At 66.3% G+C, this 57671-nt stretch carries 48 protein-coding genes and 1 tRNA gene (2 of these 49 only partly in view); 24 read left to right on the forward strand and 25 right to left on the reverse strand.

From position 1 onward, the window contains the following. The 7 genes from F467_RS0103515 to F467_RS0103545 all read left to right on the forward strand — a co-directional run. A protein-coding gene (locus F467_RS0103515) for an adenosylcobalamin-dependent ribonucleoside-diphosphate reductase (RefSeq protein ID WP_018875233.1) crosses the window boundary here: on the forward strand, positions 1-96 show its 3' portion. Its footprint begins 2040 nt before the window's first position; 96 of the gene's 2136 nt are visible here — the last part of the coding sequence; its start codon lies beyond the left edge, outside the window; its stop codon occupies positions 94-96. A 19-nt stretch (positions 97-115) separates the two neighbouring features. Then, positions 116-808: a hypothetical protein gene (locus F467_RS0103520; protein WP_018139021.1), complete on the forward strand. Its 693-nt coding sequence runs from the start codon at positions 116-118 to the stop codon at positions 806-808. Positions 809-1038: 230 nt separating this feature from the next. Next, positions 1039-1431: a hypothetical protein gene (locus F467_RS0103525; protein ID WP_018139022.1), complete on the forward strand. Its 393-nt coding sequence runs from the start codon at positions 1039-1041 to the stop codon at positions 1429-1431. Between the two features lie 206 nt (positions 1432-1637). Further along, positions 1638-3155: a TolC family protein gene (locus F467_RS0103530; protein WP_018139023.1), complete on the forward strand. Its 1518-nt coding sequence runs from the start codon at positions 1638-1640 to the stop codon at positions 3153-3155. Then, positions 3152-4927 carry an HlyD family efflux transporter periplasmic adaptor subunit gene (locus F467_RS0103535; protein ID WP_018139024.1) on the forward strand — a complete coding sequence of 592 codons (1776 nt, stop codon included), beginning with the start codon at positions 3152-3154 and terminating at the stop codon, positions 4925-4927. The genes F467_RS0103530 and F467_RS0103535 overlap by 4 nt, the downstream gene beginning before the upstream one ends. Beyond that, positions 4924-5610, forward strand: coding sequence for an ABC transporter ATP-binding protein (locus tag F467_RS0103540; RefSeq protein WP_018139025.1), 687 nt, complete (start codon positions 4924-4926; stop codon positions 5608-5610). The genes F467_RS0103535 and F467_RS0103540 overlap by 4 nt, the downstream gene beginning before the upstream one ends. 8 nt (positions 5611-5618) lie before the next feature. Further along, positions 5619-6800, forward strand: coding sequence for an ABC transporter permease (locus F467_RS0103545; RefSeq protein WP_018139026.1), 1182 nt, complete (start codon positions 5619-5621; stop codon positions 6798-6800). Here the strand turns inward: F467_RS0103545 and lnt are convergent. From lnt to ddaH, 5 genes are all read right to left on the reverse strand, one after another. Then, the gene (gene lnt, locus F467_RS0103550; RefSeq protein WP_018139027.1) at positions 6778-8313 is read right to left on the reverse strand and encodes an apolipoprotein N-acyltransferase; all 1536 of its coding nucleotides are present in this window, start codon (positions 8311-8313) and stop codon (positions 6778-6780) included. The genes F467_RS0103545 and lnt overlap by 23 nt on opposite strands. Before the next feature lie 86 nt (positions 8314-8399). Next, positions 8400-8810 (reverse strand): hypothetical protein, encoded by a 411-nt coding sequence (locus F467_RS0103555; RefSeq protein WP_018139028.1) that lies wholly within the window; start codon positions 8808-8810, stop codon positions 8400-8402. A gap of 47 nt (positions 8811-8857) precedes the next feature. Next, on the reverse strand, positions 8858-9265 hold the full coding sequence (locus F467_RS0103560; RefSeq protein ID WP_018139029.1) for a hypothetical protein: 408 nt from the start codon (positions 9263-9265) through the stop codon (positions 8858-8860). 153 nt (positions 9266-9418) lie between these two features. Next, positions 9419-10966, reverse strand: coding sequence for a TolC family protein (locus F467_RS0103565; RefSeq protein ID WP_018139030.1), 1548 nt, complete (start codon positions 10964-10966; stop codon positions 9419-9421). A gap of 267 nt (positions 10967-11233) precedes the next feature. After that, positions 11234-12235 carry a dimethylargininase gene (gene ddaH / locus F467_RS0103570; RefSeq protein WP_369771743.1) on the reverse strand — a complete coding sequence of 334 codons (1002 nt, stop codon included), beginning with the start codon at positions 12233-12235 and terminating at the stop codon, positions 11234-11236. Between the two features lie 62 nt (positions 12236-12297). On the opposite strand from ddaH, the gene F467_RS0103575 reads away from it, so the two are divergent. Beyond that, positions 12298-12726 carry a hypothetical protein gene (locus F467_RS0103575; protein WP_018139032.1) on the forward strand — a complete coding sequence of 143 codons (429 nt, stop codon included), beginning with the start codon at positions 12298-12300 and terminating at the stop codon, positions 12724-12726. Between the two features lie 175 nt (positions 12727-12901). Here F467_RS0103575 and F467_RS0103580 read toward each other — a convergent pair. The 7 genes from F467_RS0103580 to aroB all read right to left on the reverse strand — a co-directional run bounded on the left by F467_RS0103580 (position 12902) and on the right by aroB (position 26215). Beyond that, positions 12902-12978 (reverse strand) — tRNA-Ile (locus tag F467_RS0103580). 106 nt (positions 12979-13084) lie between these two features. Then, positions 13085-14995, reverse strand: coding sequence for an RNA polymerase sigma factor RpoD (gene rpoD, locus F467_RS0103585; protein WP_018139033.1), 1911 nt, complete (start codon positions 14993-14995; stop codon positions 13085-13087). A 215-nt stretch (positions 14996-15210) separates the two neighbouring features. Next, on the reverse strand, positions 15211-16995 hold the full coding sequence (gene dnaG, locus F467_RS0103590) for a DNA primase (RefSeq protein WP_018139034.1): 1785 nt from the start codon (positions 16993-16995) through the stop codon (positions 15211-15213). 434 nt (positions 16996-17429) lie between these two features. After that, positions 17430-21893 carry a glutamate synthase large subunit gene (gene gltB / locus F467_RS0103595; RefSeq protein ID WP_018139035.1) on the reverse strand — a complete coding sequence of 1488 codons (4464 nt, stop codon included), beginning with the start codon at positions 21891-21893 and terminating at the stop codon, positions 17430-17432. A gap of 161 nt (positions 21894-22054) precedes the next feature. Beyond that, positions 22055-23899, reverse strand: a complete 1845-nt coding sequence (locus F467_RS0103600; protein WP_026182215.1) for an SPOR domain-containing protein — start codon at positions 23897-23899, stop codon at positions 22055-22057. A gap of 11 nt (positions 23900-23910) precedes the next feature. After that, entirely contained in the window at positions 23911-25101 is a 1191-nt protein-coding gene (locus F467_RS0103605; protein WP_018139036.1) for a deoxyguanosinetriphosphate triphosphohydrolase, read from the reverse strand. Further along, a complete protein-coding gene (gene aroB / locus F467_RS0103610; protein ID WP_018875231.1) occupies positions 25091-26215 on the reverse strand; it encodes a 3-dehydroquinate synthase in 1125 nt (374 codons plus the stop codon). The genes F467_RS0103605 and aroB overlap by 11 nt, the downstream gene beginning before the upstream one ends. Before the next feature lie 176 nt (positions 26216-26391). On the opposite strand from aroB, the gene rpsU reads away from it, so the two are divergent. From rpsU to hemE, 4 genes are all read left to right on the forward strand, one after another. Next, the gene (gene rpsU / locus F467_RS0103615; RefSeq protein WP_012981683.1) at positions 26392-26607 is read left to right on the forward strand and encodes a 30S ribosomal protein S21; all 216 of its coding nucleotides are present in this window, start codon (positions 26392-26394) and stop codon (positions 26605-26607) included. A 42-nt stretch (positions 26608-26649) separates the two neighbouring features. Continuing rightward, positions 26650-27099 (forward strand): GatB/YqeY domain-containing protein, encoded by a 450-nt coding sequence (locus F467_RS0103620; RefSeq protein WP_018139038.1) that lies wholly within the window; start codon positions 26650-26652, stop codon positions 27097-27099. 98 nt (positions 27100-27197) lie between these two features. Next, positions 27198-28601, forward strand: coding sequence for an FAD-dependent oxidoreductase (locus F467_RS0103625; RefSeq protein ID WP_018139039.1), 1404 nt, complete (start codon positions 27198-27200; stop codon positions 28599-28601). A gap of 8 nt (positions 28602-28609) precedes the next feature. Continuing rightward, on the forward strand, positions 28610-29668 hold the full coding sequence (gene hemE / locus F467_RS0103630; protein ID WP_012981686.1) for a uroporphyrinogen decarboxylase: 1059 nt from the start codon (positions 28610-28612) through the stop codon (positions 29666-29668). Between the two features lie 21 nt (positions 29669-29689). On the opposite strand, the gene F467_RS0103635 is transcribed toward hemE, so the two are convergent. Beyond that, entirely contained in the window at positions 29690-30319 is a 630-nt protein-coding gene (locus F467_RS0103635) for a hypothetical protein (protein WP_018139040.1), read from the reverse strand. After that, positions 30319-32691 carry a penicillin-binding protein 1A gene (locus F467_RS0103640; RefSeq protein WP_018139041.1) on the reverse strand — a complete coding sequence of 791 codons (2373 nt, stop codon included), beginning with the start codon at positions 32689-32691 and terminating at the stop codon, positions 30319-30321. The genes F467_RS0103635 and F467_RS0103640 overlap by 1 nt, the downstream gene beginning before the upstream one ends. Positions 32692-32834: 143 nt before the next feature. Between F467_RS0103640 and F467_RS0103645 the strand changes: the two genes are divergently transcribed. The 6 genes from F467_RS0103645 to F467_RS0103670 all read left to right on the forward strand — a co-directional run bounded on the left by F467_RS0103645 (position 32835) and on the right by F467_RS0103670 (position 38361). Further along, a complete protein-coding gene (locus F467_RS0103645) occupies positions 32835-33902 on the forward strand; it encodes a pilus assembly protein PilM (RefSeq protein WP_018139042.1) in 1068 nt (355 codons plus the stop codon). After that, a complete protein-coding gene (locus F467_RS0103650; protein WP_018139043.1) occupies positions 33899-34462 on the forward strand; it encodes a PilN domain-containing protein in 564 nt (187 codons plus the stop codon). The genes F467_RS0103645 and F467_RS0103650 overlap by 4 nt, the downstream gene beginning before the upstream one ends. Further along, positions 34462-35043: a type 4a pilus biogenesis protein PilO gene (locus F467_RS0103655; RefSeq protein ID WP_018139044.1), complete on the forward strand. Its 582-nt coding sequence runs from the start codon at positions 34462-34464 to the stop codon at positions 35041-35043. Before F467_RS0103650 ends, F467_RS0103655 begins: the two co-directional genes overlap by 1 nt. Then, positions 35043-35585, forward strand: coding sequence for a pilus assembly protein PilP (locus tag F467_RS0103660; RefSeq protein ID WP_018139045.1), 543 nt, complete (start codon positions 35043-35045; stop codon positions 35583-35585). Before F467_RS0103655 ends, F467_RS0103660 begins: the two co-directional genes overlap by 1 nt. A gap of 31 nt (positions 35586-35616) precedes the next feature. Beyond that, the gene (pilQ, locus tag F467_RS0103665) at positions 35617-37737 is read left to right on the forward strand and encodes a type IV pilus secretin PilQ (protein ID WP_196799361.1); all 2121 of its coding nucleotides are present in this window, start codon (positions 35617-35619) and stop codon (positions 37735-37737) included. 81 nt (positions 37738-37818) lie between these two features. Next, positions 37819-38361 (forward strand): shikimate kinase, encoded by a 543-nt coding sequence (locus F467_RS0103670; RefSeq protein ID WP_018175257.1) that lies wholly within the window; start codon positions 37819-37821, stop codon positions 38359-38361. A 27-nt stretch (positions 38362-38388) separates the two neighbouring features. Here the strand turns inward: F467_RS0103670 and F467_RS0103675 are convergent, their stop codons facing one another. Next, a complete protein-coding gene (locus F467_RS0103675; RefSeq protein ID WP_018139048.1) occupies positions 38389-38826 on the reverse strand; it encodes a nuclear transport factor 2 family protein in 438 nt (145 codons plus the stop codon). Continuing rightward, a complete protein-coding gene (locus F467_RS0103680) occupies positions 38826-39236 on the reverse strand; it encodes a nuclear transport factor 2 family protein (protein ID WP_018139049.1) in 411 nt (136 codons plus the stop codon). The genes F467_RS0103675 and F467_RS0103680 overlap by 1 nt, the downstream gene beginning before the upstream one ends. Positions 39237-39351: 115 nt before the next feature. On the opposite strand from F467_RS0103680, the gene F467_RS0103685 reads away from it, so the two are divergent. After that, a complete protein-coding gene (locus F467_RS0103685) occupies positions 39352-40230 on the forward strand; it encodes a carbohydrate kinase family protein (RefSeq protein ID WP_018139050.1) in 879 nt (292 codons plus the stop codon). Here the strand turns inward: F467_RS0103685 and F467_RS0103690 are convergent. From F467_RS0103690 to F467_RS0103715, 6 genes are all read right to left on the reverse strand, one after another. Next, a complete protein-coding gene (locus F467_RS0103690) occupies positions 40227-40793 on the reverse strand; it encodes a peroxiredoxin (protein ID WP_018139051.1) in 567 nt (188 codons plus the stop codon). The genes F467_RS0103685 and F467_RS0103690 overlap by 4 nt on opposite strands. Beyond that, positions 40790-43144, reverse strand: a complete 2355-nt coding sequence (dsbD, locus tag F467_RS0103695) for a protein-disulfide reductase DsbD (protein ID WP_018139052.1) — start codon at positions 43142-43144, stop codon at positions 40790-40792. The genes F467_RS0103690 and dsbD overlap by 4 nt, the downstream gene beginning before the upstream one ends. Beyond that, positions 43132-43479, reverse strand: coding sequence for a divalent-cation tolerance protein CutA (cutA, locus tag F467_RS0103700; protein ID WP_018139053.1), 348 nt, complete (start codon positions 43477-43479; stop codon positions 43132-43134). Before cutA ends, dsbD begins: the two co-directional genes overlap by 13 nt. 13 nt (positions 43480-43492) lie before the next feature. Beyond that, positions 43493-44356: an efflux RND transporter periplasmic adaptor subunit gene (locus F467_RS0103705; RefSeq protein ID WP_018139054.1), complete on the reverse strand. Its 864-nt coding sequence runs from the start codon at positions 44354-44356 to the stop codon at positions 43493-43495. A gap of 3 nt (positions 44357-44359) precedes the next feature. Further along, positions 44360-45622: a TolC family protein gene (locus F467_RS0103710; protein ID WP_018139055.1), complete on the reverse strand. Its 1263-nt coding sequence runs from the start codon at positions 45620-45622 to the stop codon at positions 44360-44362. A gap of 140 nt (positions 45623-45762) precedes the next feature. Further along, on the reverse strand, positions 45763-46317 hold the full coding sequence (locus F467_RS0103715) for a thioredoxin family protein (protein WP_018139056.1): 555 nt from the start codon (positions 46315-46317) through the stop codon (positions 45763-45765). A gap of 189 nt (positions 46318-46506) precedes the next feature. Between F467_RS0103715 and F467_RS0103720 the strand changes: the two genes are divergently transcribed. From F467_RS0103720 to F467_RS0103740, 5 genes are all read left to right on the forward strand, one after another. Next, positions 46507-46992, forward strand: a complete 486-nt coding sequence (locus F467_RS0103720; protein ID WP_018139057.1) for an FxsA family protein — start codon at positions 46507-46509, stop codon at positions 46990-46992. Positions 46993-47127: 135 nt separating this feature from the next. Further along, positions 47128-47418: a co-chaperone GroES gene (groES, locus tag F467_RS0103725; RefSeq protein ID WP_018139058.1), complete on the forward strand. Its 291-nt coding sequence runs from the start codon at positions 47128-47130 to the stop codon at positions 47416-47418. 50 nt (positions 47419-47468) lie between these two features. Continuing rightward, positions 47469-49127, forward strand: a complete 1659-nt coding sequence (gene groL / locus F467_RS0103730; RefSeq protein WP_018649196.1) for a chaperonin GroEL — start codon at positions 47469-47471, stop codon at positions 49125-49127. Between the two features lie 412 nt (positions 49128-49539). After that, positions 49540-50181, forward strand: coding sequence for an OmpA family protein (locus F467_RS0103735; RefSeq protein WP_018993115.1), 642 nt, complete (start codon positions 49540-49542; stop codon positions 50179-50181). A gap of 190 nt (positions 50182-50371) precedes the next feature. Beyond that, positions 50372-50872, forward strand: a complete 501-nt coding sequence (locus F467_RS0103740; RefSeq protein WP_018139061.1) for a thioredoxin fold domain-containing protein — start codon at positions 50372-50374, stop codon at positions 50870-50872. A 73-nt stretch (positions 50873-50945) separates the two neighbouring features. Here F467_RS0103740 and F467_RS0103745 read toward each other — a convergent pair whose 3' ends face one another. From F467_RS0103745 to F467_RS0103755, 3 genes are all read right to left on the reverse strand, one after another. Continuing rightward, positions 50946-55094 (reverse strand): translocation/assembly module TamB domain-containing protein, encoded by a 4149-nt coding sequence (locus F467_RS0103745; RefSeq protein ID WP_018139062.1) that lies wholly within the window; start codon positions 55092-55094, stop codon positions 50946-50948. Beyond that, on the reverse strand, positions 55091-56821 hold the full coding sequence (locus F467_RS0103750) for an autotransporter assembly complex family protein (protein ID WP_018139063.1): 1731 nt from the start codon (positions 56819-56821) through the stop codon (positions 55091-55093). The genes F467_RS0103745 and F467_RS0103750 overlap by 4 nt, the downstream gene beginning before the upstream one ends. A 172-nt stretch (positions 56822-56993) precedes the next feature. Next, a protein-coding gene (locus F467_RS0103755; RefSeq protein WP_018139064.1) for an ABC transporter ATP-binding protein crosses the window boundary here: on the reverse strand, positions 56994-57671 show its 3' portion. It continues 438 nt past the right edge of the window; the window shows 678 of its 1116 coding nt (coding positions 439-1116); the start codon falls outside the window, past its right edge; its stop codon occupies positions 56994-56996.

Below are 57671 nucleotides of genomic sequence, written 5' to 3' on the forward strand. Positions count from 1 at the left end.
CTGCGCGGTGACGAAGAGGTCGAGTACGAAGGCCAGATCCACACCGCCGCCAATCTCTTCGCCGCGCTGGACGAGGGCTACTACGACGACGTCTGACGCCGCCGGGGAGGACACGATGCACCGGATCGACCAGCCCATCATCGCCTTTCGCCGCTCGGACACCCCGCAGGGCGAGGGCGCGTCTAGCGGTGACGACCACCCGCTGGGCAAGCGCATCCCGTCGCGCCCCGAGGGCGAACTCGAGTCGGTCACCGAGAAGGTGCGCTACTGGACCCAGGACGGGCCGCAGACGGTCTATCTGGTGGTCAGCTTCGTCGCCGTCTCCGGCACGGTCAGCGGCGAGCGCGTGACCATCGAGCGCCCGATCGAATTCTTCCTGCCCACCGGGCAGCACTCCGAGTCCTACCAGTGGATCTCCGCGACCATGCGCAGCCTGTCGCTGGCGGCCCGTGGCGGCTACGCCGCCCGCGCCCTGCGCGACCTGCGCAAGGTCACCTGGGATCGCGGCCCGGTTCGCTGCGGCGAGAACGAATACGGCAAACCGCTGTACCACCCCTCCGAGGTCGCCGCGATCGCCCACGCCCTGCAGCGCATCCTCCAGCGCCGCGGCTTCCTGGATCCCGACGGCCACCCCCGCCCGCTACGCGAACTGGTCGCCAACTACCGCGACCGGACCCCGAAAGCCTCCGGCATCCTGGAAGCCCCGTACGTGGTGGCCACAGCCACCCCTTGCCCGCAGTGCGATGGCCATCTCGAGATCATCGACGGCTGCCCCACCTGTCGCGACTGCGGCTACTCGAAGTGCTGAGCATGGTTCCTGGGTAAGGGTTACCCGGCGCGTTATCGGTCGTTGGGGGGGCGGCCGCCTACGGCGGACGTTAGCCCGTCGTGATGCCGCGTTTTGCGCCCACCCACGGCCGGGTGATACACAGGGTCCGGGATCCCCGATTCGGGTGCAGACGCGGCGGCAGGGGTGCAACGGTCCTGGTCGCCCAGTCTCGGTTCGTGGGGGCACATTTCAGGCAACGAGGACAGCGCATGAATGATGTGGGGCGGAAGGCGAAGTGGGGTGCGGCGGTTGCCGTGGGTGCGGCGATGCTGGGCGTCGGCGCGATCGCCGCGGCCGATTCCTCGGTGGTTGAGGTCGACAATCGCTCCAGCGAGTCGATCCAGGGCTCGGTGCTGGAACTCTCCAGCTACACCGAGCGTTCCTTTAATCTCGCCCCGGGGGCGCGAACGGATCTGAAATGGGATGGCTGGTATCACGAATACGTGTACAACCTGGATGGCGAGTCACCCAATGTGGTGCGCTTTCAGTCCCGTTTTCCCAACCGCGATTACCTGTCGAACGACATCACGATCACCTATTTCGACGGTGACGACGGGGTGGAACACGAGATCGAGTGCGGCGAGCCCTGCTACTGGCCCTGATCCGCATCGATCTCTCCATCTGTGGCGCGCCGGCGCCCTCCTGTCCGATTCAGCTGCGTGGCGTTTGCCGGCAGGCCAGGGCCGGTGTTTGTGGCCACCGGCCGTCGGGAAGCGCGTCAATCAATGCCTCTATTAGCGCCATGATCTTTTGAGTGACTGAAAACGGGACAGGGATCGAATGGGTCGTTCGGTGGGCTGTGCGGGGCTTGTTCCTGCTCAGCCCTTTGCTGTTGTTGGGCCCGGCTGTCGAGGCCGTAGCGGGCACCGATGCCTTCGAACAACAGGCGATGGAATATGCCCCGGCCCCGCTCGCGGGCAGCACCATCGAGCTTGGGCTTGCGGAGGCCGTGGCGTTGTCTCTGCGCCGGAATACGCAGCTGCAAAGCGCCTATCTCGACCGGGTCGTGGATCAGCTCAACCTGGCCGTGGCGGAGGCGCAGTTCCGGCCGCAGGGCACGATTGACCTGTCGGCGCAGCAGAGCCGATCGCCCGGCGACGATGCCGAGACGCAGCGAAGCTCGACCCTGTCACCCACCCTGGAGGCGGAACTGCCGACCGGCGGCCGGATCGGCTTTAGCTGGAACCTGGCCCAGTCGCATGGCGAAACCGGGCTGGCCGCAGCCAGCTCGCGAGTCTCCAACCTGTCGCTGGATCTCTCGCAGCCGCTGCTGCGCGGAGGCGGGCTGGCGGTTGGGCGTGCGCCACTCGAGATTGCGCGTATCCAGGAAGCGATCAGTGCGTTGAGCCTTGAAGAACAGGTTGTCACGGTGATCGAGAGCGTGATCAACGCGTACCGTTCGCTGCTGCAGGAGCAGCGGCGCCTGGAGATCGCCCGTTTGTCACTGGAGCGCACCGAGGATCAGCTGGAACGCAATCGGGCCATGGTGGAGCGCGGGCGCATGGCGCGCAATGAACTGGTACAGACCGAGGCCAGTCTGGCCAATCAGCGTTTCAATGTGAGCCAGTCCGAGGAGACTCTGGAACAGGCCGAGCTGGAGCTGCTGCGTCTGCTGAACCTCGGGCGCGACACGCGGCTGCGGCTCCTGGACACCATCGACCTCGATGAGCTGGATACCCTGCGCGTGGACGCCCCGGCGGTCGATGAAGCGCTGGATATCGCACTGCAGAATCGCCCTGACTACCTGCGCCTGCGCCTCGGGCGCGCCATCGAGGACGTCAACCGCATGCTGGCGCAGAACAATCATCTCTGGCGGCTGGACCTGGTCGCCAGTCTTGGTGCCGGTGGCGAGGGGGATTCCGCGCGCAGCGCTCTTGAGGCCACCTTTGACGAGCGTCCCGGCTACAGCGCCGGGCTGCAGATGGAGGTCCCGCTGTTCGATCCGGAGCGGCCGGTGCGCTTGCTGGAATCGGAGATCCGCCTGCAGCAGGCGCATATCCAGTTTGCCGAACGCGAGACCGAACTGCGTCTGGAGGTTGAGCGCGCGCTCAACGACCTTGATAGCCGCTGGCGCCAGATCGGCTTTGCCCGGCAATCGCTGGAGCTGGCCCGCGAGAGCCTCGAGATCGAGCGCGAAAAGCTGTCGGTGGGGCGCAGCACCTCGTTTCAGGTCAATGCCATCGAACGCAGCCTGCGGGAGGCGGAGCAGTCGTTGCTCAATGCGGTTGTGGCGTATTTGAATGCCCAGAGTGTGCTGGATCGTGTGCTGGGCACCACGCTGGACACCTGGGGCCTGGCACTCCCCGAAGCCGGAGTCATGCCATGAGTCAACAGGAACCGGTCAGTCAGCACATCCTCGATGCGATGGCCGATGGCGTCCTGGTCGTGGACGCCGCCGGGATGATTCGAACGCTCAATCCGGCTGCGGCCCGCATCCTCTCGTTGTCGCCGGAGTCCACCCTGGGGCGCAGTCTGGCCGAGGTCTTCCTCGGCGAATCCGGCTATGGCGAGTTCGTGGATGTATTGCTGGAGGCCATCTACTCCGGCGAGATGGTGCCCGATCGTGTGGTGGCGGTTGAACTGGGCGGCGAGACCCGTTCCCTCAAGCTGACCACGTCCTACCTCGACGAGGGGGCGGCCGGCGGGGAGCGGGCGGTCCTGGCCGTATTCACGGATGTCACCGATCTCGAGGCCGCCCGGCGCAGCGAACACGCACTGGCCGAGGAGCTGCGCAGCAAGCACCGCGAGTTGCAGGATGCCTATGTGCAGGTCGAGTCCAGCAACGAAGCCCTGCAGCATGTCTTTCGGCGCACTCACCGTCTGCGTCTGGCCGCCACCGTCGCCGTGATCGGCGTGTTTGCCCTGGCCGCGTACTGGGCCATGCCCAGCCTCTCACTACCGGACTTTGGCGAGACCACGGCTTCGCGCGCTGCGCCGGATGTTGTGGATCCGGGTGTGTTCGAGGTGCAGGCGCGTTCGCTCGAATCCACGACAGGCTTTTCCGGGCGCTTCCGGCCGGGCGATGTAATTACGCTGGTCGCCCCGTTCGAATCCACCGTCCTGTCGCGCCATGTGGAGTATGGCGAACGCGTATCCGAAGGCGACGTACTGCTGGAGCTGGACCCCACCGAGGTCCGCATTCGTTACCGCCGCGCTCGCAGCGATCTGGCGGATGCCGAGGCCGAGGTGGAATCGCTGGAAGACTGGGAGCAGAGCCGGGACATGGCTTCCGCCCGGCGCAGCCTGCGCCAGGCGGAGCGCTCGCTCAACAATGACCGTCGCGAGCTGGATGACGTCGAGCATCTCTTCGAGCGTGGCATCGTGCCGGAACGCGAGCTGCGCGCGGCCGAGGACCGAGTGCAGGAGGCCGAAGTGCGCGTCGAAGCGGCGCGCGAGGACATGGCCGAGACCCAGCGCCGCGGCGGTACGCGCCAGCTCGAGCGCGCGCGCGCCGAGGCCGAGAACGCGCGTGCTGAATACGAGCAGGTGCGCGCTCAGATGGAGGGCAAGCGGGTCATCGCGCCGGTGGACGGTATCGTGCTGGCCCCGATCGACGACGAACAGGACGGCGATCGCCGGGTCGAGTCCGGGTCGCGGGTGAACAGCGGCGAGGCCCTGCTGGCGGTGGGCGACCTGTCGTCGATGGAGATCGAGGGCAGTGTGGACGAGCTGGATATCCACGACGTGCGCGTTGGTCAGTCCGCTCGTGTGCGGATTGCACGCGGGGGCGGCGAGGAGTTTCCGGCCCGAGTGTCGTATGTCTCCTCGCAGGCACAGGAGTCGAGTGGGCGTGGCTTGCCGGTGTTTCGCCTGATCACCCGCATCGACGATCTGGACGCCGAGGCGCTGGAGCGGATTCGCGTCGGGATGTCGGCCTCGGTGGATGTGGTCACCCAGGAGGAACCCGATGCGGTTGTCATCCCGCACGCCTTTGTCGAGCGCGACGGCGACGAGTACTGGGTATGGCGCCAGCGCGACGATGGCGAGCCGGAACGGATCGCGGTCGAGCTGGGAAATTCGCGGTTTGACGGCGTACAGGTCAGTGCAGGGCTGGAGGCCGGGGATCGGTTGATCGCGCCGCCCGGTGGCGGGTCGTGAGCGCTCAGCCCCTGGTGCAGATGCGGGATGTACACCGTCGCTACCGCGTCGGGCCATCCGATGTTCACGTCCTGCGCGGGGTCGACCTGGACATCCAGCGTGGCGAGCTGGTGTCGCTGATGGGCGGGTCCGGTTCCGGCAAGTCCACGTTGATGCACATTGCCGGGCTGCTGGAACGCCCGTCGGCCGGTGACTACCACTTCGACGGCCACGATGTCTCCCGGATGAGCGCCGACGACCTCGCCCGCTATCGCAATCACCAGATCGGCTTCGTGTTCCAGACCTTTCACCTGTTGCCACGCCTGACTGCGGTCGACAACGTCGGCTTGCCGCTGATGTATCAGGATGTCGGCAAGCGCGAGATGCGACGTCGTGCCCGCGCCATCCTTGAGCGAGTCGGCATGGGAGATCGCGGCGATCACCGGCCGAACGAGCTCTCCGGCGGTCAGCGTCAGCGCGTGGCGATTGCACGCGCCCTGGTGGGCAGCCCCTCGGTGGTGCTGGCCGACGAACCGACCGGGGCGCTGGATTCCCGCGTGGGGCAGGAGATCATGGATCTGTTCCTCGAGCTGAATTCCGAGGGTGTCACGCTGATCATCATCACTCACGATACTGATGTCGCGCGGCAGTGCCGGCGTCAGTTGGTCATCCGCGACGGGGTGGTCGACGAGGATGGCGCATGAGGCCCCGTGTGCTGCTGGGCGAGGCCCTGCGCAACATCGCCGCGACCAAGCAGCGATCGCTGCTGGCCCTGCTGGGGATCGTGATCGGCACGGCCTCGGTGATCGCGATGCTGAATGTCGGCACGATCATGCAGAACGCGATGCTGGAGCAGTTTCGTGCCATGGGCACGAATGTGGTCAATATCCGCGAGCGCTTTCAGCGCGAAGAGGATGGCCAAGCGGTATCGCTGACTCCGGAGCTGGCGTTTGATCTGGGGCGCGAGACCGATGGCCTGCAGCGCGTGGCGCCGTTCAGTACCGGTAGCGCCCAGCTGCAAATGGGCGCGGACAATCACAACCTGCGCCTGACGGGCGCGACCGAATCGCTGCGCGACCTGCTGCGGGTGCGCCTCGCCCAGGGGCGCTGGATCTCGGATATCGATGGCGTCAGCCTGCAGGGGGTGTTCGGCGCCGAGGTGGCGCAGCGCTATGCGCGCGAGGCCGGGAGTCCGCTGGAGGTGGGCGAGCGGGTCCGTATCGGGGCGTACTATGTGACCGTCGCGGGGATCCTCGAACCCTACCCGCGGGGCGGGGGTGTCAGCCCGGTGTCACCGAACAGCACGGTGTTTCTGCCGCTGGAGGCCCTGCAGCGATTCGAGCCAGACGGGGACCTGGACGGCATCCTTGCACGGGTGCACAACGAGGTCGATCACAGTGCCCTGGGGCAGCAGATCATCGGGTGGTTTTCCGATCGTGTCCCGGGCTTGCGGGTCGAGGTCAACAGCGCCGAGCAACTGCTGGAGAACATGGAGGCGCAAAGCCGCATGTTTACCGTCATGCTCGGTGCGATCGGCAGCATCGCCCTGATCGTCGGAGGGGTGGGCATCATGAACATCATGCTGGTGTCGGTGACCGAGCGCCGTCGCGAGATCGGAATCCGTCTGGCCATCGGGGCACGCAATGCCGACATCCGCCGGCAGTTTCTGGTCGAGGCCGTGCTGCTGTGTCTGCTGGGCGGCGTGCTCGGCGCCGTGCTGGGCACCGGCGTGGCATACGGCTTCGCACACTTCACCGGCAATGCCTTTGTGGCGGCACCCGTGGCGGTCGCGCTGGGCGTCTCCGTGTCGACCCTGACCGGGGTGGCCTTCGGCTACTACCCCGCGTTGCAGGCCTCGCGGCTGGATCCGATCATCGCGTTGCGCAGCGAGTAGGCCGCGCAAACCGCCGCCATCCCCGGTAGAACCCAGCTAGTATCACCAGCACGGCCAGGCCCTGCAGGACGCGATCGCCATGGCGCTGATAGAACGGCCGGTCCGCTACGGTGTGTACATCGATGCTTCGGGTCGTGCTTTCCCAATGCGGGGTCTCGCTTCCGGGTACGACCCGGCCGGCGGCATCGAACACGGCACCACCCCCGGTGTTGTGCAGCATGATCAACGGGCTGCGGTTTTCCAGGCTGCGTGCCCGGGCGATGGCCCGATGGGTATCGGTCGCGCGTGGGGAGCCGAACCAGGCGTGATTGCTGATGTTCACGATCAGGCCGGCCTGCCCGGCCAGATTCTCCCGCACCAGATCAGCGAACAGGCTCTCGAAACAGATCGCCGGAGCGAGGGGTATGCCATCGGGGCCCGCCAGCGGCCCTGCCATCGATCCCGGGCTGAAGCGCGAGGCCTGCGGGAGCTGCGCGCGCAGCCAGGGGAGCTGCTTTTCAAAAGGCAGGTATTCCCCGAATGGCACGAGCTTGCGCTTGCGGTAGGTCCCGGACAGGCCAGAGTCGGGCTCGAACAGCAGGGCGACGTTGTGAACGACATGATCCCCGTGGCGGCGATGCTCGGTCCCGTTGACCAGTATGGGCACCCCGATCTCGTCGGTGAGATCGACGAGCGCGCGATGACCCCAGGATTCCGGCGCCGCCTGCATCGTGATCGCGGCCTCGGGCCAGATCACCAGATCCAGGTCGGGGTTGGACGCATGCAGCCGTCGAGTCATCTCGATCGCGGTCTCGATGTCGTTGTCGCGGTCGGCCGCTGGCATGTCGTCGCGCCGCGCATGGACCGGGATATTGGGCTGGACCAGCCCCAGGCGCGAGCTGTGCTCCGGCGCGGCCTGGTCCAGCGCGTCCAGGCGAAAGCTTCCGTATGCGAGCAGGGCGGCGAGCAGTAGCACCAGCAGCAGCGGTGCAGCCGGCGCGAGCGTACGACGGTGCAGCCCGGTCAGGATGCCGGCGGCGAGAAAGCCGAGCGCAGTCGCAAAAAACAGCAGTAGCGGGATGCCGCCGACATCGACCACTTGAGCGAGGCGTGGATGGGCGAGCAGGGCATAGCCGAAATGACCGGGAAGGATCTGCGGCGAGAATGACAGGATGACGGTCAGCAGACCCGCCGCAAGCAGGGTCTGAGCGGGTCGCTCCAGGCGCAGCGCCAGGAGCGAGGCCGTCGCGGCGAACGCGGCATACGGGAGCGCCTGGAACAGCGCGATCCCGAGCACGGTCAGGCCGCCCACTGCCCACGGAAGGTCCAGCCATGCCTCCATGCCCGGTACCACCCATCCCACCGATGGCAACCAGTAGCCCAGGCCGGCGAGCAGCGCGGCCGCGGCGGCCGCCCCCGGCCTAAGCCCCTGCAGCGCGAGCCCCAGCAGGCTGATGGAGAACAGAGTGAAGACCCCGGGGAGCGGCCCTTCGGCAAAACTCAGGTGAAAGAGGATCGCGGAGCCCGCCAGCAACGCACCGCGGGCGAGCGCAAACAGGGCAGTCGGCGGGGGTAGGGCCGCCGCGCGGGCGGCTTCCCCAGTCGGGGAGGTCGATCGGATCAGCGTATGCCGAGGCGGTTCGGGCAGCCGCCACCGCTATAGCGAATTTCGGTGATCTCGACCTCTCCGGAGACCACGTGAACCTCCGAGCGGTGGGAAAAATCCAGCCGCTTGGTCTCGCCGGAACGCCAGCTTTCCCGGTCACGGGCCTCCAGCGTCATGCGTTCTCGTTCCGGGTAGTCTGCGTCCATTACGGATGCGTATCCCTGCAGCTCACTGGACTCGAGCCCGCGAAAGCCGATACACCCGGTCGCGAAGCTTTGCGTAGCCAGTTGCACGCGATCGCCGCTGCGCAGGACATCGCCTTCGTTGGCCGAGCTTCCGCCCCCCGAAGCGACGGCGGGCGCGGTCGCGGTCGCGGCAATCGAGAGCAGGGCCGTGGCGACAAGAGCTTGGGTGATCTTTGGCATTCCGGATCCTGTTTCGGTGGGTTCGGTTTTGTTTTGCGCGGCCGCGGTCAGCTGACGCGCAGTCCAAGCCGGTCGGGGCAGCCGCCACCGGTATTACTGATCTCGGTGATCTCTACGGCGCCGGACAGCACACGGATCTCGGAGGTGCGAAAGTCGAAGCGCTTGGTTTCTCCTTCCCTCCAGCTCTCGCGTCCCCGTTGCTTGGTGATCGGGTCCCCTCCCCTGTAGGAGACGATCAACTGGTATCCCTGGACCTCGCTGTCGGACAGCCCGCGCAGGCCCATGCAACCCGTGGAACCGATCGCGGCCTCGACCCTTACAGAGTCCCCGGCGCGGAGCGTGTCGCCCACGCTCGCACTGGATACGCCTGAGGCCATAGCCGAGCCCGAGATGCCCGTGAGGGCGGTTACAACGCCTGCCATTAGCGCGGCGCGTCGAAGCGGCTGATCAATCATGCGGGGGTGGCCTCCGTGCGGACTGTCGAGTGGAGTGGCTCAACCTAGCACAGCAAGGTTGTAATCCCCGCGGGAATGGTTAGTTCGGCGTGAGGTGGAGCGCCCCGGGGATTGCTGTACACGGGGCGTTCGGGGGAGATGTGGGAGACCGAGTCAGCTCGTCGGCTGAGGGATCGCCAGTTCCCAGCGCTCGAGCACGACACCCATGACGCGATCCAAGTCGGTTCGGGCATTCTGGTAGTTGATGGCGGCATCCAGCAGGGATTGTTCCGCTTCGCGAAGATCGCGCTCTACGCTTTCCACCTCGAAGCCCGAGGATCGCCCCACGCCGAGTTTTTCCTGTTCGACGGCCACGGCCTGGCGCGCAAGCTCCAGCGATTGCTCCGCCAGGCGCAACTGATCCCAGCGACTCTCGAGGGCGTTCAGGTTGCGCTGCACCTCGATGCGGATGGAGGTTCGCAGCTCTTTAGTGCTCAGGCGCGCCTGGCGCTGCTCTACACGCGCCGTACCCAGGCGCTGCTGGCGAGCGGGGCGGTCGCCCCAGGGGATGCTGAGTTGCAGGCCTACCGTATGGCCGGGCGATTCCTCGAAGCCCTGCTCGATCGCGCGCGTGGTGGAAGGGGCATCGCCCCTGACCTCGACCGAGGCGGACAGGTCCAGTTGCCAGCGGTTGGCATCCTCGGCCAGCGTTCGATCGAGCGCGGCCAGTTGCTGGGTGACCAGCGACTGGCGCAGCTCCGGGCGCTGCTCCATGGCTATATCCAGCGCCTGGTCCGGGCTGGGTGCGTCAGAATGGAGCGCCTGTACGGAGCGGATATCGATGGTGTCTTCCGGCTCGACCGTCGTCCCCGGTTCCAGTCCGATCAGGCGTACCAGTTCCAGCTCGGCCTGGTCTCGGCGCTCAAGGGTCTGCTCGCGTTGCAGTTCCTGGCGCGCCAGGCTCTCGCGCGCGGGCGCCAGGTCCGCCGCGGAAAGCCGACCGCGGTCCACCAGTTCGCTGCGGGTTTCGAGGTTCTGGCGACTGCGCTCCAGGGCCAGTTCGGCCAGCTCCACACGCTGGTTCTCCAGAATCAGCGTGCGATAGGACTGGATCACCTGGGCGAGGGTGCTGGTGACCTGCGACTCCAGGACCAGCACGTTCCGTTCTTCATTCAGGTGTGCCCGCTCGACGGGGGCCCGCCCAATCTCCAGCCCGCCGCCGCGCAGTAGCGGTTGCCTGATGTCCAGCGTGACCTCAGACGTGCTGTCCTCCGTCCCATCGGGTGCGCTGGATTGCAGCACCCGCTCCACTCGCCAGTTCAGGCTGGCCTGTGCGCCTGTTGGGAGCGCCATGCTGGCTCCCGGAGCCACGCTGGCGGTCCGCGTGCGTGTGCCGTTCAAGCCGGCCGAGCGGTCTTCCCGCGCCTCGAGCGATACCGAGCTGCGGGGCTGGAACGTGCGTTCGGCCAGATCCAGGTTGGCCCGATCGAGCACGCGGCCTAGATACGCGCTGCGCAGCGACGCATTGCGAGCGATGGCCAGTTGCAGTGCATCGCGCAGCGTGAGCCTCAGTGGCCCGTCCGCCGACTGATCGCCGGAGCCGACTACCGGGGCGGGCCCCGCGACGCCGTTGCCGGATTCCGCAGGCAGGCTGCTCGCCCCGGCGCCCGTAGCCAGGAACAGCAGGCCGCCGAAGAATACAGGGTGCTTGAGCAGGCGCATGGAGGCGGCGGAGGTCGCTCTCTCGGTCGGCAGGTGAGTTTCCGGCGACCGCCCGCAAACCGTGCGCGCCATCACATACCGGCAGTATCCCAACCTTGCCGCAACCCCGTAAAGGCAGGGCAGGTTGCGCCATGATGGGTATCCAAAGGAAAGCCGCCGCAAACCGTCCGAATCGGCGCGGGTCGGCCACTTCGGCGCCATCGACAGTCGCCCGCCTGTCGCGACGGTGTCTGCTCGAACAGCCAGGTCAAGGAACGAGAGTCTTGATTATCGGCCTTGCAGCCTTCCTTTCAGGTCCAGCGTCAGGCACTTCATGCCGCCACCGGATTTCTGAAATTCGTCGATCGCCACCAGGTGCACCTCCATGCCGTGCTGCCGGTAGCGTTCGGCGAGTCCCGTGGCCCGGTCGCTGAGGACGATTCGCTCGCCATCGCTGACCGCATTGAGGCCGTAGGCCAGCGCATCGGCCTCGTTTGCCTCGATCACATTGGGCACACGATGACGTACCGCCTCCAGGCTCTCGTGGGTAAAGGCGGGCGGATAGAGCGCAACGGTTTGGCCGTCGACCACCGTGAAAGCCGTGTCGAGGTGGTAGAAGCGGGCATCGGTTAGCTGAAGGCTGACCACTTCCAGATCCAGAAATGACGCGAGCTCGGCATGCGCCGCCTGGTCACTGCGCCAGGGGTAGCCGGCGAAGAGCGTGTCGTTCCAGATCAGCGCGTCGCCTTCGCCCTCGAAATCGTGGCGGGGCTGGTAGAGCACCGTGAACCCCTGCTCGCGCAGCCAGCTTTCGAACCACCAGGTCTCGCCCTGACGCTCTGGATGCCTAAAGGTTGGCAGCGCCACCTTGTCACCCACGACAAGCGCGCCGTTAGCCGTGAAGACCATATCCGGAAACCCCTCGACGGGCGGAATCAGATGGACCTCCCAGCCAAGGGTCTGCGTATAGAGCTGATAAAGCGCCTCCCACTGCCGGGCCGCTGCGTCCGGGCACACGGGGCACTCAAGGTCCATCCAGGGGTTGATCTCATAGTGGATGGCGAAGTGTTCCGGTCGGCACATCAAAACGGATTTCGCCATCGTGGTGCTCCACTGGTGACCGGGATCGGTACGAACACGCTTTTGACTTGAAACGTGCCAGCAAGGGTGCGTCCCTTCAAGTCCCTTCGTCGAGGTGCGTGAGCGGGCGCGCAGGGTTGGGTAGAGGCCGGCCCAGCATGGCTGCGCATCCCCCACAGTGGATAGCTGCATAGCTGGCGGGGGCGTCATGGAAATCTCGCAGGCGGTCTCGTACTCTGGCCCGCCATCTGTTCAACCCCGCTGGAGACATCGTGGTCAACATCCTGAACCCGTACGCCGACGATCAGCCCGAGCCGAAGCACATCCTCCTGCGTGCTCGCAGTGGCGAGGCGGTTTCGGCCAACTTCACCTTGCAGGATCGGCGGGGCCGGGAGAGCGCGGCGGAATACCTGTTCCATCTCTATTCCACCATCAAGCAGAAGCTCGGCGAGCCGGTCCTGGATACTGCGGCTCCATCACCGGACGACCAGGCCGCCATGCAGCGCCTGATCCTGTACTCGGCCGGCGCACACGACACCATGTTCGGCACCTTTAATGCCTCCAGCACCTCCTCGGAGATGCCGGAGGAGGAGCGCAACGAGTTCGTGGAGATCTTCCTGCTGGCCTGCGCCACGGTCATCGAGGGCCAACGGATCACCGTTGACCTGCAGCGCGGCCTCGTCACCGCAGAGGCGGCCTGAGTGCAACGGCCCCGGAATGCCCCCGTGCTGCAAGCAAGGGTTCGAGTGGCGGTCCCGGTTGGGTAGAAGCCGGCCGCGTAGCGGCGCGAAGCCTGTCCTCGCGAGGCCGGAACGGCGTGCGCCGGCAGGCACGCGACTGGAATAGTCCGACCTGCCCAGCAGGAGCGCAAGCGAGTGGTGGGCCCGGTCGGACTCGAACCGACGACCAAGGGATTATGAGTCCCCTGCTCTAACCAACTGAGCTACAGGCCCGTAATCGGGGAGGGTACAAACGACTGCGGCGCCATTCTACCCGGAAAGGGAGAGATGGCGCCGCATCGGCAGGGCACAGGCTCCGGCCGTGCGGCCGGGACGCCGGTTACTCGGCGTCGGTGTAGGTGCGCAGCAGTTCGGCGCGGGTCGGGTGGCGCAGCTTGCGCAGGGCCTTGGCCTCGATCTGGCGGATGCGCTCGCGGGTGACGTCGAACTGCTTGCCGACTTCCTCGAGGGTGTGGTCGGTGTTCATGTCGATGCCGAAGCGCATGCGCAGGACCTTGGCTTCGCGCGGGGTCAGCGTGGACAGGATCTCGCGGGTGGCCTCGGACAGGCTCTCGCGCGCGGCGGAGTCTGACGGCGAGGCGACCTTTTCGTCTTCGATGAAGTCGCCCAGGTGGGAGTCTTCGTCGTCGCCGATCGGGGTCTCCATGGAGATCGGTTCCTTGGAGATCTTGAGCACCTTGCGGATCTTGTCCTCGGGCATCTCCATGCGCTCGGCCAGCTCTTCCGGCGTGGCCTCGCGGCCCATTTCCTGCAGCATCTGGCGGGAGACGCGGTTGAGCTTGTTGATGGTCTCGATCATGTGCACCGGGATGCGGATGGTCCGGGCCTGGTCCGCGATGGAGCGGGTGATGGCCTGGCGAATCCACCAGGTGGCATAGGTCGAGAACTTGTAGCCGCGGCGGTATTCGAACTTGTCCACCGCCTTCATCAGGCCGATGTTGCCTTCCTGGATCAGGTCGAGGAACTGAAGGCCGCGATTGGTGTACTTTTTGGCGATGGAGATCACCAGGCGCAGGTTGGCCTCGACCATCTCCTTCTTCGCGCGGCGAGCTTTGGCCTCGCCGATGGACATGCGGCGATTGATCTCCTTGATCTCGGAGATGTTCAGGCTGGCCTCGTGTTCGGTCTCGGCGAGCTTTTTCTGCAGGCGCACGATCTCTTCCTCGTGCTCGGCGAGGGCGGTGGTGTACTTGCCCTTGGCCTTGCAGGCCTCCTTGATCCAGCCGAGGTTGGTCTCGTTCTTCGGGAAGCTGTCGATGAACGCCTTGCGCGGCATCTGCGCCTGGTTTACGGCCAGTTCCATGATGCGGCGTTCATGGCGGCGGATCTGGTCGATGCTGCCATGCAGCTGGCTGGTCAGCTGGTCGACCATGCGCGGGACCAGCTTGAACTCCATGAAGTACTTGGCGGTGGCCTCGCGCGCGACGGCGTAGGCCTCGCGGTTGCCCTTCTCGAAGGCCTTGTGGGCCTTGGCGTGCAGCTTGCGCAGCTTCTCGAAGCGTTCGCGGGCCTCTTCCGGGTCGGGGCCGGTGTCGACCGGTTCGGCGGCCTCGTCGTCTTCCTCGGCGTCCTCCACCTCGTCGACGATGGCGTCCAGCTCGGCGCTGGCCTGTTGTTCGGCGGCGGCCGCGGCCGCCGCCTTCTGCTCGTCCTGGGCCTTCTGCGACTGTTCCGGCGTCACCAGGCCACGGGCCACGGCCTCGCCGTTGGCGTGGTCGTTCGGGTCGATGAAGGAGACCACCAGATCGGTCAGGCGGCCGTTGTTCGCGACAATCTGATCGTACTCGTGGATCAGCCGCTCGATCGCGCCCGGGTGATGGGCGAGCGCGAACAGGACCTGCATCAGGCCCTCTTCGATGCGCTTGGCGATGCGGATCTCGCCTTCTCGGGTCAGCAGCTCGACCGTGCCCATCTCGCGCATGTACATGCGCACAGGGTCGGTGGTGCGACCGAAATCGGAATCGGCCGAGGCGAGCGCGGCCACGGCGTCCTCGGCGTCTTCGTCGGCAGAGACGGAGCCATCGGACAGCAGCAGGCTGTCGGCGTCCGGGGCCTGCTCGTGCACCGCGATGCCCATGTCGTTGATCATCGCAATGATGTCTTCGACCTGGTCGGAGTCGATGATCGAGTCGGGCAGGTGGTCGTTGACCTCGGTATACGTGAGGTATCCCTGCTCCTTGCCCTTGGCAATCAGTTCCTTGAGCTGGGATTGTTGCTCTTCACGATTCATTACGGTCGTACTCCGAGGTGCCTGGGTCGCTGAATGGGTCGGATCATTCCGGGTCGCAGAAAAATCAATCCTACATTGTAGCAGAAGATTCTTATATTGCCGGGATTCTCCCGCCAAACCCTCTTCCGGGTCGCGGAAATCCCGGTAAGTACTCTGGGGGCGGAGTTTTCAATTTCAATCGCTTACGGCCTCTGGGCCGCGTGCTACGGGGGAATCTAACCGGGGTTTCTCTTCTGCAGTAGTGCACTAAGACGCGCGAGCTCCTCGCGTTGTTCCGTAGTGAGCCCGCCGTCTGCGCGAGTGAGTTCACGAATCCGCGTGCGTGCCTGCTGGAGCAGGAGCTGGCGGGCACAGTCCATGGCCACCTGTTGGGTCACCTTCGGGTCGCCATCGCCAAGTTCCCGGGCGGCCAGGGCCTGCAGGCGGTTGAAGTGGCGATCGTCGCGGAATCTTTCCAGCAGATGGGCGCTGCTACAGCCGGGACGCTCTTGCAGGGCTCCCAGCAGCTTGCCCAGCGTTTGCGCGGCGGTGCCGGGGAAGGCCGTGAGGTCGGCCAGTTCGGACTGGGACCACTCGAGCTCGGGGTGCTGCAGGATGCGCGCAAGCAGCGCCCCCCAAAGGGCGGAGGGTGTCTCCTGCGCCGCGCCCGCCGGCTCGGCGGATGGGGCATCGGGGATGTCCGCCGGTGCGGAGACGGGGCCCGTCGCGCGGGCGTTCCCGTCTTCGGCCTCGCGCAGTTGCTCGCCCAGCCGCTCCGGGCTCAGGTGGGTCTCCTGGGCGACACGCTCGACCAACTGGTCGCGGAACAGCGGGTCACGGGTGGTGGAGACCAGTTTCATCGCGGCATGCGCGAAGCGGGTGCGGCCCTCGGCGGTTTCGGTCGGGTGTTCCTCGCGCAACAGCCGCACAAGCGTCTCGGACAGGGGCAGGGCGCCGGTGAGGCGTTCCTCCCAGTCGGCGAGGCCGTCGCGCAGCACCAGGCTGTCGGGGTCGTCGCCCTCGGGCAGGAACAGCACGCGCACCTCGCGCAGGCCCTGGATCGCGGGCAGGGCCTCGGCCAGCGAGCGCCAGGCCGCGCGGCGCCCGGCGGCGTCGCCGTCGAAGCACAGGGTGATGCGCGAGACCTGGCGGAACAGGCTGTCCAGGTGGGCGCGGGTCAGGGCGGTGCCCATGCAGGCCACCGCGCGGCGAAAGCCGGCGCGCGCCAGCCCGAGCACGTCCATGTAGCCCTCGACCACCACGATGTCATCCAGCCGGGTGCCGGCCTTGCGCGCCTCGAACAGGCCGTAGATGGTCTGTCCCTTGTGGAAGACCTCGCTCTCCGGGCTGTTCAGGTACTTCGGCTCGCCGTCCTCGATCAGGCGCCCGCCGAAGCCGGTGATGCGCCCGCGCCGGTCGCGGATCGGAAACATGATGCGCGCGCGGAAGCGCTCGCGGATGCCGCCGTCGTCGCGCCGCGCGGCCAGGCCGGCTTCCACCAGCTGTTGCGGGGTGAAGCGTGGCTTGAGTGCCTCGATCAGGCCCGAGGGCGGGGCCCAGCCGATCTGGTAGTCGCGGGCGGTGGTGCCGTCGATGCCGCGGTTTTTCAGGTATTCGACTGCCTTCGGCGTCTGGCGCAGCTGCTGCACGTAGTAGTCGGCGGCCGCGTTCAGGGCCTCGTACAGCGGCGCGTGGGCCTCGCGCTTGTCGTCCGCTCCGGCCTCGCGAGGGACCTCCAGTCCGGCCTGCTCGGCCAGTTGCTCGACCGCCTCGGGGAAGCTCAGATTCTCGTACTCCATCAGGAAGCTGATGGCCGTGCCGTGCGCCCCGCAGCCGAAGCAGTGGTAGAACTGCTTTTGCGGAGAGACGTAGAACGACGGCGTCTTCTCGCCGTGGAACGGGCAGCAGGCGGCGAACTCGCGCCCGGCCTTCTTCAGGCTCACGCGGCGCTGGATCACCTCGACGATATCGCTACGTTCGAGCAACTCGTCGATGAATGCCTGGGGGATGAGACCTGCCATGGTTTCGCCGGCTATTCCTCGGGGGTGTGCTCGTCGTCAGGTTCGCATGATAGCCCAGGGTCGGGGCGCAACACGTCATTGCGGGACGCCGCAGCCGATGCGGCGAGCCCCGGTGGTCTCCGGGGCGGACGCCGGGGTTGCCCGTGGAGATCGCCACGTCGCTTCGCTCCTCGCGATGACGCTACTTTCTACCTCCCCGTCCTTGCGAGGAGCCGGGGGCGGCGAAGCAATCGCTATCCGTCAGCCTCCGGTCGCGGGATGGTGTCCGGGTGCTGCCAGGTCATTGCGAGCGCAGCGAAGCAATCTCCAGGAACTGCCACCAGAACACCGCATCAAGCGATTGCTTCGCTGCGCTCGCAATGACGGGTTTTGGGGCACTGCAAACAAAACGGGCCCCGTCAGGGGCCCGTTTGAACGTTCCGCCGGGTGGCGGGTCAGGCGGCCTGGCGCAGGTTGGCCAGCAGGCCCCGGAGTTCGGAGGCCTTGGGCTTCACCAGCCAGAACGAGCCCTGGTAGTGGTCGAACTGCTCGAGGATTTCGCGGCCCCAGGCGCTGTCGGTCTCGTGCACGAATTCCGTGATGAGCTCCTCCAGGTAGTTGCGGTGGGCCTCCATGTCCTCGGTGTCGAGGCGGTGCAGGTCGATCAGCTCGTTGTTGATGCGGTCCGGGAAGTCGTTCTCCCGGTCCAGCACGAACGCGAAGCCGCCGGTCATGCCCGCGCCGAAGTTGATGCCGGTGTTGCCCAGCACCACCATCACGCCGCCGGTCATGTACTCGCAGCCGTGGTCGCCGATGCCTTCCACCACGGCGATCGCGCCGGAGTTGCGCACTCCGAAGCGTTCGCCGCACTGGCCGGCCGCGAACAGCTTGCCGCCGGTTGCGCCATACAGGCAGGTATTGCCCATGATGGTGGTGTCCTGGCTGGCGAAGCCCGAGCCTTCCGGCGGACGGATCACCAGCTTGCCGCCGGTCATGCCCTTGCCGACGTAGTCGTTGGCATCGCCTTCCAGGTACAGGTGCAGGCCGCCGGCGTTCCAGACGCCGAAGCTCTGCCCGGCCGTGCCTTTCATGCGCACGGTGATCGGGGCATCGGACATGCCCTGGTTGCCGTGGCGCTTGGCGATCTCGCCGGACAGGCGCGCGCCGATCGAGCGGTCGGTGTTGGCAACGTCGAAGCGGTATTCGCCACCGGCCTTGTTCTCGATGGCCTCGAGCATCTCGGCGACCATCTTCTCGGCCAGCTCGCCCTTGTCGAACGGCTCGTTCTTCGGCTCCTTGCAGAAGCGCGGCTTGTCGTCGAGGTCGCCGCTGGCCAGCAGGCCGTTCAGGTCCAGGTGCTGCTGCTTCGGCGTCTCGCCCGGCAGGATCTCCAGCAGATCGGTACGGCCGATCAGATCCGTCAGGCTGCGCACGCCCAGCTTCGCCATCCACTCGCGGGTCTCGCGGGCGACGAACTGGAAGTAGTGCATGACCATCTCGGGCAGGCCGATGAAGTGGTTCATGCGCAGCACCTTGTCCTGCGTAGCGACACCCGTTGCGCAGTTGTTCAGGTGACAGATCCTCAGGTACTTGCAGCCGAGCGCGACCATCGGGCCGGTGCCGAAGCCGAAGCTCTCGGCACCCAGGATCGCCGCCTTGATTACGTCGAGGCCGGTCTTCAGGCCGCCATCGGTCTGCAGGCGCACCTTGTCGCGGAGATCGTTGCCGCGCAGGGTCGCGTGGGTCTCGGTCAGGCCCAGCTCCCACGGGGTGCCGGCGTACTTCACCGAGGTCAGCGGGCTGGCGCCGGTGCCGCCGTCGTAACCGGAGATGGTGATCAGGTCGGCGTAGGCCTTGGCCACGCCGGCCGCGATGGTGCCGACACCGGCCTCGGAGACCAGCTTCACCGAGACCAGCGCATCCGGGTTGACCTGCTTGAGGTCGAAGATCAGCTGCGCCAGGTCCTCGATGGAGTAGATGTCGTGGTGCGGCGGCGGCGAGATCAGGGCCACGCCCGGATTCGAGTAGCGCAGCTCCGCAATCATCTTGTTGACCTTGTGGCCCGGCAGCTGACCGCCCTCGCCGGGCTTCGCGCCCTGGGCGACCTTGATCTGCAGCACCTCGGCGTTGACCAGGTAGTGCGGGGTCACGCCGAAGCGGCCGGAGGCCACCTGCTTGATCTTGGACATGCGCTCGGTGCCGTAGCGGGAAACGGCCTCGCCGCCTTCGCCGGAGTTGGAGCGCCCGCCCAGGCGGTTCATTGCGGTGGCCAGGGCCTCGTGGGCCTCCGGCGACAGCGCGCCCAGGCTCATGCCGGCGGAGTCGAAGCGCGGCAGGATCTCGGCCTCGGACTCGACCTCGTCCAGCGCGATCGGCTCGATGTCGTCGCGGACCTTCAGCAGGTCGCGCAGCACGGTCACCGGGCGCTCGTTCACCAGATCCGCATATTCCTTGTATACGCCGTAGTCGCCGGACTGCACGGCGCGGTGCAGGGTCTGGATCACGTCCGGGTTGTAGGCGTGGTACTCACCACCGTGGACGTACTTCAGCAGGCCGCCCTGGCCGGCGCTCTTGCGCGGGTTCCAGGCGCGTTTGGACAGCGTCTCCAGGTCCGCCTCGATATCGGCGAAGCGGGTGCCCTTGATACGGCTGGTGGTGCCGGTGAAGCAGGTGTCCACGACCTCGTCGGCCAGGCCGACGATCTCGAACAGCTGCGCGCCGCGGTAGCTGGCGATGGTGGAGATGCCCATCTTCGACAGGATCTTGAACAGGCCCTTGTTGATGCCCTTGCGGTAGTTCTGCGCCAGGGTCAGCGGGTCCGCGTTCGGGATCTCGCCGGACTCGCACATGCCGTGCAGCGCGGAGTAGGCCAGGTACGGGTAGATCGCGGTGGCGCCATAGCCGAGCAGGACCGCGAAGTGGTGTGGGTCGCGCACGGTGGCGGTCTCGGCGACGATGTTGGCGTCGGTGCGCAGCTTGGCGCGGATCAGGGCGTGATGCACCGCGCCCACGGCCAGCGCGGCCGGGATCGGGCGGCGTTCCGGGTCGATGCCGCGGTCCGACAGCACCAGCACCACGGCACCGCCGCGCACGGCCTCCACCGCGTTTGCGGTCAGGGCCTTCACGGCGTCTTCCAGGGAGTCGGCATGGACGTCGTAGTTCAGGTCCATGCGCTCGACGCGGAAGGCGTCTTCGGTCTGGTTGCACAATTCGCGGAACTTGGCCTCGGACAGCACCGGGGAGTCGGATACCAGGCGGTGGGCGTGGTCCGGGGTCTCCTCGAACAGGTTCTGCTCGCGGCCGAAGCAGGTCTCCAGCGACATCACGATGCTCTCGCGCAGCGGGTCGATCGCCGGGTTGGTGACCTGGGCGAACTGCTGGCGGAAGTAGTCGAACAGCGAGCGGGTGTGGCTGGAGAGCACGGCGAACGGGGTGTCGTCACCCATCGAGCCCACGGCCTCCTGGCCGGCCTCGGCCAGCACGCGCAGGATCTGGTCGCGCTCCTCGAAGGTCACGTCGAACAGCTTTTCGTAGGTGTCCAGGCGCTCGGCCGGCATCGGCTCGCCGGAGAACAGCTGGTTGTCGTCCAGCTGGCTCTTCAGGTGCTTCACGTGGGCGCGCAGCCACTGGCGGTAGGGCTGGCGCGTACGGTTGATGCGGTCGACGTCCTCGGGCTGCAGCAGCTCGCCGGACTCGGTATCCACCGCCAGCATCTGCCCGGGCTTCAGGCGGCCCTTGGCGACCACGTCCTCCGGGGCGTAGTCGTACACGCCGATCTCGGAGGCCAGGGTGATGTGGCGGTCCTTCGTGATCACGTAGCGCGCCGGGCGCAGGCCGTTGCGGTCCAGGGTGCAGGCGGCGTAGCGGCCGTCGGTCAGCACGATCCCGGCCGGGCCGTCCCAGGGCTCCATGTGCATGGAGTTGTATTCGTAGAAGGCGCGCAGGTCGGAGTCCATGTGCGCGACGTTCTGCCACGCCGGCGGGACCAGCAGGCGCATGGCGCGGAACAGGTCCATGCCGCCGGCCAGCAGGACCTCGAGCATGTTGTCCAGGCTCTGCGAGTCGGAGCCTTCCAGGTTGACCAGCGGCTCCAGCTCGGCCAGTTCCGGCAGGTTCTCGGTGGCGAACTTGTGCTGGCGCGCAACCGCCCAGTTGCGGTTGCCCTGCACGGTGTTGATCTCCCCGTTGTGGGCGAGGAAACGGAACGGCTGCGCCAGGCCCCACTGCGGGAAGGTGTTGGTGGAGAAGCGCTGGTGGAACACGCAGATCGCGGTCTCCAGCTCCGGGCGCTGCAGATCGCGGTAGAACACCGGCAGGTTCTCCGGCATCACCAGACCCTTGTAGGACACCACGCGCGCGGACAGGCTCGGCACGTAGAACACCGGGTCGTCGCCCATCGCGATCTCGGCGCGGCGGCGCACCACGAACAGCGCGCGCTCGAAGGCGTCGCCGTCCATGTCCGCCGGGGCGTTGATGAACACCTGCAGGATGTGCGGCTGGCTCTTCAGGGCCTCGGCGCCACAGGCGTCTTCCGGGTTGATCGGGACCTCGCGCCAGCCGGCAAGCTTCAGCGGGCCGTGCTCGATCGCGCCCTCCACGGCGGCGCGCGTCTCGGCGATCTTGTCCGGGTTGATGAACACAATACCGGCGGCGAAGCGCTCGGCCAGTTCGATGTTCGACTCCGAGGCCAGGGTGCGCAGGAAGGCCTCGGGGGTCTTCATCAGCAGCCCGCAACCGTCGCCGGTCTTGCCGTCCGCGGCGATCGCTCCGCGGTGGGTCATCCGTTCCAGGGCCTTGATCGCGGTGTCCACCACCCAGTGGCTGGCTACGCCGTCCATGTGCGCAATCAGGCCGAAGCCGCAGTTGTCGCGCTCGAATTCGGGGCGGTAGAGGGTGCCGTTCAGTTGGTTCTGTCGCATCGGTGAACTCCGGTCACGGCGCGCGAAAGGCGGGCCGTCGGGCTGGAAAAGAACACGAAAAAAGGCGCAGGAATATAGCCGAACCGTCATTCTCCCGGCAAACCGGGGCCGGTCAAGTAGGCACGGGGAGGTGCGGGTTGGCGGGTGCCGAGGCGGCGAGTCTACTCGCGTGCCACGCCTTGTACGGAGCCGATGGAGCGGATCCACGGGCCTTCGTTGCGTACCGCCTCGGGCAGGTCGGACGCCGCGCCTTCGGCGGCCTCGCGACTGGTAAACGATCCAGCCAGCACGACCACAAAGTCGCGATTGTTCACTCGCGTGGGGATGTAGCGGATGCCGCCAAGGTTGTGGCGATCGGCATAGCCACGGGCAGTGGACATGTCCGGAGCCGCAATCAACTGGATGGTGAACGCATCGGAGGACTGGTTGCCGAGCCACTCCAGATCGCCGCGCAGGCGCTCGCCGTCACCATCCTCGTCGGCCAGGGCCTCGGTCGTCGTCTCCGGTTCCGGTTCCGGTTCCGGTTCTGGCTCCGGTTCTGGCTCCGGTTCTGGCTCCGGTTCTGGCTCCGGTTCCGGTTCCGGGGCTGTTTCGGGTTCCGGCTCGGGTTCCGGTTCCGGAGCGGGTTCTGGCTCGGGCTGTGGCTCAGGTTCAGCGGCGGGTTCGGCCTCGATGCCGGCAATCGGATCGCCGCTCGGGCGTTCCTGGCCGGGCAGGGGTTCGATTCCCGGGCTGGTCAGCGTGTCGTCCGCATGCTCCAGCGGGTCGGGCGCGACCAGGTCGTCCTGCTCGGGGGATGCCGGGGGGCGGGTTTCGGGCAGCGGGAGTTCGACGACCTCCTGTTCCGCCTCGGTTTCGCCACCGTCCATCAACTGCAGAGCGACGGGTGCGGCGATACCGATCGCGACCGTGGCGGCAACCGCTGGCACGAACCAGCGCTGATTCCAGAAGGGCGCGGTGCGCTTTTCCTCCGGGGGTTCGTCGAGTTCGTGGTCGGGCTCCGGCGGCCAGTCCGGTTCGTCATCGGCATCCGAGTGCGCGAGGGCCTCGGCGGCCGGAGTGAATTCGTCCTCTTCGCGCTGGGCACGAAGCACGGGCTCGGCGTCGGTTTCGCGGTCGAGGCCGGCGTCGGAGTCGATGGTGACGCCGGCGGCCTCGGGTGTCGTGGGTGACGGCTCCTCTTCGCGCTCGGCCTCGTCACCCAGCGCGATGCCGGGCGCTGTGGTGCCGGTCGCGCTGGCGGCATGGCGTTCGCTGCGGCAGTGGCGCTCCAGGACCTGGTTGGCCTCGCGGTTCAGGTTGCCCGGCAGCCCCTGGCTGGTGGTCTGCAGATGATGGATCGTGTCCTGGTCGAGCAGGCGCTCCGGGTCGTCGAGCCCCGCCGCTTGCAGTCGGTGGCGCAGATAGGCGGCCGTTTGCTCGAGGTTGAAGGCGCGCAGGTTGACGCGCGTGACCTGGTCCTCGTCGGAGGGGTCCGGGAGGTACAGGCGGCGGCGGAGCAGGCCGCCGGAGCCCACCAGCACGATGCGCGGGGCGCGGCCCTGGGACTCGAGCACCTCGCTGCGCATGCGCATCAGGTTGTTCACGATGTCGGTGCCGACCAGGTGGGCGTCGTCCATCGCGATCACCGGGTCGCGGCCGACGGCGACGCGTTCGGCCAGCAGTTCGGTCAGGGGGCGATCCGGGTCATCGGCGTTGTGCGAGCGCAGGTAGTTGCGAATGGTGTTGTCCACCGATTCGAACTGGGTGTTGATGCGGGCGCGAAAGGCGATCAGCTCGAAGGGCTCGGGCAGCATGGCCAGCAGGCGCATCAACTGCAGGCTGCGCCCGGAGCCGTTCTCGCCGGTCATGATCACGATGGCGCCCGGCGCATCGAGGGCGGCGCGCGCCGACTCCAGCAGCCCGTCCAGCAACGGGTCGCTGTAGATGAAGTGTTCATCCGGGGTCTCGTCGAACGGCGCCGTGTGCAGGCCGAGCTGTTTCAGGCATTGGTCGGAGAGCGCCATGGGTCTCAGTCTCAGGTCAGCGTGCCCAGATCGAACAGGCGGTGGTGTTCACGGATGGCGTGGCGGTCGGTCATGCCTGCGATGTAGTCGGCAATCGCGCGCTGCGGCGCATGCGGATCGGCCTCGGCGATCTGCTCGGCATGCCGCTGGAAATGCTCGGGCATCAGCCGCGGCTCGGAGTCGAACGCGGCGAACAGTTCCTGGATCAGCTGGCGGGCCTTGTGCATCACCGCGTGGACCTGATGGTGGTGGTACAGGTTCTCGCGCAGAAAGCCCTTCAGCTCGCGCGCCTGGTCGGCCATCTCCGGGCTGAAACGGATCAGCGGCTGGCCCGCCTGGCGGATGTCGTCCGGGGTGGCGGGCCGCTGATGATCAATCGCGGCTTGGCTGCTCTCGATCAGGTCGGAGACCAGGGCGTCGATCATGCGGCGGACGGTCTCGTGCTGAACCCGTCGCGGCTCGAGGTCCGGGTAGCGTGCGCGAACCGCTTCCAGGCACTCGCGGAACAGGCGGACCTCGGTCAACTGCTCCATGTCGAGCAGCCCGGAGCGCAGGCCGTCGTCGACATCGTGGTTGTTGTAGGCGATCTCGTCGGCCACGTTGGCCAGCTGCGCCTCCAGCGAGGGCTGCTGCTTCTCGAGAAAGCGCACGCCGATCGTGCCCAGTTCTCGCGCACGCTGCGGCGAGCAGTGCTTGAGGATGCCCTCGCGCGTCTCGAAGGTCAGGTTGAGCCCGTCGAATTCCGCGTAGTGACGTTCCAGCAGGTCGACGATGCGCAGCGACTGCAGGTTGTGCTCGAAGCCACCGTACCCCTTCATGCAGTCGTTCAGGGCATGCTGGCCGGCATGGCCAAACGGGGTGTGGCCGAGGTCGTGCGCCAGGGCGATGGCCTCGACCAGGTCCTCGTTCAGACGCAGCGCGCGCGCGATCGAGCGCCCGATCTGCGCGACCTCCAGCGAGTGGGTCAGGCGGTTGCGGAACAGGTCGCCCTCGTGGCTGATGAAGACCTGGGTCTTGTATTCCAGGCGACGAAACGCGCTGGAATGCACGATGCGATCGCGGTCGCGCTGGAAATCGCTGCGGTGGCGTGGCGCCGCTTCCGGGTGGGCGCGCCCGCGCGAGGCCGCGGGGTCGGCGGCGTACGACGCGAGCCCGGAGGCCCGGTCGACCCGGGGTGTGGTGGCCAGGGCCTCAGGCGACACGGGTGCCCTCGTGCAGGGTCGCGTCCAGCGCCGACACGTCGAACTGGTCGGTGAGTTCGGCCTGGCCGATCCCCCGCAGCAGCACCAGACGCAGACGGCCGCTGGCGACCTTCTTGTCGATCGCCATCAGCTCGCGGAAGCGCTCGGCGCTCATGCTGTCCGGTGGATCCAGGGCCAGGCCGGCGCGCTGGATCAGGGCCTCGGCGCGTTCGCGCTCGGCCGTGCTCAGCCAGCCCATGCGCTCCGACATGCGCGCGGCCATCGCCATACCCGTGCCCACGGCCTCGCCGTGCAGCCATTCGCCGTAGCCCATGCCGGCCTCGATTGCGTGGCCGAAGGTATGGCCCAGGTTCAGCAGGGCGCGGATGCCGCCTTCGCGTTCGTCGGCGGCGACGATCTCGGCCTTGCAGGCGCAGGAGCGGTGAATGGCCCGGGCCAGCGCCTCGGGCTCCAGGGCGCGCAGCTCGTCGATATGCGCCTCCAGCCAGGCGAAGAACTCGGCGTCGCGGATCAGCCCGTACTTGATGACCTCGGCGAGCCCGGCCTGCAGCTCGCGCTCGGGCAGTGTCTTCAGGGTGTCGGTGTCGATCAGCACCGCGCGCGGTTGGTGGAAGGCGCCGATCATGTTCTTGCCCAGCGGGTGGTTGACCCCGGTCTTGCCGCCCACCGAGGAGTCGACCTGGGCCAGTAGGGTGGTCGGCACCTGCACGAAGTCGATCCCGCGCTGGTAGATAGCGGCGGCGAAGCCGGCGATATCGCCCACCACGCCCCCGCCCAGCGCGACAATGCGGCTGCCCCGGTCGAACCGGGCCTCCAGCAGGCGGGTGATGATCGATTCCACTGTGGCCAGGGTCTTGTGGGCCTCGCCATCGGGCAGTTCGATCCATAGGGTCTCGCCGGCGATCCCGCACTGGACGAGCGTTTCGCGCAGAGCCTCGCCGTAAAGCGGGCCCACGGTGGTGTTGGTCACCACCGCCACGCGGCGGCCCTCGAGCGCCGGGCGCAGGGTGTCGGCGGCGGCGAGCTGGCCCGGTCCGATCCGGATGGGGTAGCTGCGCTCGCCCAGCTCGACGTTCAGGTTCTGTGTGCCGGGTGCGTTCATCAGGGGCATCATAGCGTGCGTGCCGCTTTGGGCGTAAGCGTGTGCGCGGTCAGGATGGGCATCGCTTCACGGACTTTTGCAAATGGCGCCGGTTGGATTACCATAGGGAGTTCTGCATGGCTGCCCGGAGTGTTTCGGGTGGCGTTTTTGTTTTGGTAGACGAATCAGCATTCGCATCCGGAGATTGTATGCCGCACGTACGAGTTCGCGAGAATGAGCCCTTCGAGGTTGCCCTGCGCCGTTTCAAGCGCACCTGTGAAAAGGCCGGCGTGGTCGCGGAAGTCCGCCGCCGCGAGTATTACGAAAAGCCGACCACCGAGCGCAAGCGCAAGGCCGCCGCAGCGGTGAAGCGCCAGCTGAAGAAGAATTCCCGCGACATGACCCGCCGGGTGCGTCTGTACTAAGAATCGTCACTCGGGCCTCAGGCCCGGATCGAGGACCCTTCGATGTCGCTCAAGGCCCGGTTGCAGGATGACGTCAAGCAGGCCATGCGGGCCCGGGAGAAGGAGCGCCTTGGGGCGTTGCGCCTGATCCAGGCCGAGGTCTCGCAGTTCGAGGTCGACGAGCGGCGCGAAGCCGACGACGACGCGGTGCTGGCCATCCTGAACCGGATGCTCAAGCAGCGTCGCGACTCCATCGACCAGTACCGCAAGGGCGGTCGCGAGGACCTGGCCGAGCGCGAGGCCGCCGAGATCACGGTGATCGAGGCCTACATGCCCGAGCCGCTGGGCGACGCCGAGCTGGAGCAGATGATCGGCGAGGCGATCGCCGAGACCGGCGCGGCCGGTCCCAGCGATATGGGCAAGGTGATGGGCGTGCTCAAGCCCCGGGTCTTCGGCCGCGCGGACATGGGCGTCGTCAGTCAGAAGGTCCGTACCGCGCTGGGGATTTCTTGACCGTTACGCTCGGTTGAGCGAAACGTTCCTTTCCTGAACGCATGAACGGTTGAACCCCGTGGCGTCATGCCGCCGGTTCCCGTCGGAGCGAGTGATCCATGGCTTCCAATCCGATGCAGTTCCTGGACCTGCCGCGCCAGGACCCTCAGAAGACCCCTGCCGAGATTCGTATCCACGAGTTCGGCGAGATCATTGGTCAGTTCGACCCGGCGACCGCGGGGCAGCAGGCGGGCCGCTGCCTGGCCTGTGGCAATCCGTATTGCGAATGGAAGTGCCCGGTTCACAACTTCATCCCGAACTGGCTGAAGCTGGTGGAAGAGGGCAACCTGTTCGCCGCCGCCGAGCTCTCGCACAAGACTAATTCCCTGCCCGAGGTCTGCGGCCGCGTCTGCCCGCAGGACCGCCTGTGCGAGGGCGCCTGCACGCTGAACGACGGTTTTGGCGCGGTCACCATCGGCTCGGTGGAGAAGTACATCACCGACGAGGCTCTGAAGGCCGGCTGGCGCCCGGACCTGTCCGATGTCACCCCGACCGACAAGCGCGTGGCCGTGATTGGCGCCGGGCCGGCCGGCCTTGGCTGCGCCGATATCCTGGCGCGCAACGGCGTGCAGGCAGTGGTCTATGACCGCTACCCGGAGATCGGTGGCCTGCTGACCTTCGGTATCCCGCCGTTCAAGCTCGAAAAGCAGGTGATCCGCACCCGCCGCGAGATCCTCGAGGGCATGGGCGTGGAGTTCCGCCTGAATACCGAGATCGGCCGCGACATCCAGATGGACACCCTGCTGGAGGAATACGACGCCGTGTTCCTCGGCATGGGCACGTACACCGCGATGCAGGGTGGCTTCCCCGGCGAGGACCTGCCGGGGGTGTACCCGGCGCTGCCGTTCCTGATCTCCAACATCCGCCAGGTGATGGGCTGGGAGCACGATGAAGACGGCTTCATCGACGTGGCCGGCCAGCGTGTGGTGGTCCTTGGCGGTGGCGACACCGCGATGGACTGCAACCGCACTTCGATCCGCCAGGGCGCGGCCTCGGTGACCTGCGCCTATCGCCGCGACGAAGAGAACATGCCCGGCTCGCGCAAGGAAGTGGTGCATGCCCGCGAAGAGGGCGTGCAGTTCGAGTTCAACGTGCAGCCGGTCGAGATCGTCGGCGACGGCAAGGTCGAGGGCGTGAAGGTGGTGCGCACCCAGATGGGTGCGCCGGACGAGCGCGGCCGCCGCCGTCCGGAGCCGGTGCCGGGCTCCGAGCATGTGATCCCGGCCGACCGCGTGCTGATCGCCTTTGGTTTCCGTCCGTCCCCGGCGGACTGGTTCGCCGAATACAAGATCGGCGTGGACGAGGGCGGGCGTGTACAGGCCGTCGGTGAGCACGCCTTCCAGACCGGCAACCCGAAGGTCTTTGCTGGCGGCGACATGGTGCGTGGCTCGGACCTGGTTGTGACCGCCGTCTTCGAGGGCCGCGAGGCCGCCGAAGGCATCCTTGAATACCTCGGCGTTTGAGTTTTTCGATGTCCCAGACCCTGAAGAATGACCGTCTGCTGCGTGCGTTGCTGCGCGAGCCCGTGGATCGCCCGCCGATCTGGATCATGCGCCAGGCCGGGCGCTACCTGCCGGAGTACCGCGAGACCCGCGCCCAGGCCGGCAGCTTCATGAATCTGTGTCAGAACCCGGAGCTGGCCTGCGAAGTCACCATGCAGCCGCTGCGCCGGTTCCCGCTGGACGCGGCGATCCTGTTCTCGGACATCCTGACTATCCCGGATGCGATGGGCCTGGGACTCTATTTCGAGACCGGCGAGGGCCCTCGTTTCCGCGACCCGATCCGTTCGCTCGAGGCGATCGAGAACCTGCCGGTGCCGGATCCCGAGCAGGAGCTGCGCTATGTGATGGATGCAGTGCGCCTGATCCGCCGCGAGCTGAATGGCGAAGTGCCGCTGATCGGCTTTGCCGGCAGCCCGTGGACGCTGGCCACCTATATGGTCGAGGGTCAGGGCTCGCGCGACTTCGCCGAGACCAAGCGGCTGATGTACGGCGAACCGCAGGCGATGCACGCCTTGCTGCAGAAGGTCGCCACCGCGGTTACCGAATACCTGAACGCGCAGATTCGCGCCGGTGCGCAGGCCGTGATGGTCTTCGATACCTGGGGCGGTTCGCTTACGCCGCGCGGCTATCGCGAATTCTCGCTGGCCTACATGCAACGCATCGTGGATGGCCTGATTCGGGACCACGACGGCCGTCGCGTGCCGGTTACCCTGTTCACCAAGGGTGGCGATGCCTGGCTCGAGGCGCAGGCCGAGACCGGTGCCGATGCGCTGGGGCTGGACTGGACGATCGAGATTGCCGAGGCCAGCCGTCGTGTGGGCGATCGCGTGGCGCTGCAGGGCAACCTGGATCCGTCGGTGCTGTACGCGCCGGATGCGGTGGTGCGCGAGGAGGCCCTGCGGGTGCTGGACGGCTTCGACCGGGACACCGGTCATGTCTTCAACCTGGGGCACGGGATTCATCCGGGGATCGACCCGGAACGGGTGGCAACCCTGGTTGAGACCGTCACCTCCTACCGCCGCGACTAAGGCAGCGGCGCCTTCCTGGCGTCAGGACGCGTCGGCCGCCGCTGGTGCGTCGGCGTTCGCGGCGGCCAGCAGCCTGTCCACGTCCGCGAGCCCTGCGCGGGCCATGGGCTTGCCGTCCACCGGCGACGGCGGCGCCTGGCGCAGCCCGTCCAGCGGGAATACGGTCAGTTCAATGTCCGTGTCATTCGGCCCGCGAAAACTCAGAAACGGTACCCGCTGCTCGCGCCCCTGCCGGCTGCGATAGCGCCGTTCGCCCGTCTGGCAGCGGATTCCGCGCTCGCCCAGGTCGAGGATGACCTCCTCCACCGTCTCGGCAAATGCATGCAGATTGACCAGCGGCTGGCGTTCGACGATGCCGTCCAGCAGCGGGCCGACCAGGCGTGGTTCCAGTGCCGAAAGCCGCTCCATGACGATCCGGGCGGCCTCGAGGCGTTCGCGGTAGGCCTGGCGGCTGTCGTCCGTTGCGAACAGGCGGCTGCGTTCGATCGCAGCCGCCTGAATCTCGATATTGCGCGGCATCTCGTGGCGCGGTTCGACACCCAGATGCTCGGCAGCCTTGCGCTTGGCCAGCGCGAAGTCGCGGATGCCATCGTCGAGCAGGATCCGCGCGGCCTCCTGTGCCAGCTCCTGGCGAATACGCGAGGGGCTCATCAGAACACCGACTCGGCCGGGCCCTGACCATTCTCCCCGCGGGGGCCCGCCGGGGCCTGGCCGCGTTCCGGTACCTGCTGCGGGATCAGCCACTGGATATTCGCCCCCGGGGTCTCCTCGCTTGGTGCGCGGCGGCCGTCTGGCAGGATCGCCACGCGCTGCAGGTCATCGGGACGTTCCACGGGGCGCTCCGGTGTGTCGGTCAGCACCGAGTCCATGAATCGAATCCAGAGCGGGAGCGCCGTGCGCCCACCACTCTCGCGCCGGCCCAGTTCGCGGTTGTCGTCGAACCCGACCCAGGCGGTCGCGACGATGTCGGCGTTGAACCCCGAGAACCAGGCATCGCGATAGCTGTTGGTCGTGCCGGTCTTGCCGGCGAGATCCGAGCGTCCCAGCTGCTGCGCCTGACGCCCGGTGCCGGCGGTGATTACGTGCCCCAGCATGTTGCTCATCTGCCAGGCGGCACCCGGGTCCAGCACCTGTGCCGGGTCGGTATACTGCAGCGGACCCCCGCTGGCGTTCAGGTACAGGTCCTGGCCGGCCGGGTTCTCGCAGGGTTCGGGGCAGGCGCGTTCGGTCGGGGCTGTGTAGAGGACCTCGCCGTCGTCCGTCTCGATGCGCGTGATGATCCACGGGCTGTACAGTTTCCCGCCGGAGGCAAAAACGCTGTAGGCATTGTTCAGCTGCAAGGGCGTGACCCCGCCAGTGCCGAGCACCATCGACAGGTTGCTCGGGTGCTTGTCCGGATCCAGACCGAACCGCGGCAGCTGTTCGTGCACGCGTTGCGGACCCAGGCTGTTGAGCAGGCGGATCGACGCCAGATTGCGCGACTGAGCCAGGGCGTCGCGCATGCTCATCTCGCCCTGAAACTGCCGCGAGTAGTTCTGCGGGCGCCACTCCGCACCCAGCGCGGGGTCGTCAAAGACCATCGGCGCGTCGACCAGCATGCCGTCCGGGCGGTAGCCATCCTGCAGCGCCAGCGCGTACACCAGCGGCTTGAACGCAGAGCCGGGCTGTCGTTGCGCCTGGGTGCTGCGATCGTAGCGATTCTCGAAGAAATCGAAGCCTCCCGCGAGCGCAACGATGGCCCCGTCGGCCGGCGATTGGGCGATTACCGCGCCAGTGACTTCGGGTTTCTGTGCCAGGCGCCAGCGTCCGTCGGTGTGGGGCCTGACGCGGATCACGTCGCCCGGCTCGAACTCGGGGTTGCGTGCCCATTCCTGATCGCGGGGTTCGATGGTGAGTTCGCCGATCTGGCCGCCGTCGACGTGCAGCGTGCCGTCTCCGTCGCGTTCCACGACGACCACGGGAAACAGCAGGCGCCCGTGTACGCCCTGTGTCTTGAGGGCGCGCTGGCGTGCCTCGGCGTCGGCCATGGTCTCGTCGCTCAGCTGATCTTCGGGCCCGCGATAACCGTGGCGTTCGTCGTATTCCAGCAGGCCCTCGCGCAGGGCCTGGTTGGCGGCTTCCTGGTAACGGGAGTCAATCGATGTATGGACCTGCAGGCCGCGCCGGTAGGCGTCCTCGCCCCAGAGGTTAAAGACGATCTGGCGGGCCGCCTCCGCCACCCAGTGGGCATCGACCTCGGTCGCGGCCACGTGCCGCTCGGACGATACCGGGCGGGCCACCGCCTCCTCGTATTCCGATTCGCTGATCGCGCCGGTATCCAGCATGCGCCGCAGCACGTAATTGCGGCGGATCTCCGCGCGCTGGGCACTGGCAACGGGGTTGGTTGTGGACGGCGCCTTCGGAAGGGCCGCCAGTACCGCGATCTCGTCCAGCTCCAGCTCATCGATCGAGCGGCCGTAGTAGACCCGAGCGGCTGCCTCGATCCCGTAGGCGCGCTGGCCCAGGTAGATCTTGTTCAGGTATAGCTCAAGGATCTCGTCCTTGCTCATCTCCTGTTCCATGCGAATGGCCAGGAAGATCTCCCGCAGCTTGCGCTCGTAGGTGCGGTCGCGGGTCAGAAAGACATTGCGCGCCAGCTGCATGGTAATGGTGGAGCCCCCCTGGCTGCGTTCGCCGCGAGTGGAGATCTCGTTGATCGCCGCTCGTGCCAGGCCAACGATGTCGACCCCGGGATGGTCGTAGAAGCGCTCGTCCTCGGCCGCGATGAACGCCTGGCGGACGCGCTCGGGGATGTCCTCGATGGGCAGGGGAATGCGGCGTTCTTCCGCGAATTCGCCCATCAGCAGGCCGTCCGCGGTGCGGACTTGCAATGGGGTTTGCAGGCGCACGTCGCGCACCGCCTCCGCTTCGGGGAGGGTCGGGGCGTAGTGCACGTACAGGGCTGCAATGGCTGCGGATACGCCGATTCCGGCCGCAAGGATCAGGGCCAGCAACGCCGCAAAAATCTTGAGAATCGGCTTCATGACTGTAGAAAAAGTGGGGCCAAGTTAAGAATCAGCTTTCAAAGCAACTTGCAACCCGGATTTTGGAGTGTATATTGTGAACGAGCTAGCATACTTGATTGTAACGCTACCAGTTACTTTCATTGGGGTATACAGGGGGATGTGTGCTGAGTCTCGGAAAGAGCAAGCAGGGACTGCTGGGCGTGGATGTCAGCTCCGCCGCCGTGAAGGTGCTGGAGCTGGCCCGGCAAGGTAAGGGCTACCGTGTCGAGGCCTTTGCGGTGGAGCCGCTGCCGGATGGTGTGATGGTGGACAAGGTCTGCCAGGACACCGAGGCGGTGGGGAACGCACTCGCCCGCGCGGTGAAGCGCTCCGGCACAAAGCTCAAGCACTGCGCCATGGCCGTGCCGTCCTCGGCGGTCATCACCAAGACCATCCAGATGTCGGCCACGCTCAGCGACACTGAGCTCGAGGGCCAGGTGTTCGTCGAGGCCGATCAGTACATCCCCTACACCCTGGAAGAGGTCAATCTCGACTTCCAGGTCCTCGGCAAGAACGAAAAGAATCCCCAGCTGGTCGACGTCCTGGTCGTCGCCTCGCGGCGCGAGAACGTCGAATCGCGTGTGGCGATCGCCGAATCCGCCAAGCTCACCCCCGAGCTGGTGGATGTCGAGGCCTACGCGATCGAGCACGCCTCTGAACGACTGGTCGAGCAGATCCCCGATCGCGAGAACAAGCCCATCGTCGCGATTGTCGACGTCGGCTCATCGGTAACGGCGGTGTATGTCGTCAGCCAGACCGAGGGCGTGATCTATACCCGCGAGCAGAATTTCGGCGGCCGCATGCTGACCGAGGAGATCATGCGCCGCTACAGCATGAACTATCAGGAGGCCGGCTCCGCCAAGATGAGCGGTGATCTTCCGGCCGACTACGTCAGCAATATCCTCGAGCCGTTCAAGCAGACGATGATGGATCAGATCCAGCGTCTGCTGCAGTACTTCTACGTGACCCGCCCGCAGGACTCGATCGACCACATCCTGCTGGGTGGCGGCTGTGCCGCGATCGCGGGTGTCGACGAGATGCTCGAGGAAAGTTCCGGGACCCCGGTATCCGTCGCCAACCCGTTCCGTGGCATGGCGCTTTCCCGTCGTGTGAATCAGCAGCGCTTCGCCAATGATGCCCCCGCGCTGCTTACGGCCTGTGGCCTGGCCATCAGGGGGTACGCCGGATGATCTACATCAATCTCCTCCCCTGGCGCGAGAAGGCCCGCGAACAGCGGCGCAAGCAATTCTTCGGTGCCGTGGGCGGCGCGCTCGTGGTCGGCGTGTTGCTGGCGTTCGGCGCGCACACCTTTATGAGTGCGTTGATCGACCACCAGCAGTCGCGTAACCAGATGCTCGAGAGCGAGATCCGCGAGCTGGATCGAAAGATTGCTCGCATCCGCGATCTGGACGAGCAGCGCCAGGCCCTGATCGCGCGCATGGAAGTGATTCAGACCTTGCAGGCGCGCCGCCCAGAGGCCGTACATCTGTTCGATCAGCTGGTGGAGACGTTGCCGGACGGCACCTATCTCAACGAGGTGCGCCAGGAGGGCGAACGCATTCGTCTGACGGGGCGGGCCGAATCCAACACCCGGATCTCGACGCTGATGCGCCGCATCGACGCCTCGCCCTGGCTGGCCGATTCCAACCTGCAGATCATCGAGACACGTGAAGACGGCAGCCTGCAGGTACGTGACTTCCGCCTCGACGCCAATCAGGCGCGGCCTTCGGATGTCGAGGAGGATTCCTGATGAATATCAAGGAACTCAACGAGATCGACTTCAACAACATTGGTGAGGCGTCCTGGGCGGTAAAGGCGCTGATCCTGATCGTCATCGTTCTGGCCATCCTGGGGCTGTCCTATTACTTCTTCATCGGCGATCAGCGCACCGATCTGGAACGCGCCGAGAATCGCGAGGAGCAACTGCGCGCCGAATTCGAGGACAAGCAGCAGCGGGCCGCGAATCTCGGGGCCTACGAGGAACAGCTCGAAGAGATGGAGCGGATGTTTGCCTCGTTGCTGGAGCTCTTGCCGAGCAGCGCCGAGATCCCCAGCCTGCTGGTGGATATCTCGCAGACCGGCTTGCAGGCCGGGCTCGAGATCGAGCTGTTCGAGCCGCGCGGCGAAAACCGACGGGATTTCTATGCCGAGGTGCCGATTCGGCTGCGGGTGCGCGGTGACTACGAGGATCTGGCCGAATTCGTCAGCGGGACCTCGGCGCTCCCGCGCGTCGTCACCATGCACGACATGCACATTCGTCGGGGCAATTCCGATAACGATCTGCTGATGGACGCCACTGCGCGCACCTACCGCTACCTGGAGGACCACTGATGCGGAACCCTGCACAGCGATCCCTGGGGGCGGCCCTTGCGCTGGGCCTGGTGGCCACATTCGGGTTGTCGGGTTGCGCCCCCGACAAGAGCGACCTGGAGCGCTACATTGCGGAGATCAATGAGCGTCCGGGCAGCGGTATCGACCCGATCCCGACGCTGGAGCCGCACGAGCCCTACTTGTATCCGGGGCACACCCGCTCCCCGTTCGATTCCTCCGTAATTGCGCAGCCCGAGCTGGCGGCAGCCCAGGGCGAGCCCGGCGACGCCGAGGTCGACCCGGATCGCCCCCGCGAATTCCTCGAGAGCTTCCCGCTGGATTCCTTGCGCATGGTGGGGTCGCTGGAGCAGGACGAGGTGCGTTATGCCCTGGTCCGTACCCCCGATCGGGGTATTCAGCGCGTGACAGTTGGCAATTACATGGGTGAAAACCACGGCCGTATCGTCGAGATCACAGCCACCCGGGTGAAGCTGGTCGAGGTGGTCCCGGACGCCTTCGGCGGGCACGTGGAACGCGAAAACTCCGTGGCGCTGGCCGACTAGCGGTTGGGGGAGCAGAACAATGATGAACCGAATGGGCCGCAAGACCGGCAACAACTACAGGGGATTACACATGGGTTCTTCCATGCGCGCGCTGGCGGGCACCGTGATGGCGGCTTTGCTGTTCATGGTTTCGCAGGGGGTGGCGGCGACCGAACTGGAAGAGATTCGGGCGGCCAGCATTAGCGGTGACCGGGTGCAGGTGAATCTGCGCTTTTCCGGGACTCCGCCCGAAGACGTGCGGGCCTTTGCCATCGACTCCCCGCCGCGGATCGCACTGGACCTGCCGGACGCTGGCAATGCGCTGCGCAGCCGCGAGACGGACCTCAATGTGGGCCCGCTGCTGACCGCCACGGCGGTCGAATCCGGTGATCGCACGCGCGTGGTGCTGAACCTGACCCAGCCCTCCGAGTACCAGACCCGGGTCGAGGGCAACAACCTGATCCTGACGCTGGGTCGCGGGGTTTCCGAGGCCGACAGCGATGTCCAGCAGGTGGTCGATCGTGCCGGCGAGCCCTCCGAACGGGCGACGCGCAGTGCGCGCCCGGTCGAGATTACCGGCATCGATTTTCGTCGCGGTTCCGAGGGCGAAGGCCGAGTCGAGATCGACCTGTCGCGCTCGGGGGCCGAGGTTAATGTGCGCGAGCAGGCGGGTAAGGTTGAACTGACATTCCCGCGCGCTCGTGTGGACGAATCCCTGGAGCGCCGATTGGACGTGCTCGATTTCGCCACACCGGTTCGCACCATCGACACCGTGGCCGAGCGCGAGCGTGTGCGCATGGAAGTGGGCGCGCATGGCGAATACGAAGTCCTCTCCTACCAGAGCGATCGCCGCTTTGTGCTGGAGGTGGCGCCGATTACCGAGGCGGAACGCGAGGCGCGGCGCCGCGAGGAGGAGCAGTTCGAGGGCGAGCGCCTGTCGCTGAATTTCCAGGATATCGAGGTGCGCTCGGTCCTGCAGCTGCTGGCTGACTTTACTGATCTCAATATCGTGGTCAGCGATACCGTGGGTGGCAATATCACCTTGCGCCTGAACAACGTGCCCTGGGATCAGGCACTGGATATCATTCTGCGCTCGCGTGGTCTGGACAAGCGCATGGACGGGAACGTGCTCTACGTCGCCCCGAGCGAAGAGATTGCGGCGCGCGAACGCCTGGAGCTTGAGGCGCAGCGCGACCGCCAGGAACTCGAGCCACTGCGCACCGAGTTCGTGCAGATCAACTTTGCCCAGGCCGAGCAGATCGCCTCGCTGATCCGCGGCGACGAGACCGGCCAGTTCCTGTCCGATCGCGGCAGCATCACGATCGACAGCCGCACTAACACTCTGTTGGTGCAGGACACCCAGAACCGTATCGAGGATGTGCGGCGTCTGGTGCAGACGCTCGACGTGCCCGTGCAACAGGTGCTGATCGAGACCCGCATTGTGATCGCGGAGGACACCTTCAATCGCGAACTGGGTGCACGCTTCGGCATTTCCGGAACGCGAGGGGATCGCCGTACTCGAGTGGGTGGTGCGGGTTCCATCGAGGGCGCTGATGCCGCCCGTGATGCAACGACGGCGGGGGTTGGGGGCATCGCGATTGGCGATCGCCTGAACAGCTCGCTGCCCGCCAGTGGCAATGCGGGACAGGCCGGGATCAGTATCCTGCGGAGCGGAGTGCTGCTCGATCTCGAACTGTCGGCCCTGCAGGTTGAAGGCCGCGGGGAGATCATCTCCAGTCCGCGTGTGATCACGGCCAACGGCCAGACGGCGTCCATCAAGCAGGGTGAGGAGATCCCGTATCAGGAGGCCACCGCCTCTGGTGCCACCTCCACCCAGTTTATCGAGGCGGTGCTGTCCACCGAGGTGACGCCGCAGATCACGCCGAACGGTAACGTGATTCTCGATATCAACGTGACCAAGGACGAGCCCAGTCAGCGCGAGGTACTGGGTGTGCCGGGGATCAACAAGCGCGAAGTCCAGACCCAGGTGTTCGTCGGTAACGGCGAGACGGTTGTGCTCGGTGGCGTCTACGAGATCGACAGCCGTACCAACCTCGAAAAGGTGCCGTTCTTCGGCGATATCCCGTTCCTGGGCAACCTCTTCCGCAATCGTTCGACCCAGAATACCAAGGCGGAGTTGCTCATCTTCGTGACGCCGCGCGTTCTCGACTGACTACTGAATGCGCATTGGCAGGAAAAGCCGGGGCCTGTCCCCGGCTTTTCTTTGTCCAGCGAGGCCAGTAGCCTTGCCGCCATGCAGAACATTGTCCTGGTAGGGCCCATGGGGGCCGGCAAGAGCACAATCGGGCGCGGGCTGGCGGGGCTGCTGCGGCGCCCGTTCTTCGACACCGATCAGGAGATCCAGCGGCGTACCGGCGTGGATATACCCACGATCTTCGAGTTCGAGGGCGAGGCGGGTTTTCGCAAGCGCGAGTCGGCGATGCTGCAATCGCTACTAGAACGCGATGGAGCGGTAATCGCCACAGGCGGCGGAATCGTCGAGCGCCCGGAGAACCGTGACCTCCTGCGCGAGCACTTCGTGATCTACCTGCGCGTCCCGGTGGACGAGCAGTTCCGGCGCACGCGCCGCAATCGCAAACGCCCCCTGCTGAACGAGGTGGCAGACCCACGGGCCAAGCTGCAGGAGCTGTTCGAGCGCCGTGATCCGCTTTATCGGGAGATTGCGAGCATGACACTGGAGGGACGGGGACGACGCGTGCGCGATGCCGTTCGCGGGGTCTGTGATGCCCTCAAGGTCCAGCGTCCGGATCTGTGCCAGCCCCGTTCAGAGGGCTGAGTCTTTCGCGCCAGAACCGCTTGCACGTCAGTGTCGGGTGGAGCCGCCCCCATCCGGCACGAACATCCCCTGCTGCGAGGGCGGTGCGCGGCGTCCGTGCGAGGCATGGTGAAACTGGAGTCGCCAGCTATCGCCGCTGCGGCGCCAGGTCTGGCTGATCAGGATGGTCCCGGTGGCCGCGACATCGCCGGGGCGGGTAATTGCCTCCTCGATCACGAGACTCAGGCTTTCGGTCGTTTCCTGGCGCCCGACGATGCGCGGCTCGATCCCGATATTCAGCTCGCGTGCGAATACCAGTAGCCAGCTCTCCATCACCTCGGAAACCCCGCGATGCGCGCGTGGGCTGCCCGGGTGCACGCAGACGATATCCGGGCGTTCTGCCCATAACCGCATCATCCGCTCAATGTCCGCGGCACGAAAGGCCTCGTAGTAGGCCGCCAGGCGTTCGTCGCTCGCCCCGCCCATCAGTGCACCCGTCCTGTATCCCAGGCCGGCGGCGGGTCGGGATCGGGGCTGGCATGATGCAGGAACATCCGCCAGCTCTCGCCCTCGAGGCGGTAACCATTCGTGGCCAACATCACGCCGCGGCGTTCGCCGCTGACGTAGAGGTTTTCGCGCAGGGTGTGGATCACCAGGTCCTGCCCCGGGATGATGTTCAGCTCGGTGCGGTGGATCACGACGCCTCGCATGTTCGGCAGGATGTCGTCCCAGCTCTCGAGGATGACGTCGGTCCCGAGCAGGCGCTCGCCCCCGGGGTGAATACAGACGCATTCGGGACTGTCCAGCCAGATCGTGCGCATGGCGTCGGAGTCGCCTGCTTGAAAGGCCTCGTAGAACGCCGCCTCGGCGGTTTCCGGGGAGGGGAAGGTTGCCATGCCGCTCGTCGTGATCGGGTGAGGCCACATTGTCGCAGGCTGTCGTCGGGATGTCGCGGATGACGCCGGGCTTCGCGGCCCGCACAATACAGCCCGGTCGAATGACGAGAGCAGCATGGCGCGCATCCTGACAACGGGCATTGCAACCCTGGATCACACTCTGGACGTCGAGCGCTATCCGCGCGAGGACGACGAAATTCGCGCCCTGGCCAGCTCCTCTCAGCCAGGGGGCAACGCGACCAACACTGCCCGCATCCTTGCGCAGTTCGGTCATCGTGCGGCCCTGGCCGCCGTGTTCGCGGAGGATGGGTCGGGTGACTGGCTGCGGGAACGCCTTGAGGCGAGCGGCGTCGATACAGGCGCGTGTGTGCGGCACCCGGGCGCGACCCCGACCTCGCATATCCTGCGTTCGCGCGACTCGGGTAGCCGTACCATCGTGCACCACCGCGACCTGCCCGAGCTGAGTGCAGCCGATCTGAGGCGGATCGCGTGGGAGGAGTACGACTGGCTGCATTTCGAGGGGCGCCAGCCGGAGACCTTGCGCGAGATTCTGCCCCGGGTCCGCGAAGCCGTAACGGACCAACCGATCTCACTGGAACTGGAGAAGCGACGCCCGGGTCTGGAGGCGTGTCTCGAGTGGGCCGATGTCCTGATGCTGTCGCGGGACTGGGCGCAGGGAATTGCGGCACGCCCTGACGAGGCCGCGGCCGAACTGGCCCGCCGTTACCCCGGGCGTATCGTAACCGTGACGGCCGGAGCCGAGGGGGCCTGGCTCGCACAGGATGAACTACAGGTCTATTGCGCGCCCACCCCGGGTTTGCGTGTCGTCGACAGCGTGGGAGCTGGCGATACCTTCAATGCCGGGCTGATCAATGCACTGGTCTCGGGCGAGCCCCCCGAACAGGCGCTCGTGGCGGCCGTGCGCCTGGCGGAATGCAAGCTCCAGCAGGCGGGATTCGATGGCCTGGCCGCCGCTGCCGTCGCACGCCCTTAGAGGTAATCGTCCAGCCAGGCCTGCAGGTCTTCTTCCTCGACCTCGCCGCGATGGGTGTCACGGATAATGCCATCGCGGTCGATCAGCACCGTGTAGGGCAGTGCGCCGATGCGGTTTCCGTACTTGCGACCGACTTCCACGGCCTCGTCCTGGCCGATCAGGATCGGAAATTCGATCCCGAAGTCATCGACGAAGTGCTGGGTTGCGCTGAGTTCGTCCACGGCGACGGCGACGATGGTGAAGCCATCGTCCCGATGCTCTTCCCAGGTCTCCTGGAACAACGGCATCTCTTTCTTGCACGGCGGGCACCACGTCGCCCAGAAGTTGAGCACGATCAGGTCGCCATCCCACTCGCTCAGCTGGCGGTCGTTACCGTCCAGATCTGGAAGGGTGAAGTCGATGCGGCGGTCACCCTGGGCCTCTTCGGCGGCGGCCTCCGCGGCTTCGCCCCCATTTGCCTCGGCGGTATCCATTTCCGGTGTCGGTTCCTCGCAGCCGGCCAGCAGGAGGGCACCGGCGGCGGCAAGGGCGATCCAGCCAAATGTGTGCGAGCGATGCTTCATGGCGTCACCCCGAGCGCATTTTCTACATGGGCCAGGAAGCGGTCGGCGTTCAGGTAGCCCACGTTGCGATAGTTGCGCAACTCGTTGCCGTCGGAATCCCAGAAGATCATCGCGGGCGGCCCGAACAGGTTGAACTCGCGCATCAGGTTGCGGTGCTCGGAGGTGTTGTCGGTCACATCCACCTTGAGCAGGTGCACGTCCGCCATCGCACTGATCACGCGCTGGTCCTGGAAGGTCGTCCGTTCCAGGCGCACACAGTCCACGCACCAGTCGGCATAGAAGTCCAGGAACACCGGCTGGTTGTTGTTCTGGGCCTGTTCCAGCTCGCGTTCCAGGTCATCGAGGCTGTCGATGTAGGTGAACTCCATCTCCGTGGGGCCGGAGCGTTCGCCACTGGCCGTCATCGTCGGCTGGTTGAGTGTGGCCAGCGGGCGGAAGACGTCCTTGCCGCCGGTGGCCGCGCCCAGCATCAGCAGGATGCCGTAGATCAGAAGGACTACACCCAGGCCCTTCCACAGCGTGTACCAGCCCGAACTTCCCTCCGGCAGGGTGCGCAGCGCGCCCATGTACACCGCCGTCACGATCAGCAGGATGGCCCACAGGAACATCGCCAGCTCGCCCGGGATCACCCGTTCGAGCAGCCAGATCCCGATCGCCAGCAGACCCACACCGAATACCGCCTTGATGGTGTCCATCCACGGGCCGGCCTTCGGCAGCAGGCGGCCGGCCGAGGTGCCGATCACCAGCAGCGGGGCACCCATGCCCATACTCAGGGAGAACAGGGCGATGCCACCCAGGACGGCGTCACCGGTATGGCTGATGTAGAGCAGGGCGCCAATCAACGGCGCGGTCACGCACGGGCCGACGATCAGGGCCGAGAGGAAGCCCATGATCCCGGCGCCCATGTAGGTGCCGCCTTCCTGACGGTTGCTGATCTGCGACAGCTTGCTCTGCACGCCGGCCGGCATCTGTAGTTCGTAGAAGCCGAACATCGACATCGCCAGCGCAATGAAGATCGCCACGAACGTGCCGATGATCCAGGGGTTCTGGAAGGCCGCCTGCAGGTTGGCCCCGGCCAGGCCCGCGAATACCCCGGCGATGGTGTAGGTCAGTGCCATCGCCAGCACGAACACCAGCGAGATCAGGAATGCCTTGCGGGTGGTCAGGTTCTTCTGCCCGATGATGATATTCGACAGGATCGGGATCATCGGGAATACGCAGGGGGTGAACGTCAGCAGCAGCCCGAAGCCGAAGAAGGCCAGGGCCACCAGCCAGATCTGACCATCGGCCAGCTGGGCCGCGATGCGGTCCTGCTGGGTGACGGGGGCGGCCGCCTCGTCGTCCTCTTCCGGGGCGGCATCGGTGGTCTCGATCTCGTCCAGGGCTTCGTCGCCGGTCTCCGGCAGGGCGTCTTCGTCGGCCTCTGCGGCCAGGTCGGAGTCGAAGCTGACCGAGACCTCCTGGGTCAGCGGCGGGTAGCACACGCCCCCGTCCCAGCAGCCCTGGTAGTCAATCGCCAGGGTGATCTCGGAGACGTCGTCCGCGTCGCGCAGTATCGGGACCAGGATCTCGACCTGGTCGCGATAGATCTCGGTCTCGCCGAAGAACTCGTCCTCGTGACGTTCGCCCTCGGGCGGGTTGACCGGTCCCAGCTCGATCCCGTCGCCCTCGGCGATGCGCACGTCGAGCTGGTCGCGGTAGAGGTAGTAGTCCTCGGCGATTTCGAAACGCAGGATGACCGCATTCTGGCTGATGGCCTCGAGCGAGGCGGCGAAGGCCTCTTCCGGCTCGAGCAGGTCGTCGGCGGCACCCAGGTCGCCGGAGAGGTCGCCCATCTCGTCCAGGGCGCTGCGCTCCTCATCGACGGCTTCGTCTTCGGTCGCCTCTTCACCGTTCTCGCCCGGCAGGCCCGGGAGCTCCAGCGATACGGTCTGGAAGTGGGGCGGATAGCACACGCCGAGGTCGGCGCAACCCTGCGAGCGCGCGGTCAGTTCGATCTCGGTGCTTTCAGCCGCGAGGATCGGAAGCTCGATGCTGATCTCGTCGCGATAGGTCTCGACCTCGCCGAAGAACTCGTCGGTCTTCTTCTCGCCGTCGGGGATGTTCGGTTCGCCGAGCTCCAACCCTTCGCTCTCGGGTTCGAACTCGAACTGCTCGCGGTACATGTAGTAGCCGTCCGCGATCTCCCAGGTCAGGCGGATCGTGTCGGCGTCAATGGCCTCCGCGCTCAGGCTGAACGCATCATCCGGGTCCAGCAGATCGTCATCGAAGATGGCGTTCGCCAGGGCCGGGGTCAGCAGGAACGCGACCAGGAAGGTCGCCAGCCAGTTGCGCAGATTCAGGAGGTGCATTGCGTTATCCAGTTCAGGTAATCCGGGGACCCGTGCGTGATCGGCACGGCGATAATCTCCGGGGTCTCATACGGGTGATGTTCCGTCAGGTGGGCCTGCAACTCATCGCGGGCATCGACGGAGGTTTTGATCAGCAGTGTGACTTCGGAATCGGTCTCGATATTCCCTTTCCACACGTAAATTGAGCGTCCGGCCGGGAGGATGTGCACGCAGGCCGCCAGGCCGCGCTGGACCAGTTCACCCGCCAGGGTCTCGGCCTCGGTGGGGTCGTCCAGTGTGGTGAGTACCAGCCAGGCGCGCACGTTCGAGTTGTCGGGTTCCTTGTCCGGCATCATCGACTCTTGGGCATCAGGAGTTTGTGCGAAGTTCGATCCGGGCCGGCTGGCCGGGGCGCAGCACGGCATCGTCGCTCGGCGAGAATTCGGCCTCGATCCGGTATCCCTGATCCTCGTCTTTGCCTACAAGTTCCCAGCCGATCCGGTCGATCGTGCCCGAAAACTCGTGCTCGCCAACCGTAATCGTGACCTCCTGCCCCTCGCTGAGCGACTGAATGCGCTCCGGTGCCACCAGGGCGCGGACCCGCATGGTGTCCCCGGCCCCCAGTACCGCCAGCACGGCCGGCGCCAGGGCGGGATTCACGAACTGGCCGGGGGAGACATCAATACGCGTGACGCGGCCGCTGGCCGGCGCGCGGACTGTGGCGTCGTCGCGATCGGCGCGCGCCCGGTCGCGCTGGGCGCGCGCCTCGGCCAGACGCGCGGCGACGGTGGCCTGCTGGATGCGTGCCAGTTCCACCTCGCGCAAGGCGATCAGGGTCTGGTCGTACAGGTCCTCCGCCTTTTCGACCTCGCGATTGGCCTCGTCCAGTTCCAGTTGCAGGCGCTCGATGGCGGCCTGCGCGGCACGCAGGTCCGCCTCGACCCTCCGCGTATCCAGGCGGAACAGGGCGGCGTCCTGGTCGACATGCTCGCCCGGGCGGACCTCGATCACCTCGATCTTGCCGGCCACCGGTGCTGTGATGCGGTAGGTCTGGCCCCAGTCGAGCTGACCCTCAAGTGCGTCGCTGTCGTCGGTCGCCAACCCCGTGGAGGGCAGTACCAGCAGGGCGCAACAAGCGAGCGCCGAGAGCAGCAGTCGTCGGCCTGGGTTGCCCGGGATCAGGCGATCGATGGACATCGGGTGTTCTCCCTCGGGGCGCCCGCGGGCGCGCATTCGTTATTCCCGTTCTGCCATGGCCGTGCCGGCCAGGCGAAAGGGGCTCAGGTCGCTACGGCCGGTCAGCAGCGCGAGGCGCTCGTAGACCATAGCCAGTTCGAACTCGGTCTGGGCATTGAAATAAGCCGCCGCACTTTGCTGGACCATCGAGTCGCCGAGATCGGCCTGGTCCTCGATGTCGTACAGGTAGCGGGCGCGGTCGATATACAGCTGGCGATAATCCATGCGCCATTCGGCCTCGTCACGCTGCATCCGCAGGGCCTGGGCCTCGTGATAGAGCTCGCGCAGGCGGTTGCGGGCCTCGATCCGTGCCTGCCCCAGGTCCGCCTCCGCGCGCTGCCGGGCCGCGACCGCATGCCCGACCCGGCTGTCCTGGCGGCGCCCCTCGTACAACGGCACTTCCAGCACGAGCCCGGCGGCAAAGGGGTTGCGATCGCCGCCAAACTCGCGGTTCCAGTAGCCCGTCTCGGCCTCCGCATACAGGCGTGGGCGGCGCTGGGCGCGGGCCGCATCCACGCCGCGTGCGGCGGCCTCTACTTGCAGGCGCTCGGCGGCAAGGGTTGGATTGGCGCTGTCGAGTTCGGCCATCAGGTCGTCCAGGCCCGGGAGGTCCGGGAGATCCAGCGGCAGGGCGGGTGCCAGGACGGTGCGGATGCGCTCGCCGGGTCGGTTCAGGGCCTCGGCCAGCTCGTCGCGGGCTCGGCGCTGATTCTGCAGCGCGCGCTGGCGCTGCACGCGCAGGGTCTGGTACTCCGACTCCAGGCGAAAGACCTCGATATCCGAGACCTGTCCACGCTCGGCGCGTTCTTCCGCACGCTCCTTGCTGACGAATGCGGCTGCCATGGCCTCGGTGTCGCGGGCAAAACCGAGATCGGCGAGCAGGACGTTGAAGTACCGCTCCATGACATGCAGCGAGTGCCGGGCGTGCGCCAGGATCTCCATCTCGCGGGCGGCCTCGAGGCGCTGGGTGCTGGCGGCCTCGCGCGCGTTCGACTGGCCGAAGTCGCTCAGCAGCTTGCGGGCGACGATGGTGGCCCGCGAGTCGTTGCGGCTCTGATCCGGGGCGAGGTCATTGGGCTCGATCCAGCGAGCCTCCAGCCGCGCATTCACCGTGACGTCGCGCCCGGCCTGGGTGCCGGCCAGTTCCTGTTCGGCGATCTCGCGTTCCGCCCGCGCCCGTCGGACCTGTGGGTGGAGGGCGTCGACCGCGGTCAGCGCGCTTTGCAGCCGCAACGGCTCGGGCAGTGGTTCGGGATCGATCACGCCATCTGCCGGAGTGTCCAGTGCGCCACCGGTGGCAGGCAAAAGCGCAACGCCGAGTGCGACGAGGCTGGCCAGAAGGGGCGTTACCATTCGACGCCGCGCTTGCCGGCGCGCCGCATGTGCTGGATGCATCGGGGTACCTATCGTCCAGCGCGTTCGCGACGGAAGCGGGTGAAATTGCCGTCTTCGTAATGCCCTTCGGCGACGAACTCGCCCAGCAGCAGGAATTCGTCGACATCCCGGGTAGCCCCGGTAAAGCGAGCGATGGGTTCGCCTTCCAGGTTGAAGAACTGGAATACCGGCGTTGCACGCACCCGAAAGTCGCGGGTGGCGAAGTCCATCATCGTCTTGGTATCGCCCTCGAAGGTGACGACCTCAATCGAGCCTTCGACATCCACCGCGAAGATGCGGAAGCGGTCCTTGTAAAACTCCTGCACTTCCGGCTGATTCAGGACCTGATTCTTCATGCGGTGGCAGAACGGGCAGTCATCCATCTCGAAGAACAGCAGGATGCCTTTCTTGCCGGCCTCGCGGGCCTCTTCCAGTTCTTCCTGGAAGTCGCCGAAGGTCGGGTCGAAGAAGTGGTGGTTCGGATCGCGCGGGTCTTCCACGCCAGCGCTGCCCAATCCCGGGAGCAGCAGGAGCAGGGCCGCCAGTAGGGCGGGGAGCAGGGAAATGATGCGGCGCGGTCTCATGCGGCTGGGCTCCGGATTTCTGAAGACGTTCACAGTTAAGACGGGCCAGAGCGTCCCTCAATTCCCTCTCGGTTGCAAGGAAAAGAGAGCGAAGCGAGCGTTGGTGGCATGCCCCCTGAGAGGGCTGTTCGACAGCGGTTTGGGGGCGTGTTCCAATGTTCTGCTCTTCTTTTATGGAACCCGTTATTCATGCGCAGCCCCTTCCTCCCGTTGTTTGTTTTTCTCGGGTTGGTATTGCTCGAGATCTTCGGCTTTGCCTGGGTGGGCGACGCTGTCGGGGCGCTCGCCACGGTGGCGCTGGTGATCGCGACGGCCGCGGCGGGTCTGCTGCTGTTTCGCCTGCAGGGCTTCTACCACTGGCGCCGCTTGCAGCAGAGCCTGGCCCGCGGCGAGATGCCTGCGCGCGGGCTGGTCGAGGGCTGGCTGCTGATGTCGGCGGCGGTCCTGCTGCTGTTGCCCGGGTTTTTCACCGACGCGGCGGGCTTTGTGCTGCTGGTGCCGCCGCTGCGGCGCTGGGCGGCCGAGGGCATCCTGCGTCGGGGCATGATCCGGGCACGCACGAGTGGCTCGGGTCCGGCCGGGCCGGGCGGCCCGATCGAGGGGGAGTTCCGTCGCCACGACGCCGGTGACGAGTCCGCGCCCGATGATCGCCTGGACCACGACGACCGCCGCTGAGAATTCTCCTTCCCCGCGCCCTTGACTCGGCTTGGTGTGCCCCTATTATTAGCACTCGTTCGGGGTGGGTGCTAACAGGGCGCCTACCCGACATCCTCCAACCTGTTAAGAACATCGATATAAGGAGTTCGCACCATGAACCTGCGGCCTTTGCACGATCGCGTCATCGTGAAGCGTATGGAAGAAGAACGCACCAGCCCCGGCGGCATCGTGATCCCGGACTCGGCGGCCGAAAAGCCGATTCGCGGCGAAGTGGTTGCGGTCGGTAACGGCAAGATCCTGGAAAGCGGCGAAGTCCGCGCCCTGGACGTGAAGGCTGGCGACAAGGTGCTGTTCGGCAAGTACTCCGGCACCGAGGTCAAGGTCGAAGGCGAAGACGTCCTGGTGATGCGCGAAGACGACATCATGGCCGTGATCGAGGGCTAAGCCCCGCGGATCCGCCCCTATCCCCATTTTTTGCAGGAGTAGAACGAGACATGAGTGCTAAAGAAGTCCGTTTTGGTAACGACGCCCGCACCCGCATGGCCAAGGGCGTGAACACCCTGGCCAACGCCGTGAAGGTCACCCTCGGTCCCAAGGGCCGCAACGTGGTCCTGGACAAGGCCTTCGGCGCCCCGACTGTCACCAAGGACGGCGTGTCCGTGGCCAAGGAAATCGAACTGGATGACAAGTTCGAGAACATGGGCGCCCAGCTGGTCAAGGAAGTCTCCTCGCAGACCTCCGACGCCGCCGGTGACGGCACCACCACCGCGACCGTGCTGGCTCAGTCCATCGTCCGTGAAGGCATGAAGGCGGTCACCGCTGGCATGAACCCGATGGACCTGAAGCGCGGCATCGACAAGGCCGTGAAGTCCGCGACCCAGGAACTGAAGAAACTGTCCAAGCCGTGCACCGAGCACAAGGCGATCGCTCAGGTCGGCTCGATCTCCGCCAACTCCGACACCGCGATTGGCGAGATCATCGCCGATGCGATGGACAAGGTCGGCAAAGAAGGCGTGATCACCGTCGAGGAAGGCTCCTCGCTGGAGAACGAGCTGGATGTCGTGGAAGGTATGCAGTTCGACCGCGGCTACCTGTCGCCGTACTTCATCAACAACCAGCAGAACATGAGCGCCGAGCTGGACGACGCCTACATCCTCCTGTTCGACAAGAAGATCTCGAACATCCGTGATCTGCTGCCGATCCTGGAAGGTGTGGCCAAGTCCAACAAGCCGCTGCTGATCATCGCCGAGGACATCGAGGGCGAGGCCCTGGCCACGCTGGTGGTGAACTCCATGCGCGGCATCGTGAAGGTTGCCGCCGTGAAGGCCCCGGGCTTTGGCGACCGCCGCAAGGCCATGCTGCAGGACATCGCCGTGCTGACCGGCGGCCAGGTGATCTCCGAAGAGGTCGGCCTGTCGCTGGAGAAGACCACGGTGGAAGACCTGGGTCGTGCCAAGAAGGTGCAGGTGACCAAGGAAAACACCACGATCATCGACGGCATGGGTCAGAACAAGGACATCAAGGCCCGCGTCGACCAGATCCGTGCCCAGATCGAGGAAGCGACTTCCGACTACGACAAGGAAAAGCTGCAGGAACGCGTGGCCAAACTGGCCGGTGGTGTGGCGGTGATCAAGGTCGGTGCTGCCACCGAGGTCGAGATGAAAGAGAAGAAGGCCCGCGTCGAGGACGCCCTGCACGCCACGCGTGCGGCGGTTGAAGAAGGCGTGGTCCCCGGCGGTGGCGTGGCCCTGCTGCGTGCCTGTGCGGCGATCGCCAAGCTCAAGGGTGACAACGACGAGCAGACCGCCGGCGTGAACATCGCCCGTCGCGCGATGGAAGAGCCGCTGCGCCAGATCGTCTACAACACCGGCGAAGAGCCCTCCGTGATCCTGAACAAGGTCCTGGAAGGCAAGGGTAACTACGGCTATAACGCCGCGTCCGGCGAGTTCGGCGACATGATCGATATGGGCATCCTGGATCCGACCAAGGTGACCCGCTCGGCGCTGCAGAACGCCGCGTCCGTGGCCGCCCTGCTGATCACCACCGAGGCCATGGTGGCCGAGCTGCCGAAGAAGGACGACGGCGGTGCCGGTGGCGGCATGGACGACATGGGTGGTATGGGCGGTATGGGAGGCATGGGCGGCATGATGTAAGCCGCTCGGCCTTTTGTGACGCCAAGCAACAGGAGACCCCGCTGCGGCGGGGTCTTTTTGTCTGGATCGCGCCACCCTGTTCTTGTACATCGGAACCCACAAGTAATCTGTGTGTCCTTAAGGGAACAAGGTTCTAGGTAAGGTCGGCGTTTTGATGGGCAGGTAGTTGCCCTGATCAGACAGAAGAAGGGAGTCGCCTGATCACAGGCAGGTGTTTCCTTAATGTGACAACGTTGTGATGCCGATACAATTCTTGGCTGGAATGCGTGCAAAACCGGAAAGCATGTGCCACTATCAAGCTGCTGTAGAGGGCTTGGCGCTCGCTGCTCCAGATTCCGGTCGGGAGTCAACCGTTCGGCAACGCGCTTGTCTCTGATCAGTCGTCGTTTGTTTTTACAAGGAGGCTATGAACATGAATCACAAGCTGGTTAAGAATATTCTGGCCGCGTCCGTGGCCACGCTGCTGATCGGTACCGCGAGCCAGGCAGTGGCTCAGGAGCCGCCGGCGGCCAACGTCACCGACCGCAGCGGTAATGTCGTGATGGATCGCTCTGGCGAGTGCGTGCGCACCCGTTCCTGGGCACCGGAAAACGTCCGTCATTCCGAGTGCGCCGGTTACATCCAGGAAACCGCGGAGGCCCCCGAGCCGGATCCGGCCCCCGAGCCCGAGCCCGAGCCCGAGCCCGAGTTTGAAACCACCACGCTGAGCGCCCAGGCCCTGTTCGATTTTGACAGCGCCGAACTGCGTTCGGAAGGCCGCGATGCCCTGCGTGAACTGGCCCGCAGCCTGACCGCCGACGACGCCGAGTACAGCTCGGTGCTGGTCGAAGGTCACACCTGCACCATCGGCCCGGCCGACTACAACCAGGGCCTGTCCGAGCGTCGCGCCCAGTCCGTGGCCGACTTCCTGGCCAGCGAAGGTGTGCGTGAAGACGACATCCGTACCGTGGGCTACGGTGAGGACCGCCCGACCGCCGACAACTCCACCCGCGAAGGCCGCGAGGCCAACCGTCGCGTGGAAGTGACCTCCGACGTGCGTCAGCGCGCCGACTAAGGTCTCTATAGCTGTCGGTATCCGGCCATCGGTTCGTCCGATGGTCCGGGAATCAGGCCCCGCCTCGGCGGGGCCTTTTTTATGAAGGGTCTTGGAGCCCTGGTTATGTGGTTGCGGCGCGGGGGCGCGTTAAGTTCCGGTTAAGCCTTCCGTCCTAGACTAACTCCAAAACCGGAGGACCTTACTGATCATGAATCTGCATACGCTCAAGCTACACAAGGGCATCCGTCTGGTCGGCCTGACGATCGTCCTGATGCTCGGGGGCATGTTGCTGTCTGGCGCCGCCTCCGCGCATGGGATCGAGCGGGCCACGGATCTGCAGTCCCTGGTGCAGAACGGGGACGGCAAGCCGACCCTGATCATGTTCGCCTCCGACAGCTGTCCCTATTGTGATCGGGCGGAACACCAGCACCTGGGTCCGATGAGCGAGGATGCGAGCTACGAGGGTATCCACATTCGCAAGGTCATCCTCAACCGTGACGAGGTGCGCGACTTCGACGGCGAGGTGCGCCGCGGTCACGAGCTGGGCCGTGCCTACGGGGCGCGTGTGGTCCCGACCATCATGGCCTTTGACGCCGAGGGCAATCCGGTGGGCCAGCCGCTAGTCGGTATCCCCAACGAGCAGCTCTACCGCAGCCAGATCCGTCAGCGCATTCAGCAGGCTATCCGCCACAACGGGGAATCGAGCTAGATAGACGCACCAGAGGTCGGAACGCGCGAAGAAGCTGGAGCGATCTTGACAGGCCCCGGAGCCTGGTTCGGGCTTAGCGTTCGATCCGGTAGATCAGGTCTACGGTCTGCTCGGTGGTGCCGGAGGAGGTCTCCAGTGTCAGCCGCCGGCTGAGCTCGTAGCTCAGCAACACCCGCGAGGTATTGTCGAACAAGCCCACCGAGTAGCGCAGCAGCAGGCGCGGGGACAGATACAGCCCCAGGGTCAGGGCGCTCTCCTCGATACCGCCTTCAGTATCAATCGTAACCTCGTCCAGCCCCAGTTCCGTCCCGATCCGCTGGGTGATCAGCGCGCTTTGTTCGAGGCCGTAGGCCGCGGCCGCCGACGCGATCATGTTGCCGTCCGACTCCGACGCCCCCGAGAGTGGCCGTCCGGTCAGCAGGAAGGCCATGGCTTCGGTCTCGTCCATCGCGGGTTCCGAGAACACCCTCGAGCGCAGGTTGTCCGGGGTCCCGCCGATCTCGAGGCCCACCGTTACGTTGTACTCGCGTACCGTGCGCACGGCGCGCAGGTCCAGTTCCGGTGTTTCCGCAGGCCCCTGGAACAGCAGGATGCCGCGGTCGACTCGCAGATCCTGTCCGTAAGCATTGAAGCGCCCCTCGGGGATGCGAATCTCCCCGAACAGCTGGGTCGGACGCCCGGCAATCTCCTCGACATCCACTTCGCCGGCAAAGCGGGCCGTAAGCCCGTGGCCGTCAAAGCGCACGTCGTCACCCAGACGGATGCGGATGCGGATATCCGTCTTCAGCGCCTGTGCCTCTTCCAGCTCCTCGCCCAGGATGATCTCGTCTCCGGAGACGCGGATCGCGCCCGGGGGCAGGTCCGGTGGGCGGATTCGGGCCCACGGCAGCAGCACCTCGCCGCGCACGCGGATGCCGTCCTCGGGCGTGAACACCAGCTCCAGATCCGGTGTGATCGTCGCCTCGGCGTCCACCCGATTGACGGCGAGGAAGTCTTCTCCGCGCAGCTGCATCTCGGCACGCGGTCCATCACCCCCCAGGTCCACGCGACCCGCGAGGTCGATGGCACCATCGCCTGACTCCAGCCGCCCGTCCAGGGTCATCTCCTCGGCGGAGACGACGTTTGCGGTCACCTCGGGGATCAGGATGTCGATCCCGGCATCCGGGATCAGCACGCCCCCGTCGGTAAAGCGCACGGCGCCCTCGACCAGCGGGGCGTCCAGGCGCCCGCCGAATGTCAGACGGGCATCGAGCACGCCGCGAAGGCGCTGAATGTCGGGGCTTGCCGCCGCAATCCAGGACAGATCATCGAGGCGGGCCTCGAAATCGCCATCGATGCGCGTATCGTCGCCGTCGGGACGTAGTTCGAGTGTCGCCCGTGCGATACCGCCATCGAGAAAGCCGAGTCGAAAATCGACATCCACGTCGCGGTCGCGTACCCGCGCATCGAGATGGACATCCCGGTAGGGCACATCCTGCAACTCGCCATCCTCGTCGCGCACCATCAGGCGCCCATCCGTCGGGCGTACGGCCAGATCCGCGTCGATGCGCCCCTGCTCATCCAGGCGGCCGCTGGCCTCGGCATTGATCTGCCCCTCGATGCCCAGTTCAGGCGGCAACAGGGGCTCCAGCCAGCCAAGCTCCAGGTTCTCCAGGAGTGCACTGAAGTCTCCGCCTGTCGCCTCCTGCCAGCGACCTTCGGCGCAGATGCGCCCGCCTTCCCGGGCCAGGCACAGACGCTCGAGGTCTGCGGACTCCGGGCCGCCTTCCAGGCCGACCGGGGACGGCAACGACCAGTCGCCCGCCTGGGGTTGCGTCAGGTCCAGGCGGGTCAGCCGGCCGCTCCAGTGCGTGGCGTCGAGGTCGAAGCCCCCCGCCATCGCCAGTGCCAGCGTACCCAGTTCCCGGCCATCCACGTCCAGATCCAGGCGATGGTCGTCGACGGTCCCCGAGGCCCTCAGGTGCACGTCGGCCAGGTGGATCCCGGTGGCCGGTTCCAGGTCCTCCAGCCGCAGGTCCAGCCGGGCGGGGGTGTCTTCCGCGAGCCCGGCCTCGGCGTTCAGCTGCAGCCGCGCCAGCGCGATATCCCCCAGCCGGAGGCCGGCACCGTCGCCTTCGGCCGCTACCTGTGGCGCCTCGGGAGACCCGGTGACGTGCGCATCCAGGTTCAGTTGTCCCGCAAGGTCGGGCCATAGCTGCTGCAGTTCCGGGGCATCTACCCGCAGGCGGAAATCCAGCACCTCGGTCCAGCGGCCCTGTGCGCTCAGGGTGTTGGCGCCGAGCGCCAGCTCCAGTTGTTCGACCGTCAGGGCATCGCCTTCCAGCTCGGCTCGGCCGCGCCCTTCGACCGGCTGCTCGCGCAGGGTGCCGGTCAGGCGCTCCAGTTCGGCCTGCAGATGCAGTACGCCGTCCTCGGCCTGCCCGCCGCGGGTGCTGAGTGTCAGGTCGAGGCGGCCGGGTGCCTCGGGTGTGATGATGGCCGGGTCCAATGCCTCGGCCTGCAGTGCGAGGTCCCAGTCGAGACCCTCGGCCCAGCCTACGTCTCCCGCCAGATCCAGGCGCCCGCCGTCGTCCATCGCCAGGCGCAGGCGATCGATCCGGGCGCCGCTCTCGGTCAGGTCCACGCGCCCGTCGCCGGTCACGCCAATGCCATGACTTTCAGCCCGCAGGGGGTCCAGGCGCAGCTGGGCCTGGAGCTGTCCCGAGGCGGGGGTATAGCGGCCGGACACGGCGATGCGCAGCTGATCCAGGTGACCTTCCAGCTCTTCCTGCAGGCGCGCGAGATCCGGTGCGGTCAGTGCCAGATCCATTTCGAGATCCAGCGCGTGCCCCGGATCGGACAGGTCCCCGCCCAGCCCCGCGACCTGTCCACTGAGGGCGGCCGTCAGGGCGTCTTCGTCGACCTTGAGTTCGCTCTCGCGCAGGCGGGCCGTACCGTCCGCGAGCGTCAGGCCCAGCTGTCCGGTCAGGGCGTGGTCCTCGAAGTGGCCTCGCAGCTCGTCGATGTCGATCGCGGCTTCCAGGGCCGCGAGTGGTGTCTGTTCGCTGTCCAGCGGGAGGCGGCCCCGCAGGGTGGCCCGGAGCCGCTCCAGGCCGGCGTCCATTTCCAGACCCAGGGGGGCGGGGTCGAGGTCGTCGAGCGCCAGTTGCAGGTCCCAGTCGAGGACCTCGTCGAAGCGGATGGGTCCGGCGAGCGCCAGGCGTCCGGCCTCGGAATCCAGCCTCAGTGAATCGATCTCGGCCATGGACAAATCACCATGGGCCTGTAGCACGAGTTCGACTGCCGGCATGTCGTCCAGCCGGGCGCCGCCATCCAGGCCCAGCGACCAGTCGTCGGGCTCGCCGGAAGCACGCAGCCGTCCCATGGCGAGATGCGCGGTCTGGTCCGGGGCGAGACGGTAGGCGAACGGGGTCCAGGTGGCCTCGATGTCGAAGCGCGGGTCCTCCAGCACATTGACCACCTCGGCCTGCAGGGTCAGATCCATGCCGGCGCTCAGGGCGTGATGCAGCCGCAGGCGCTCACGCAGGTGTCCGTCCAGCTCCAGCCGCCCTTGTGCCTCGTTGGTGTCGAGGCCTTCGGCCACGGCGTCCGGCAGGGGCGCGGTCCAGGTGCCCTCGGCGTTCACCGCGTAGCCACCTTCAGTCTCGACCCGCGCCTGTAATCGTGCCTGGATCTCCGGCATGTCCAGGTCGAGGTGCTGGAGTTCGATCAGGGCGCCGCTGGCGCGGGCCTGGGCCGCGATCTGCGTGATGGTGACCAGCGGCTCGCCTTCGCGGTAGACCCGCAGGTCGCTCAGCAGGACATCCTCCAGCTGCACGGCCAATGGGAGGCGGATCGCATCGGGTAGTTCGAACGGCTCTTCGTCGTCATCGATCGCCTCGGGTGGCAGGTCGATCAGCAGCCCGGTCGCATGTACAACCGGGATCCGCAGCTCACCGCGCAGGCCGGCGCGGGCGTCGATGCCCAGGCGGCCCTCGTCCAGTTCGATGCGGGGGCCGTCCGGCAGGGACAGGTAGAGACCGTGGATTGCGAGCTCGGTGAACAGCGTGCCCTCCACGCGTTCGATGCGCAGATCCACTGGGGCGTGCTGCTCGGCCTGTTCGACCAGCCAGCGCGTGCCGCTCTCGGAGGCGAGCAGGGCGACCAAACTCCCGATCACCAGGACCAGGAGCAGCAGGACCCCGCCGATCAGCCACAGCAGTGTCTTGCCCAGGCGCCTCACAGGTCCGGCCCCATGGAGAAGTGGATGCGGAAGTCGTCATCGGAATCCGGGCCGTGGGCAATGTCGACGCGGATCGGTCCCACGGGCGAACGCCAGCGCACGCCCACGCCGACGCCGTAAACCGGGTCGAACTCGGTCCATTCGTTGACAACGTTGCCCGCATCCACAAAGGCGGCGGCGCTCCAGTTGCCGCGAACCGGGATGTCGTACTCCAGGCTGCCGACCACCTTGTGGCGCCCGCCGATCACGTCGCCGTCCTCGTTGGTCGGGCCGACCTTCTGGTAGCCGTAGCCGCGGATGCTGGCGTCCCCGCCGGCGAAAAAGCGCAGGGAACTGGGTAGTTCGTGGACCGAATCCACCTCGGTGAATCCGGCATCGGCGCGGGCCAGGACCCGTCCCGGGCCGATGGCGCGTACGACTTTGCCGCTGGCCAGCACCTGAGCGAACGAGGTGCTGGATAGCAGCTCTTCCTGGGCCCCCTGCACGGTGATGTCGAAGCGGTAGCCGCGGCGTGGGGTCATCGGGTCGTCCGCCTCCATGCGGCCGATGCGGTAAGACGGGATCAGCAGGCGGCTGCGATCCGTCTCTTCGCCGACGGTGTAGTCCTCGTACTCGTAGCGCAGGCCCTCGGTGGTTTGCCAGCCGCCGGTTCGCTGCAGCACGCGGTTGGCCCCGATCTGGAAGCGGTCCGACTGCTGGGAATCGGTGTCCTCGGTGCGGTAGGTCGTGAACAGGTTCAGCTGCTCGCGCAGCGGGTCACGCAGCGGGATCGCGTAGTTGAAGCCCACACCGGAGCGTACCGGGGAGGCCTCCAGCTCCGCGTGATAGCGGTGACCGCGCTTGTTGGCATAGCGGTTCTCGAAACGAAAGCGCAGGCGCGGGCCGATATCGGTGGAGTAGCCGATGCCGGCCTCGTAGCTGTGCCGCCGACGAGGCTCGAACTCGGCCACGATCGGGACGTGGCGGTCCTCGGCCTCGTCACGCAGGGGGCGTACCCGTACGCCGGAAAAGTACCCCGAGTCATTCAGGTTTCGCTGCAGCGCGATGATCTGCGAGGAGCTGTAGGGGTCGCCCTCCTCGAAAGGGATCATGCGCTCGACGAACTCTGGCGCCAGGATGTCCTGGTCCAGCGTGACCCGGCCGATGCGGTATCGCTCCCCGGTGTCCATGTGCAGGCGGATGGTCGCGGTGCGGTTTTCGCGGTCGACCTCCAGGCGGCGGGTGTGCAGGTCCGCGTCGAAATAGCCGCGATCCGCCGCAATCCGCGTCATGCGATTGCGCAGGGTGTCGTAGCGGTCATGGCGCAGGACATCGCCTTCCTGGATGTCGGTCTGGCTGAGTACGGCCTCGAACGCGAGATCGCCGACCCCCTCGCCGGTGACCTGGATGTCGACGGTTTCCACTGTGGTCGGAGGGCCGGGATCGAACGTCAGGTGCAGGTCCCAGCAGCCGTCGTTGTCGCGTTCCAGACTCAGGTCCAGTTCGGCATCGTAGTGGCCGACGGCGCGCAGGGCATTGCGGGCTCGCTCCTCCATATCGCGTAGCAGGCGGCGCTCGCGAAAGCCGGGCAGGTCGCAGGGCTGACGCGCCAGGTTGAGGCTGTTGCGAATGTTCTCGCGCTGGAGCTCCGTGCCGCCCTCCAGCACCAGGCCCGGTACCGGGCCATTGTCCTCGTCGGCCGCCAGGGGGAATGCCAGCAGCGCCAGCAGAATCCCGATCCATCTCATCCGCCGAACCGCATGCGCATGCAGCAGGGAAAATGGATGCGGGCGAGGAAGAAGGGTCATGGATCGATGATAGCGGGAAGCCGCAGGGCTTTGGGAAAAGGGGGCGTCCCTATCAGTGTCTTGCCGCGGACGTGAGTTCCCGACAAGGATCACGTCAGTGTCTCCCCTGGGTTCAGACGCTCGGGCAGTCCACTCCGCTCCCGCGCGAGAACACCACCAGATGGGTGAAGTCCAGGCGCAGGCGCACATGCTCGCCGATCACGAAGTTGTCGTGGCTGGGTGCGATGCACAGCACACTGATCCCGTCGGGGAGCCTCAGGGTGTAGAGGAAGTCAGCCCCGCGGAAGGCCTTGTCCAGGATCTCGGTTTGCACCGTGCCCTGTTCGTTGTCGATGGCGATATCGTCCGGGCGTACCAGCACGTCCACCGCAGTGCCCGGCGGGAGCTGCTCGGACATCGAACCCTGGATCTCGCCAAAGGCCGTGTCGACCTGGTCCTCGGTGCATACCATGCCGGGGATCAGTGTGCCCTCGCCGACAAAGTCCGCGACAAAGCGGTCGGCCGGGCGGTGGTACAGGTTATAGGCGGTATCCCATTGCGCAATGCGGCCCTGGTGGATCACCGCGATGCGGTCAGCAAAGGCGAAGGCCTCGTGCTGGTCATGGGTCACCAGGATCGCGGTGGTGTGCTCCGCACGCAGGATGCGCCGCACCTCGCGGGCCAGGTCACCGCGCAGCTCCACGTCCATGCTGGAGAAGGGCTCGTCCAGCAGCAGGAGCGCGGGTTTCGGCGCCAGGGCGCGCGCCAGTGCGATGCGCTGCTGCTGGCCGCCGGACAGGGCGTGCGGATA

This window comes from Thioalkalivibrio sp. ALJ12, from assembly GCF_000378305.1.
GTDB lineage: Bacteria > Pseudomonadota > Gammaproteobacteria > Ectothiorhodospirales > Ectothiorhodospiraceae > Thioalkalivibrio.

What these genes read in the sequence shown, in the direction of transcription:
- F467_RS0103600 (WP_026182215.1), bottom strand. Translation starts at nt 23,899, where the DNA reads ATGGCGCTCTCCGACCAATGCCTGAAACAGCTCGGCCTGCACACGGCG.
- groL (WP_018649196.1), top strand. Translation starts at nt 47,469, where the DNA reads ATGAGTGCTAAAGAAGTCCGTTTTGGTAACGACGCCCGCACCCGCATG.
- gltB (WP_018139035.1), bottom strand. Translation starts at nt 21,893, where the DNA reads ATGCGACAGAACCAACTGAACGGCACCCTCTACCGCCCCGAATTCGAG.
- dnaG (WP_018139034.1), bottom strand. Translation starts at nt 16,995, where the DNA reads ATGGCAGGTCTCATCCCCCAGGCATTCATCGACGAGTTGCTCGAACGT.
- F467_RS0103535 (WP_018139024.1), top strand. Translation starts at nt 3,152, where the DNA reads ATGAGTCAACAGGAACCGGTCAGTCAGCACATCCTCGATGCGATGGCC.
- pilQ (WP_196799361.1), top strand. Translation starts at nt 35,617, where the DNA reads ATGGGCCGCAAGACCGGCAACAACTACAGGGGATTACACATGGGTTCT.
- F467_RS0103560 (WP_018139029.1), bottom strand. Translation starts at nt 9,265, where the DNA reads ATGATTGATCAGCCGCTTCGACGCGCCGCGCTAATGGCAGGCGTTGTA.
- F467_RS0103650 (WP_018139043.1), top strand. Translation starts at nt 33,899, where the DNA reads ATGATCTACATCAATCTCCTCCCCTGGCGCGAGAAGGCCCGCGAACAG.
- F467_RS0103620 (WP_018139038.1), top strand. Translation starts at nt 26,650, where the DNA reads ATGTCGCTCAAGGCCCGGTTGCAGGATGACGTCAAGCAGGCCATGCGG.
- groES (WP_018139058.1), top strand. Translation starts at nt 47,128, where the DNA reads ATGAACCTGCGGCCTTTGCACGATCGCGTCATCGTGAAGCGTATGGAA.
- F467_RS0103640 (WP_018139041.1), bottom strand. Translation starts at nt 32,691, where the DNA reads ATGAAGCCGATTCTCAAGATTTTTGCGGCGTTGCTGGCCCTGATCCTT.
- F467_RS0103750 (WP_018139063.1), bottom strand. Translation starts at nt 56,821, where the DNA reads ATGAGATGGATCGGGATTCTGCTGGCGCTGCTGGCATTCCCCCTGGCG.
- F467_RS0103735 (WP_018993115.1), top strand. Translation starts at nt 49,540, where the DNA reads ATGAATCACAAGCTGGTTAAGAATATTCTGGCCGCGTCCGTGGCCACG.
- F467_RS0103715 (WP_018139056.1), bottom strand. Translation starts at nt 46,317, where the DNA reads ATGAGACCGCGCCGCATCATTTCCCTGCTCCCCGCCCTACTGGCGGCC.
- F467_RS0103740 (WP_018139061.1), top strand. Translation starts at nt 50,372, where the DNA reads ATGAATCTGCATACGCTCAAGCTACACAAGGGCATCCGTCTGGTCGGC.
- aroB (WP_018875231.1), bottom strand. Translation starts at nt 26,215, where the DNA reads ATGATGCCCCTGATGAACGCACCCGGCACACAGAACCTGAACGTCGAG.
- F467_RS0103690 (WP_018139051.1), bottom strand. Translation starts at nt 40,793, where the DNA reads ATGAAGCATCGCTCGCACACATTTGGCTGGATCGCCCTTGCCGCCGCC.
- F467_RS0103675 (WP_018139048.1), bottom strand. Translation starts at nt 38,826, where the DNA reads ATGGGCGGGGCGAGCGACGAACGCCTGGCGGCCTACTACGAGGCCTTT.
- F467_RS0103705 (WP_018139054.1), bottom strand. Translation starts at nt 44,356, where the DNA reads ATGCGCGCCCGCGGGCGCCCCGAGGGAGAACACCCGATGTCCATCGAT.
- rpoD (WP_018139033.1), bottom strand. Translation starts at nt 14,995, where the DNA reads ATGAATCGTGAAGAGCAACAATCCCAGCTCAAGGAACTGATTGCCAAG.
- F467_RS0103635 (WP_018139040.1), bottom strand. Translation starts at nt 30,319, where the DNA reads ATGAGCCCCTCGCGTATTCGCCAGGAGCTGGCACAGGAGGCCGCGCGG.
- ddaH (WP_369771743.1), bottom strand. Translation starts at nt 12,235, where the DNA reads ATGACGCCCCCGCCAGCTATGCAGCTATCCACTGTGGGGGATGCGCAG.
- F467_RS0103685 (WP_018139050.1), top strand. Translation starts at nt 39,352, where the DNA reads ATGGCGCGCATCCTGACAACGGGCATTGCAACCCTGGATCACACTCTG.
- rpsU (WP_012981683.1), top strand. Translation starts at nt 26,392, where the DNA reads ATGCCGCACGTACGAGTTCGCGAGAATGAGCCCTTCGAGGTTGCCCTG.
- F467_RS0103680 (WP_018139049.1), bottom strand. Translation starts at nt 39,236, where the DNA reads ATGGCAACCTTCCCCTCCCCGGAAACCGCCGAGGCGGCGTTCTACGAG.
- F467_RS0103655 (WP_018139044.1), top strand. Translation starts at nt 34,462, where the DNA reads ATGAATATCAAGGAACTCAACGAGATCGACTTCAACAACATTGGTGAG.
- F467_RS0103565 (WP_018139030.1), bottom strand. Translation starts at nt 10,966, where the DNA reads ATGCGCCTGCTCAAGCACCCTGTATTCTTCGGCGGCCTGCTGTTCCTG.
- cutA (WP_018139053.1), bottom strand. Translation starts at nt 43,479, where the DNA reads ATGATGCCGGACAAGGAACCCGACAACTCGAACGTGCGCGCCTGGCTG.
- hemE (WP_012981686.1), top strand. Translation starts at nt 28,610, where the DNA reads ATGTCCCAGACCCTGAAGAATGACCGTCTGCTGCGTGCGTTGCTGCGC.
- F467_RS0103625 (WP_018139039.1), top strand. Translation starts at nt 27,198, where the DNA reads ATGGCTTCCAATCCGATGCAGTTCCTGGACCTGCCGCGCCAGGACCCT.
- F467_RS0103670 (WP_018175257.1), top strand. Translation starts at nt 37,819, where the DNA reads ATGCAGAACATTGTCCTGGTAGGGCCCATGGGGGCCGGCAAGAGCACA.
- dsbD (WP_018139052.1), bottom strand. Translation starts at nt 43,144, where the DNA reads ATGCACCTCCTGAATCTGCGCAACTGGCTGGCGACCTTCCTGGTCGCG.
- F467_RS0103525 (WP_018139022.1), top strand. Translation starts at nt 1,039, where the DNA reads ATGAATGATGTGGGGCGGAAGGCGAAGTGGGGTGCGGCGGTTGCCGTG.
- F467_RS0103660 (WP_018139045.1), top strand. Translation starts at nt 35,043, where the DNA reads ATGCGGAACCCTGCACAGCGATCCCTGGGGGCGGCCCTTGCGCTGGGC.
- F467_RS0103555 (WP_018139028.1), bottom strand. Translation starts at nt 8,810, where the DNA reads ATGCCAAAGATCACCCAAGCTCTTGTCGCCACGGCCCTGCTCTCGATT.
- F467_RS0103520 (WP_018139021.1), top strand. Translation starts at nt 116, where the DNA reads ATGCACCGGATCGACCAGCCCATCATCGCCTTTCGCCGCTCGGACACC.
- F467_RS0103720 (WP_018139057.1), top strand. Translation starts at nt 46,507, where the DNA reads ATGCGCAGCCCCTTCCTCCCGTTGTTTGTTTTTCTCGGGTTGGTATTG.